At 62.7% G+C, this 57,671-nt stretch carries 48 protein-coding genes, 2 tRNA genes and 2 pseudogenes (1 of these 52 cut by a window edge); 17 read left to right on the forward strand and 35 right to left on the reverse strand.

Going from position 1 to position 57,671, the window contains the following annotated elements; translation table 11 throughout:
• The first annotated feature begins 82 nt into the window (after positions 1-82).
• Both CD04_RS0107750 and CD04_RS22535 read left to right on the forward strand, forming a co-directional pair.
• Positions 83-334 carry a hypothetical protein gene (locus tag CD04_RS0107750; RefSeq protein WP_031405623.1) on the forward strand — a complete coding sequence of 84 codons (252 nt, stop codon included), beginning with the start codon at positions 83-85 and terminating at the stop codon, positions 332-334.
• Between the two features lie 176 nt (positions 335-510).
• Positions 511-759 (forward strand): tyrosine-type recombinase/integrase, encoded by a 249-nt coding sequence (locus tag CD04_RS22535; protein WP_051849019.1) that lies wholly within the window; start codon positions 511-513, stop codon positions 757-759.
• A 111-nt stretch (positions 760-870) separates the two neighbouring features.
• On the opposite strand, the gene CD04_RS0107760 is transcribed toward CD04_RS22535, so the two are convergent.
• From CD04_RS0107760 to CD04_RS0107775, 4 genes are all read right to left on the reverse strand, one after another.
• Positions 871-961, reverse strand: a tRNA-Ser gene (locus tag CD04_RS0107760).
• A gap of 72 nt (positions 962-1,033) precedes the next feature.
• Positions 1,034-2,329: a serine--tRNA ligase gene (gene serS / locus CD04_RS0107765; protein WP_031405625.1), complete on the reverse strand. Its 1,296-nt coding sequence runs from the start codon at positions 2,327-2,329 to the stop codon at positions 1,034-1,036.
• Between the two features lie 50 nt (positions 2,330-2,379).
• On the reverse strand, positions 2,380-3,366 hold the full coding sequence (gene ispH / locus CD04_RS0107770) for a 4-hydroxy-3-methylbut-2-enyl diphosphate reductase (RefSeq protein WP_031405627.1): 987 nt from the start codon (positions 3,364-3,366) through the stop codon (positions 2,380-2,382).
• A complete protein-coding gene (locus tag CD04_RS0107775) occupies positions 3,363-3,812 on the reverse strand; it encodes a peptidylprolyl isomerase (protein WP_031405629.1) in 450 nt (149 codons plus the stop codon). The genes ispH and CD04_RS0107775 overlap by 4 nt, the downstream gene beginning before the upstream one ends.
• Positions 3,813-4,250: 438 nt before the next feature.
• Between CD04_RS0107775 and CD04_RS0107785 the strand changes: the two genes are divergently transcribed.
• Entirely contained in the window at positions 4,251-4,868 is a 618-nt protein-coding gene (locus tag CD04_RS0107785) for a Smr/MutS family protein (RefSeq protein WP_051849020.1), read from the forward strand.
• Between the two features lie 59 nt (positions 4,869-4,927).
• Here the strand turns inward: CD04_RS0107785 and CD04_RS0107790 are convergent, their stop codons facing one another.
• The 5 genes and pseudogenes from CD04_RS0107790 to CD04_RS21595 all read right to left on the reverse strand — a co-directional run bounded on the left by CD04_RS0107790 (position 4,928) and on the right by CD04_RS21595 (position 13,245).
• Positions 4,928-5,350 (reverse strand): group II truncated hemoglobin, encoded by a 423-nt coding sequence (locus CD04_RS0107790; protein WP_031405635.1) that lies wholly within the window; start codon positions 5,348-5,350, stop codon positions 4,928-4,930.
• 86 nt (positions 5,351-5,436) lie between these two features.
• Positions 5,437-7,989 (reverse strand): ABC transporter permease, encoded by a 2,553-nt coding sequence (locus CD04_RS0107795; protein ID WP_031405638.1) that lies wholly within the window; start codon positions 7,987-7,989, stop codon positions 5,437-5,439.
• 208 nt (positions 7,990-8,197) lie between these two features.
• The gene (locus CD04_RS0107805; protein WP_031405640.1) at positions 8,198-9,826 is read right to left on the reverse strand and encodes a peptide chain release factor 3; all 1,629 of its coding nucleotides are present in this window, start codon (positions 9,824-9,826) and stop codon (positions 8,198-8,200) included.
• Positions 9,827-9,878: 52 nt separating this feature from the next.
• Positions 9,879-11,471 (reverse strand): CHAD domain-containing protein, encoded by a 1,593-nt coding sequence (locus tag CD04_RS0107810; protein WP_051849021.1) that lies wholly within the window; start codon positions 11,469-11,471, stop codon positions 9,879-9,881.
• A 101-nt stretch (positions 11,472-11,572) separates the two neighbouring features.
• Positions 11,573-13,245: pseudogene (locus tag CD04_RS21595) on the reverse strand (electron transfer flavoprotein-ubiquinone oxidoreductase).
• A gap of 247 nt (positions 13,246-13,492) precedes the next feature.
• Here CD04_RS21595 and CD04_RS0107820 point away from each other — a divergent pair.
• The 3 genes from CD04_RS0107820 (at position 13,493) to CD04_RS0107830 (ending at position 15,997) form a co-directional block, all read left to right on the forward strand.
• A complete protein-coding gene (locus CD04_RS0107820) occupies positions 13,493-14,635 on the forward strand; it encodes a tyrosine-type recombinase/integrase (protein WP_031405644.1) in 1,143 nt (380 codons plus the stop codon).
• 191 nt (positions 14,636-14,826) lie between these two features.
• Positions 14,827-14,997, forward strand: a complete 171-nt coding sequence (locus CD04_RS25205; RefSeq protein ID WP_081857986.1) for a WYL domain-containing protein — start codon at positions 14,827-14,829, stop codon at positions 14,995-14,997.
• A gap of 94 nt (positions 14,998-15,091) precedes the next feature.
• On the forward strand, positions 15,092-15,997 hold the full coding sequence (locus tag CD04_RS0107830) for a hypothetical protein (RefSeq protein ID WP_031405648.1): 906 nt from the start codon (positions 15,092-15,094) through the stop codon (positions 15,995-15,997).
• Here CD04_RS0107830 and CD04_RS0107835 read toward each other — a convergent pair.
• Complete coding sequence (locus CD04_RS0107835; protein WP_038167595.1) at positions 15,990-17,600, reverse strand: AAA family ATPase; 1,611 nt, start codon at positions 17,598-17,600, stop codon at positions 15,990-15,992. The genes CD04_RS0107830 and CD04_RS0107835 overlap by 8 nt on opposite strands.
• Before the next feature lie 435 nt (positions 17,601-18,035).
• On the opposite strand from CD04_RS0107835, the gene CD04_RS0107840 reads away from it, so the two are divergent.
• Entirely contained in the window at positions 18,036-19,532 is a 1,497-nt protein-coding gene (locus CD04_RS0107840; RefSeq protein WP_231480588.1) for an IS5 family transposase, read from the forward strand.
• A 21-nt stretch (positions 19,533-19,553) separates the two neighbouring features.
• On the opposite strand, the gene CD04_RS0107845 is transcribed toward CD04_RS0107840, so the two are convergent.
• The 3 genes from CD04_RS0107845 to CD04_RS0107855 all read right to left on the reverse strand — a co-directional run bounded on the left by CD04_RS0107845 (position 19,554) and on the right by CD04_RS0107855 (position 23,965).
• Positions 19,554-20,420, reverse strand: a complete 867-nt coding sequence (locus CD04_RS0107845) for a Druantia anti-phage system protein DruA (RefSeq protein ID WP_031403796.1) — start codon at positions 20,418-20,420, stop codon at positions 19,554-19,556.
• On the reverse strand, positions 20,417-22,111 hold the full coding sequence (locus tag CD04_RS0107850; RefSeq protein WP_031403797.1) for an IS66 family transposase: 1,695 nt from the start codon (positions 22,109-22,111) through the stop codon (positions 20,417-20,419). Before CD04_RS0107850 ends, CD04_RS0107845 begins: the two co-directional genes overlap by 4 nt.
• 150 nt (positions 22,112-22,261) lie before the next feature.
• Positions 22,262-23,965 carry an IS1634 family transposase gene (locus tag CD04_RS0107855; protein WP_031405651.1) on the reverse strand — a complete coding sequence of 568 codons (1,704 nt, stop codon included), beginning with the start codon at positions 23,963-23,965 and terminating at the stop codon, positions 22,262-22,264.
• Between the two features lie 411 nt (positions 23,966-24,376).
• Between CD04_RS0107855 and CD04_RS0107860 the strand changes: the two genes are divergently transcribed.
• The 5 genes and pseudogenes from CD04_RS0107860 (at position 24,377) to CD04_RS0107880 (ending at position 30,210) form a co-directional block, all read left to right on the forward strand.
• Complete coding sequence (locus CD04_RS0107860; protein ID WP_051849023.1) at positions 24,377-26,047, forward strand: AAA family ATPase; 1,671 nt, start codon at positions 24,377-24,379, stop codon at positions 26,045-26,047.
• 749 nt (positions 26,048-26,796) lie between these two features.
• The gene (locus CD04_RS0107865) at positions 26,797-27,264 is read left to right on the forward strand and encodes a hypothetical protein (RefSeq protein ID WP_031405653.1); all 468 of its coding nucleotides are present in this window, start codon (positions 26,797-26,799) and stop codon (positions 27,262-27,264) included.
• Positions 27,265-27,391: 127 nt separating this feature from the next.
• Entirely contained in the window at positions 27,392-28,087 is a 696-nt protein-coding gene (locus CD04_RS0107870) for a group II intron maturase-specific domain-containing protein (RefSeq protein ID WP_051849024.1), read from the forward strand.
• Positions 28,088-28,199: 112 nt separating this feature from the next.
• A pseudogene (locus tag CD04_RS24490) lies at positions 28,200-28,403 on the forward strand (IS110 family transposase); the annotation flags it as partial.
• A 232-nt stretch (positions 28,404-28,635) separates the two neighbouring features.
• Complete coding sequence (locus tag CD04_RS0107880; protein ID WP_051849243.1) at positions 28,636-30,210, forward strand: DNA cytosine methyltransferase; 1,575 nt, start codon at positions 28,636-28,638, stop codon at positions 30,208-30,210.
• Here CD04_RS0107880 and CD04_RS23115 read toward each other — a convergent pair.
• From CD04_RS23115 to CD04_RS0107900, 5 genes are all read right to left on the reverse strand, one after another.
• Positions 30,168-30,629, reverse strand: coding sequence for a very short patch repair endonuclease (locus tag CD04_RS23115; RefSeq protein ID WP_369792782.1), 462 nt, complete (start codon positions 30,627-30,629; stop codon positions 30,168-30,170). The two genes, CD04_RS0107880 and CD04_RS23115, sit on opposite strands and share 43 nt — an antisense overlap.
• Positions 30,630-30,650: 21 nt before the next feature.
• Complete coding sequence (locus CD04_RS0107885; RefSeq protein ID WP_231480501.1) at positions 30,651-32,540, reverse strand: AIPR family protein; 1,890 nt, start codon at positions 32,538-32,540, stop codon at positions 30,651-30,653.
• 157 nt (positions 32,541-32,697) lie between these two features.
• Positions 32,698-33,660, reverse strand: coding sequence for a PD-(D/E)XK motif protein (locus tag CD04_RS0107890; protein WP_031405660.1), 963 nt, complete (start codon positions 33,658-33,660; stop codon positions 32,698-32,700).
• Entirely contained in the window at positions 33,653-36,361 is a 2,709-nt protein-coding gene (locus CD04_RS0107895; RefSeq protein ID WP_038167597.1) for a Z1 domain-containing protein, read from the reverse strand. Before CD04_RS0107895 ends, CD04_RS0107890 begins: the two co-directional genes overlap by 8 nt.
• Complete coding sequence (locus tag CD04_RS0107900; protein WP_231480502.1) at positions 36,358-37,824, reverse strand: ATP-binding protein; 1,467 nt, start codon at positions 37,822-37,824, stop codon at positions 36,358-36,360. Before CD04_RS0107900 ends, CD04_RS0107895 begins: the two co-directional genes overlap by 4 nt.
• Before the next feature lie 573 nt (positions 37,825-38,397).
• On the opposite strand from CD04_RS0107900, the gene CD04_RS25005 reads away from it, so the two are divergent.
• Positions 38,398-38,526 carry a hypothetical protein gene (locus tag CD04_RS25005; protein ID WP_255332538.1) on the forward strand — a complete coding sequence of 43 codons (129 nt, stop codon included), beginning with the start codon at positions 38,398-38,400 and terminating at the stop codon, positions 38,524-38,526.
• A 108-nt stretch (positions 38,527-38,634) separates the two neighbouring features.
• On the opposite strand, the gene CD04_RS23680 is transcribed toward CD04_RS25005, so the two are convergent.
• The 6 genes from CD04_RS23680 to CD04_RS0107935 all read right to left on the reverse strand — a co-directional run bounded on the left by CD04_RS23680 (position 38,635) and on the right by CD04_RS0107935 (position 41,637).
• Positions 38,635-38,772 carry a hypothetical protein gene (locus CD04_RS23680; protein WP_156030182.1) on the reverse strand — a complete coding sequence of 46 codons (138 nt, stop codon included), beginning with the start codon at positions 38,770-38,772 and terminating at the stop codon, positions 38,635-38,637.
• Positions 38,759-39,052 carry a hypothetical protein gene (locus CD04_RS0107920; RefSeq protein ID WP_031405666.1) on the reverse strand — a complete coding sequence of 98 codons (294 nt, stop codon included), beginning with the start codon at positions 39,050-39,052 and terminating at the stop codon, positions 38,759-38,761. Before CD04_RS0107920 ends, CD04_RS23680 begins: the two co-directional genes overlap by 14 nt.
• Positions 39,053-39,058: 6 nt before the next feature.
• On the reverse strand, positions 39,059-39,967 hold the full coding sequence (locus CD04_RS0107925; protein ID WP_031405667.1) for a ParM/StbA family protein: 909 nt from the start codon (positions 39,965-39,967) through the stop codon (positions 39,059-39,061).
• 76 nt (positions 39,968-40,043) lie between these two features.
• Complete coding sequence (locus tag CD04_RS22540; protein ID WP_051849026.1) at positions 40,044-41,003, reverse strand: hypothetical protein; 960 nt, start codon at positions 41,001-41,003, stop codon at positions 40,044-40,046.
• Entirely contained in the window at positions 41,000-41,320 is a 321-nt protein-coding gene (locus CD04_RS23685; RefSeq protein WP_156030184.1) for a hypothetical protein, read from the reverse strand. Before CD04_RS23685 ends, CD04_RS22540 begins: the two co-directional genes overlap by 4 nt.
• Positions 41,321-41,373: 53 nt before the next feature.
• Positions 41,374-41,637 (reverse strand): hypothetical protein, encoded by a 264-nt coding sequence (locus CD04_RS0107935; protein ID WP_031405671.1) that lies wholly within the window; start codon positions 41,635-41,637, stop codon positions 41,374-41,376.
• 55 nt (positions 41,638-41,692) lie between these two features.
• Here CD04_RS0107935 and CD04_RS0107940 point away from each other — a divergent pair, with 55 nt between their 5' ends.
• The 3 genes from CD04_RS0107940 (at position 41,693) to CD04_RS0107950 (ending at position 45,558) form a co-directional block, all read left to right on the forward strand.
• Complete coding sequence (locus CD04_RS0107940) at positions 41,693-42,151, forward strand: hypothetical protein (protein WP_031405673.1); 459 nt, start codon at positions 41,693-41,695, stop codon at positions 42,149-42,151.
• Positions 42,152-42,776: 625 nt separating this feature from the next.
• A complete protein-coding gene (locus CD04_RS0107945) occupies positions 42,777-43,229 on the forward strand; it encodes a helix-turn-helix domain-containing protein (protein WP_031405674.1) in 453 nt (150 codons plus the stop codon).
• Positions 43,222-45,558, forward strand: coding sequence for a VIT and VWA domain-containing protein (locus CD04_RS0107950; RefSeq protein ID WP_081857854.1), 2,337 nt, complete (start codon positions 43,222-43,224; stop codon positions 45,556-45,558). Before CD04_RS0107945 ends, CD04_RS0107950 begins: the two co-directional genes overlap by 8 nt.
• A gap of 1,008 nt (positions 45,559-46,566) precedes the next feature.
• On the opposite strand, the gene CD04_RS0107960 is transcribed toward CD04_RS0107950, so the two are convergent.
• The 11 genes from CD04_RS0107960 to CD04_RS0108020 all read right to left on the reverse strand — a co-directional run bounded on the left by CD04_RS0107960 (position 46,567) and on the right by CD04_RS0108020 (position 57,395).
• Positions 46,567-47,556 (reverse strand): toprim domain-containing protein, encoded by a 990-nt coding sequence (locus CD04_RS0107960; protein ID WP_197033056.1) that lies wholly within the window; start codon positions 47,554-47,556, stop codon positions 46,567-46,569.
• 423 nt (positions 47,557-47,979) lie between these two features.
• Positions 47,980-48,843: a replication protein C, IncQ-type gene (gene repC, locus CD04_RS0107965; protein WP_197033057.1), complete on the reverse strand. Its 864-nt coding sequence runs from the start codon at positions 48,841-48,843 to the stop codon at positions 47,980-47,982.
• Positions 48,844-48,934: 91 nt separating this feature from the next.
• Positions 48,935-49,927 carry an AAA family ATPase gene (locus CD04_RS0107970; protein WP_197033058.1) on the reverse strand — a complete coding sequence of 331 codons (993 nt, stop codon included), beginning with the start codon at positions 49,925-49,927 and terminating at the stop codon, positions 48,935-48,937.
• A gap of 10 nt (positions 49,928-49,937) precedes the next feature.
• Complete coding sequence (locus CD04_RS0107975; protein WP_031405683.1) at positions 49,938-50,411, reverse strand: hypothetical protein; 474 nt, start codon at positions 50,409-50,411, stop codon at positions 49,938-49,940.
• 70 nt (positions 50,412-50,481) lie between these two features.
• The gene (locus CD04_RS0107980; protein ID WP_031405685.1) at positions 50,482-50,763 is read right to left on the reverse strand and encodes a hypothetical protein; all 282 of its coding nucleotides are present in this window, start codon (positions 50,761-50,763) and stop codon (positions 50,482-50,484) included.
• A gap of 1,536 nt (positions 50,764-52,299) precedes the next feature.
• Positions 52,300-52,376 (reverse strand) — tRNA-Arg (locus tag CD04_RS0107995).
• 98 nt (positions 52,377-52,474) lie between these two features.
• The gene (locus CD04_RS0108000; protein ID WP_031405692.1) at positions 52,475-52,681 is read right to left on the reverse strand and encodes a heavy-metal-associated domain-containing protein; all 207 of its coding nucleotides are present in this window, start codon (positions 52,679-52,681) and stop codon (positions 52,475-52,477) included.
• A 76-nt stretch (positions 52,682-52,757) separates the two neighbouring features.
• Positions 52,758-55,346 (reverse strand): heavy metal translocating P-type ATPase, encoded by a 2,589-nt coding sequence (locus tag CD04_RS0108005; RefSeq protein WP_051849244.1) that lies wholly within the window; start codon positions 55,344-55,346, stop codon positions 52,758-52,760.
• 22 nt (positions 55,347-55,368) lie between these two features.
• Entirely contained in the window at positions 55,369-55,803 is a 435-nt protein-coding gene (locus CD04_RS0108010) for a heavy metal-responsive transcriptional regulator (protein ID WP_231480503.1), read from the reverse strand.
• Between the two features lie 163 nt (positions 55,804-55,966).
• On the reverse strand, positions 55,967-57,067 hold the full coding sequence (locus tag CD04_RS0108015) for an MBL fold metallo-hydrolase (RefSeq protein ID WP_038167600.1): 1,101 nt from the start codon (positions 57,065-57,067) through the stop codon (positions 55,967-55,969).
• A gap of 64 nt (positions 57,068-57,131) precedes the next feature.
• Entirely contained in the window at positions 57,132-57,395 is a 264-nt protein-coding gene (locus CD04_RS0108020; RefSeq protein WP_031405700.1) for a DUF4404 family protein, read from the reverse strand.
• Positions 57,396-57,647: 252 nt separating this feature from the next.
• Between CD04_RS0108020 and CD04_RS0108025 the strand changes: the two genes are divergently transcribed.
• Positions 57,648-57,671 carry the beginning of a LysE family translocator gene (locus CD04_RS0108025; RefSeq protein WP_031405702.1) on the forward strand. The gene runs 621 nt beyond the window's last position, so only the first 24 of its 645 coding nucleotides appear in the window; its start codon is at positions 57,648-57,650; its stop codon lies off the right edge, out of view.

Here is a 57,671-nt window from a genome sequence, read left to right on the forward strand (position 1 = left end):
ACTGCACACAAAGCAATTAGGTGCAAGCCATCAGCACTGCGCCGTTCCCCGAGGGGAACGTACTCACACCCGGAGATGTTCCATGAAAGCCCACTACGTTTTTGCGTCCGCCCTACTCTTTGCCTTGGCGACGTCAGCCCATGCCACGACGGTCACCAATTTCGCCCACAGTTTCAAGAATGATGCCGTTTATGCAGGCAAGAAGGTCGTACAGGTCGGTGCCAACACTGGACACGCTGTCTGGCATGCCGGCAAAGTTGTTGGCAGCGACGTTGCCCATGGCGTGAAAGATGGCTACCAGGCCACGATGCATGAGGTGAAGAAGGCCGTGTAGTCGGACAGGCGTGGCTCGTCCAGCGATCGCTGTAACGCCGTAACTGCCGTAACAGCATTACAGCCCCACGGTACCCGCATCGCGTTCCGCGTAGCGTTCTACTCGGGTCTGCGCATGGTCGAGCTTTACAGGGTCAATGGCAACCGGCTGATTCTGGCGGACACAAAAGCGGTGACATGCGGGCGGTCCCCGTTCATCCACGCATCCGCAGGTGCCTGCCGTACCTGCTCATCACCATCAATCGCAGCACCCTGCAAAAAGACATCGTTCGGGCGAAGGAGTGTGCGCAGATTTCTGGCGTGCGATTCCACGATCTGCGCCAATCGGCTGCCAGTGAGATGGTCAACGCTGGCGTCGATCTGTTCACGTTGGGCACTGTGCTAGGCCACCGTGCCCGCGCAGCACCAAGCGCTATAGCCACCTGATGGCTGACCGCCTGGCGGACGCTTTGGGCATGATCGGGCAGAAAAATCCGCACAAGACGCCGCAAATGCCAAGAAAAAAGCCGCTGTCTAGCGGCCTAATCCTTGATTCGCTGGCGGAAAGGGTGGGATTCGAACCCACGGTACGGAAGAACCGTACACCGGATTTCGAGTCCGGCGCATTCGACCACTCTGCCACCTTTCCAGGGTGTTGATTGCTTTCGTACACGCCGTCAGCGTGCCAAAGCAAGCAAACGTGCAAGTTTAGCAGGAAGAATCAGGCCCGAGGCGGGATGAGCGCAGTTTGCCCGCCAAGATATGGCTGCAACACTTGCGGGATGTCGACACCGCCGTCAGCACGTTGAAAATTTTCGAGGACCGCCACCAACGTGCGGCCAACTGCAAGACCCGACCCGTTAAGCGTGTGAACCCATTCCGTCTTGCCTTGTGCATTGCGCGTGCGTGCCTGCATGCGCCGAGCCTGAAACGCATCCATGTTGGAACAACTGGATATTTCACGGTAGGTATTCTGTGCAGGCAGCCAGACCTCCAAGTCATAGGTCTGTGCCGCCCCAAAGCCCATGTCGCCCGTGCAAAGCAGCATGGTCCGGTAAGGCAACTCCAGAGCCTGAAGCACGGCTTCGGCGTGCGCGGTCAGCTGCTCCAGCGCCTGCGCCGATTGCTCCGGGGCCGTAACCCAAACCAGTTCGACTTTGTCGAACTGGTGCTGCCGAATCATTCCGCGCACGTCGCGCCCGTAGGAGCCTGCCTCGGAACGAAAGCAAGGTGTGTGCGCCACATAGCGAAGCGGAAGCTGCTCGGGCGGGACGATGGAGTCACGGACAAAGCTGGTGAGCGGGACCTCCGCTGTGGGAATGAGGTAGAAGTTACCCAGTTCACCCCTCGGTACGGCGAAAAGGTCGGCTTCAAACTTGGGCAACTGTCCTGTACCGCGCAAGGTTTCAGCGCTGACCAAATAGGGCACGTAGGCCTCGGTATAGCCGTGGTGCTCGGTGTGCATGTCGAGCATAAACTGCGCGAGAGCCCTGTGGAGGCGCGCAAGGGGGCCGCGGAGCACAGAAAAGCGGGCCCCGGCGAGTTTCGCACCGGTCTCGAAATCCAGGCCGAGCGCGGCGCCGACATCGACATGGTCTCGCGCTGCAAATTCAAAGGCGCGCGGCTCACCCCAACGCCGCACTTCGACGTTGCTCTTCTCATCTTCGCCCACCGGCACAGCCGGATAGGGAAGATTGGGCACTCCCATGAGCAGCTCCGCGAGATCTATCTGAATACTCTCGAGGCGCGCAGCCGAGCGGTCAAGCTCGTCCCTGAGCGCAGCGACCTGCGTCATCAAGTCGCTGGCATCCTCGCCTTGTGCCTTGCGCTGGCCAATCTGCTTGGAAAATTGATTGCGCTGGGCCTGCAACTCTTCCGTGCGCGACTGAAGGTTCTTGCGTTCAGCCTCGAGCGCCGCGAAACGGGAGACGTTCAGAAAGGTTTGCGGGCTCTTGCGTGTGGCCAGGCGAGCGACAACGCCGTCGATGTCCTTGCGCAGCAGGTTGATGTCGAGCATGAATGCTGTGGGTTGGATTGGAGAAGTTAGAAGGGCCGAGCACACTGCGCTCAGGATGACCCCGTAACCCGTTGGGGGGATTTGGCGCCGAGACCTTTGGGCAACGGAAACTGCACCCGCTCGGCCACACCTTCGAGGTTGCGCACGTTTCGCGCGCCAAGTTCGCGCAACCGGTCGATGACCTGCTGGACGAGTTGCTCAGGGGCCGATGCGCCGGCTGTGACACCTACGCGCGCAGCGCCATGCAGCCATGCCGCCTGCAGATCATTTGCTGTGTCCACCATGTAGGCCGGGCGGTCCAGGCGAGCGGCAACTTCGCGTAGCCGGTTGGAATTGGAGCTGCTTGGGCTGCCGACCACGATCACGACATCGACCTGCGGCGCCATGAGTTTCACGGCGTCTTGGCGATTTTGGGTGGCGTAGCAGATATCCTGCTTTTTCGGTTCACGCAACCGCGGGTAGCGTGCGCGCAAGGCCGTAACGATGGCACTGGCGTCATCCACCGAGAGCGTGGTTTGCGTCACGTAAGCCACTTCGGCATCCGGAGGAAAGGGCAGGTTCGGCACATCTTCAGGGGTTTGCACCAGATGCACGCCCTCAGCCTGGCCCATGGTGCCTTCCACCTCTGGATGGCCGGCATGACCGATCATCACCAGATGCAGACCCTCACGGCACATCTTGGCCACCTCCACATGCACCTTGGTCACCAATGGACAGGTGGCATCGAAGACCTTGAGACCACGCGATTCCGCCTCGCGGCGCACCGCCTGCGACACCCCGTGCGCCGAGAACACGAGGGTGGAACCGGTGGGCACATCGACCAAGTCGTCGACGAACACAGCGCCCTTGGCGCGCAGGCTTTGCACAACTGTGGTGTTGTGCACGATTTCATGGCGCACATAGATGGGAGCGCCGAAAAGATCGAGCGCGCGCTCAACAATGTCAATGGCACGGTCAACACCCGCGCAAAAACCACGCGGGCTTGCCAGGAGCACATCAAGCATGGCCGGTGGCGCTGCAGCTGCCTCGATGCTCATAGAACACCCAGAATATGCACATCGAACACAACAGGCTTGCCAGCCAGCGGGTGGTTGAAGTCAAGCTCCACCATGTCGTCACTCACGGCGGTGACAGTCGCGGCTGCCGACGCACCGCTCGCTGATGTCACCCCTGAGAGCTGCACGGCGTCACCCACGGCAATGTGCACGTCATCTGGCAGATGGTTCTGAAGTGCGGCGCGCGATATGCGCTGCACACGGGCCGGGTCATGCGTGCCGAATGCCGTGTCCGGTGGAAGTTCAAAATGCGCCTGCGCACCCTCCTCCAACCCGAGCAGACAGGCTTCCAACGCCGGGGCGAGTTGGTGCGCGCCCAAGGTAAGCGTGGCTGGCCGATGGCCGAAGGTGTTGACCCAGTCGGGGCCGTCGGGCGCCGACAGTCGGTAATGCAGGGTGAGCAGGGAATCGGGACGGACGCTGACCACAGTGTCTAAACTCCGGAAACAAAGGATTATTGTAGGGACGTGTCCATGCCCGCACCCATTGCCGCTCTTCTTGCGCTCGCCCCCCGGCCGAGGCGTCGCGTGACGAACCTGACAGGCATGCCCAGGGTAGACAGCGCTCGCATGCACCCCGTCAACTCGTCCATCCGATCGGGGTGCCCGCGCGCAGCCACTTTCGAGGAGCACATGGCCAAGGCAGTTGGGCAAGCAGACGCTGACTATGCGTCGAGCAGCACGCATCCTGAACGACTGTTCGCGATCGGCGTGGCGCAAGGCCTCTGTCGCGGCACGCTTGCGGGCATAGCGCCTGAATTCCATCCAGCCCTTTGGACATGCGCAACTGCCGAGCCCCCGGCCGACCACGCGGCAAGTGCATCAGCCACGGCGCAGTGCGCCCCGCTGTAGGGACGACCTCGCGCGATGACCGCTTCACGCACCCCACGCACCCCGCGCGCCCCCAAGGCGCAAACCACCACGCCACAGCCTAGCGCCGAGGAGCGTGAGCTCTTCCGCCAGGCTGTAGCAGGTGCCCAGCCCATCGCTCCCAGCGGGCGCGTCACGCTTGCCCCGCCGGCCCCCCAGCCCATCCCGCTGCAACGTCTGCGCGATGAGCAAGCCGCACTCGCAGAATCCCTGTCGGACGAAGTCGACGTCGACAGCCTGCTGGAAACCGACGAACTTCTCTCGTTCCGCCGCCCGGGCATTGGACCTGACATCGTGCGCAAGCTGCGACGCGGGCATTGGGTTATCCAGGCTGAATTGGACCTCCACGGCATGCGACGCGACGAGGCGCGCGAAAGCCTGTCCGGCTTCATCCATTCTGTCCGGGCGCAAGGCGTGCGTTGCGTGCGGATCATCCACGGCAAGGGGCTGAGCTCCCCGGGGCGGGAGCCCGTCCTCAAGCACAAGGTACGCGCCTGGTTGGTGCAAAAAGATGAGGTCCTGGCGTTCTGCCAAGCCAAGCCTTCAGACGGCGGCGCTGGCGCTCTTGTCGTTCTTCTACGTGGCGTGGACGCTCGGCGCGTACGTCCGGCGTAAGCCAGTGCGTTGGGGCGATCGGCGGTGACGGGTTGCGGGCCCGCGCCGCAACCACACCCCTACGACGCTTCCACCGCTTTCTCAGGCTGGTTGCGCATCCAGTCAGCCGTGCCGGCAAAGGCGGTATGCAGCCGCATTCGCAGCTCTGGCGCGATATCCAGTTCTGCCATCGCTTGATCCATACAGGCCAGCCATTGGTCACGCTCCTTCACGCCAATCGCGTAGGGGAAATGGCGCATGCGCAAACGTGGATGGCCAAAGCGCTGCTCATACAAACCTGGGCCACCGAGCCAGCCGCACAAGAACCAGTGCAGCTTGTTTCGCGTTTGCTCCAAATGCCCAGGATGCATGGAGCGCAATTCAGCGTAGGCCTCGTCCAGCTCCATCAGGTCGTAGAAACGGTCAACCAAAGCGCGCACACCCGGCTCTCCGCCGAGCAACTCAAACGGGGCTGTGGGTAATTGGGACTCTGGGGTGCTCATTGTGGCGCAATGGGAATGTTCCAACGCCTATTGTCGCCGCTCACCCATGCCCCAGCCTTGCCACACGTCAAAATCCGGCGCGACGCTCAAGTGACCGCGCGCAACGTGCGCAGAGGTGGTGCATTCACCACATGGCGCAGCGCCATCCAACCCACAGCGAGTGCCAGAAGGGCGCCCATCGCAATGCCCACGGCCAACCACCAGATCGCGGGAGTCCAGGCGAAGTCAAAGACCCGCCGCGCCAGCACCCACGCCACGCCCGCCGCCGCCAAGGTGCCAAGAAAACCCGCCAGCGCTCCGCTGAAAATGAGCTCCGCAGCCATGACTCGCCTCAGCAGACTCGTGGAAGCGCCCAGCACGCGCCACATGGTCGTCTCGTGCTCACGCTCCTGTCGGCTGATCAGCAGACTGGCTATCAACACAGCGAGCCCTGCTGCCAACGCGAAGGCGAACAAGAACTGCACAGCGGTGCTTACCTGCTCGAGCATGTGCCGTACTTGGTCGAGCAAATACCCGAGGTCGATGATGGTGATATCGGGAAAGGCATGGGCCAGGCGATCGTCCAGATGGGTGTCCGCGGGAGGCTCGAAAAAAGCGGTGATGAACGTGGCGGGCTGCTCCGCCAGCAAGTTGCGCGGCATGAGCACGAAAAAGTTGACGCGCATCGAGCCCCAATCGATCTTGCGCAGGCTTGTGATGGGGGCGGTCACCGTGCTGCCCGCAATATCGAAACGCAAGCGGTCGCCCATCTTCAGGCCCAGTGTGTCGGCGATGCCCGTATCGACCGACAACCCTTCTGCGCCAGGGCCCGCTGTTGCTGCCCAGGTGCCGGCCGTGATCCGGTTATGGGCAGGGAGTACCGGCGTCGTCGAAAGGTTGAACTCGCGGTCGATCAATGCACGTGCACGCTCGCTCTTGTAGTCGCGCCCGAATACCGCTTTGCCATTGACGGCCACAAGACGCCCGCGCACCATCGGGTACCAGTCGAACTGGGCAATGCCGGCTGCCTTCAGGTTCGCCTGAAAGCCTTGCGCTTGCTGCGCCTGGATGTTGATCACGAAACGGTTGGGTGCATCCGGCGGCAGGCTTGCGTGCCAGCCGGCAAGCAGGCCCGTGCGCAGCATGGCCACCAGCATGAGTGCCAGCATGGACAGGCCGAGGGCGCTGATCTGTGCCACAGCCTGCGCACTGCGTGAACCCAACTGCCGCGCGGCCAGGGCCAGCACGCCGCGGCGGCCGTTACTCAGGCGCCGAAGGGCTGCCACCAGCGCGTATGCGAGCACGGCAAAGACCAGGGCGGATGCGACGAAGCCGCCGAGTGCGATCCATGCGAGGCGCCTGTCCTGCGCCAGCACTAGCAAGACCCCAATGAAGATGGCGACACCGCCAAGCCCTAACAACCATGCCGCCAGGCGATGTGCCTGCCTTTCCCGCCGAAGCACACGCAGCGGCGGCACGCGTGCAAGTTGCACAACTGGTGGTAGCGCAAAACCCAAAAGCAACGACAAAGCAGCCAGCAGGGCAATGCCTGCAGGCTGCCAGCCCGGGGCTGGCAGATCGCGCACATCCACCACGCCGGCCAGCATTTGGAGCAATGAAGCCTGGCCGACTAATCCCAGCGCCGCTCCAACGATTGCCGCCAACACGCCAAGCAGCACAAGTTCGCCCGTGACAAGCAGGAGCACCCCCGTTTGTGACAAACCCAGCGCCTTGAGCAACGCCGTCGAGTCGAGCCTGCGCCGTGCAAAATCGCGCGCCGCGATGGCCACTGCTACAGCAGCAATCAGGGCCGTCAGCATGGAAACCAGCTGCAAAAAACCCGAGCCGCGCTGCAGATTCTGGCCGAGCTCGGGCCCTCCATCGGCAACGGTTAGAACCCGCATGCCGTGCAAGCCCTGATCGTCGATGCGCGCCTTGGCCCACGCCGCGTAGCCTTCTGCGGCCTGCGGCGGGCCTGAAGTGGCCAAGCGGTAGGTCACACGACTCGCGGGCTGGATCAGCCCCGTCGACGGCAGATCAGCGGCATTCATCATCACTCGCGGAGCGAAACTGATGAAGCCGGCACCGCGATCGGGCTCGCGCTGGATAACGGCTGCGATAGGGAAACTGCGCGTGCCCAAGGTGATGGGACCTTGTGGCGGCGCGTTGAGCTGCGCGGCGACGCCCGGATCCACCCACACCGTGCCTGGCTCGGGCGCGCGGCGCAGCTTGAGGGTGGGGGTCCCTTCCCCATCCTGTGTCGTGGCTGTCCGGCGCGCACCACCTGAGACCGGGCTCAGCTCCATGCTGCCAAGCAGCGGATAGCCCCCGTCCACAGCCTTCACCGCCACCAGATGAGTACGACCCTGAGCACCTGGCCCGACGGCCATGCTGGCAAACACTGCCGTTTGGGTGATCCGAAGTCCCATAGCTCTGGACTTCTGCACAAACGCAGCAGGAACCGGGTGGTCACTCTGGACGACGGTCTGTCCACCAATGAGCTGGGCAGCATCCCGCTTGAGCGCGGCATCAAGCCGCTGCGCAAGAAATCCCACTGTGGACAATGCCGCCGTAGCCAATACGAGCGCCAGCCACATCAGGCGCAACTCGACCGCACGCAGATCGCGCAGCGCCAGGGGAACAAAACGGGCGGGTCTCATGACACGGTCTTTGGCTTGGCAGGAAATCGCCGCACGGCGCCCGCACGGCCCGCTCGGCGACCCAAAGGCACGGCTTCGCCGCGTAAGCGTTGATTCATGCGGCCAGCGTAGATGGCGTTCACCACCGTGTCAAAGCGCAAGCCCGTTTGGCCCCAGGCCAAAGCGGGGCAAAGGACGACACCAGGGCTGAAGCTGGGCGCTTGACCAATCAGGCAGCCAGATCCGTCTGGAATACCCGCCCCGCATGCTCGCGCAGCGCGTGGAACGAGATGCTTGGCCAGCGCTCCTGCAGCACTCTCAACTCCGCAGCATGGGTCAGCAAGATGGTGGGCGCGTCGACCACGTCATAGGCAATGCGGTGCCCATTTTCTTCGATGAAGCGTTTGAGTTCTTTCTCGTCATCACTGTGAATCCAGCGCGCCACGCGGTATGGCGTCGGGCCCAGGCGTGCCGCCACGTTGTACTCGCCGCTCAGACGGTGCAGCACCACATCGAACTGGAGGCTCCCCACCGCCCCCAAGAGCAGGCTGCCTGAGAAGTGCGGCCGAAAAACCTGGATCGCACCCTCCTCCCCCAATTGCATCAGCCCGGTTCGCAATTGCTTGCTGCGCAGCGGATCGGCGATCTCCACTGCCTGGAACAATTCGGGCGCGAAAAACGGCAGGCCGGTGAACTGCAGTGTTTCGCCCTCGGTCAGCGTGTCGCCCAGACGCAAAGTGCCGTGGTTAGGGATACCGATGATGTCCCCGGCCCAAGCCTCCTCAAGGAGTTCGCGCCGCTGCGACATGAAAGCCACGACGGTGTTCGGGCGGATCTCCTTGCCGGTGCGCCCTACTTTCAGGCGCATCCCGCGTGTAAACCGTCCGGAACACACACGCACAAACGCGATCCGGTCGCGGTGTGCTGGATCCATGTTGGCCTGAATCTTGAACACCAAGCCGGTGAATTTGGGCTCTGTCGGCTGCACCACGCGTTGCACCGCCGCTCGCGGGCCCGGTGATGGCGCCAGATCAACGAGTGCGTCCAGGACCTCGCGAACGCCGAAGTTGTTGATCGCCGAACCAAAAAACAGCGGCGACTGCCGACCCGCAAGGAAGGCGGCGCGGTCGAATACCGGCGTGGCATCTGCGAGCAGGCCGATCTCCTCCTGCGCCTGTGCATGCTCGAGGCTGAATCGCGCGGCAAGCTCCGGATTGTCCAGCCCATCGATAAACTCGTCACCCGCGTCATCGAGTCTGTCCTCGCCGGGGCGGAATACGCGCATGCGCTGCTTGCGCAAATCAAGCACGCCATGAAAGTTCTTGCCCATGCCCACAGGCCAGGTGAACGGAATGGCATCCATGCCCAGGTGGCGCTCAATCTCGTCCATCAAATCCAGGGGCGTGCGCACCTCGCGGTCCATCTTGTTGACGAAGGTGATGATGGGCGTGTTGCGAGCTCGGCAGACCTCCAGCAGGCGCAAGGTCTGCGCCTCCACTCCATTGGCCGCGTCAATCACCATGAGCGCTGAGTCCACCGCAGTCAGCACCCGATAGGTGTCCTCGGAAAAATCCTGGTGGCCAGGGGTGTCGAGCAAATTGATGACGCAGTCCCGCCATTCCATCTGCATCACCGAGGAGGCGACCGAGATACCCCGCTGCTTCTCGATTTCCATCCAATCGGACGTCGCGTGCCGACTGGCCTTGCGCGCCTTCACACTCCCGGCAATCTGGATTGCGCCAGAAAAAAGAAGCAGCTTTTCGGTAAGGGTCGTCTTGCCCGCATCCGGGTGGGAAATAATGGCAAACGTGCGCCGTCGCGCGATTGGGGAACCAGGAAGCGATGATTTGTCTTGCATTCCTGAATTGTAGGGATTGGCCGGCAGGCGAGCCCCGCGATGCACGCCAGCCTCAGCCTTTTCCCGCCCCCGAGGCCTGCGCCAGCGACTGCACCGCTCGCGCCGTCAGACTTTCGGCCTGGTCGGGCCCAAGCCACCCTTGCTCGCTGCCTTCGAGCAGCAGCCGCTGCGCATCGTGCCAATCGCCGAGGTGAGTTTGAAGCACCTCTGCTTTTTGGCGTAGGTGATGCAGCTCCTTCGCCTCAGCATCGGGCAAGGCATGGCCCAGCCGCTCCAGCGAAAGGCGCAGGCGCTTGGACTGGATGCGCAGTGCATGCAGCTTTCCTGCCTCCTTCGCAGTCAGTTGAACGCCTTGCACGGCAAGCTGCAAGACGTCCTGACTTGCAGCCCATGCCTTGCGCCAGCGCCTGTGATCCTGGCGTACGGCGTGCTTCGCCATTTGCGCCAACGCGGCATCTTGTCCACGGTAGGCGCGACGCTGGGCACCACCTCTTGTGCGTGCATCCGACTGGCTACGGCCCCACCCTTCTGCCCAGCGTCCGAGTGCCAGCAGCAGGCGAGCGAAACGCGGACTGCGCACATACGCCTGCAGAGCGGCGCGCAGTCGCATGCGTCTGGCCTCAATGTGCACATGCAGACGCGTTTGCGTCTGGACCGGCAGCAGATCAAGCCAAACGTCAGTATCGCGCACCGCCCCGGCAATCTGCATGGCCCAACGCAATTCCCCAGCGAACCAACGCACCGACCGCACGTCCGCATAGGGCGCCAGCCAGCGCAGCACGGTCCGCAGGCGGCGCAGGACCACGCGGAACTGGTGCACGGCCCGCGCCGTATCCGAGTTGCCAATGAGCTCGGCCCATACCGCCAGTTGTGCCGCAGCTGTGCTCACCCAAAGCTGCGCAGCCTGGCCCACGGGTGTCGCGGAAGCCAGGCTCGGTGGCTCGGGCAGTGCCTGCACGCCCTTGCCTGCGGCTAAAGCAGCGGCACGCTGGGCCTTGTTGACGGGGCTGAGTATCAGGGCGAGGTCCTGCGCCATCGCCCAGGCCAAATCCCAGCAATGGGCCCACTGACCGCTCAGCAATTCCATTTCAAGTTCGGCAAGCGGCGCGCTCAGCGCCTGACCTGCCTGCACGGCCGTGCAGGCGCCACGGTCAAGCGCCAACTCGATCTGGCTGCCGGCCCAGTCCACGATCCAGGCCGTGCGCGCGAACACGGTGCCGAAAACGGGTTGCAGATTTCTGCCAAGTTCGTGCAATTCCAGGCCAAGGCTGCCCAGCGGGGTGTCATGCAGCGCACGCTGAAGATCAGCATCGGCAAGGGCGTGCACCTCGCCAGCGTCTTCCAGCGTGGCCGGTGCAGCTTCCCACTCCCACTCGCCGCGCGAATGGCTGAAGGCGTCTGCTGGCCCCTGCCCCTCGCCCCTGAGCGGCGTGAATTTCACCGTCATGACCCGCTGACCTGCAGCGCGCCTCAGGCGCAGGACCAGGCCCGCGGCTGCAAGACGGGCATCGGGCGTGTCGAAATACTGGGTGGCGAGCTCCTGCGTCACGGGCGGAGCGGCCAGGAGGTTCAAGATGGGATGGTCAAGCAACTGGCGCGCAGTGTGCGCCTCGATACTGAACTTGAGCTCGCGTTCGACTCCCATCGCCCCTCCCCATGAGCCTCCGCGTGGGCCTCGCAATCGCCCGCACAGCCCATCTTATAGGCCTTTTGCCGAGCGTCGCCCATGCTGCGCGACGCTCGGGTTCACATGCCCGCGTAATTGGGCCCGCCACCGCCCTCGGGCGCCACCCAAACGATATTCTGCGTCGGATCCTTGATATCGCAGGTCTTGCAATGCACACAGTTTTGCGCGTTGATCTGAAGCCTGTCGTTATTGTCGGGACCCTTGACGAACTCGTACACACCGGCCGGACAGTAGCGCTGCTCGGGGCCGGCATACCGCGCCAGATTCACCTGCACGGGCACGGACACGTCCTTGAGGGTGAGGTGGGGGGCTGGTTTTCCTCATGGTTGGTGTTGCTCAGGAAAACCGATGACAGGCGGTCGAAGGTGAGCTTGCCATCAGGCTTCGGGTAATCGATCCGCGGCATCGTGTCGGCTGGCTGGAGCGCCGCGTAATCAGGCACCTTGCGGTGGATGGTCCAAGGCATGCGGCCTTTGAATAGCCATTGCTCGATACCCGTCATCAGCGTGCCCACCATCCTGCCCTTCTTGAACCACTGCTTGAAGTTGCGCGAACGTTGCAGCTCATCATGCAGCCATGACTGCTCAAATGCCCGCGGGTACGCCTGCAGCTCGTCGCCGCTGCGCCCAGCCGCCAGCGCCTCGGCGATGCTTTCTGCGGCCAGCATACCCGTCTTGATCGCCGCATGACTGCCCTTGATCCGCGAGGCATTGAGAAAGCCCGCCTCGCAGCCAACCAGGCATCCCCCGGGAAACACAAGCTTGGGTAGCGACAGGATGCCGCCCGCGGTCAATGCCCGCGCTCCGTATCCCAAACGCTTGCCCCCCTCAAAAATCGGCGCGATCGCCGGATGGGTTTTGAAACGCTGGAACTCCTCGAAAGGGCTGAGCCACGGGTTGCGGTAATCAAGCCCGACAACCAATCCAACCGCCACTTGGTTGTTGGGCATGTGGTAGACGAAGGATCCTCCATACGTCTTGCTGTCAAGGGGCCAGCCTGCCGTATGGAGCACGCGCCCGGGTTTGGCCTGCTCGGGTCTGACTTCCCAAAGCTCCTTGATGCCGATGGCGTAGGTCTGGGGGTCGCGCCCGGCATCGAGCTTGTAGCGCGCGATGAGTTCACGCCCAAGCTGTCCGCGCGCCCCTTCGGCGAACACCGTGTATTTGGCGCGCAGCTCCATGCCAAGCTGAAAATGATCCGTCGGCTGGCCATCCTTGCCCAGACCGAGATTGCCGGTGGCCACACCACGCACAGTGCCGGACTCGTCGTAGAGAACCTCCGCAGCGGGAAAGCCAGCGAAGATTTCAACCCCCAGGTTCTCGGCTTGCTGTGCCATCCAGCGCACCACACTGCCGAGGCTGATGACATAGTTCCCGTGATTCTTGAAGCAATCCGGCTGGAGGGCCTGTGGCACAGGTCTGGCCCCAGCCGCGCTGAGGAACCAGAACTGGTCTTCCGTCACAGGTTGATCCAGCGGCGCGCCGTCCTGCTTCCATTCGGGTAACAGTTCGGAGATCGCCCGCGGATCCATGATGGCTCCCGACAGGATGTGAGCCCCCGCTTCCGAGCCCTTCTCGAGCACGCAAACGGATATGTCCTGCCCCTTTTCGCGTCCGATCTGCTTGATCCGGATCGCCGCCGCAAGCCCTGCCGGCCCGCCGCCTACCACCACCACGTCATAGTCCATGGCCTCGCGTGGACCATATTGCGACAACAACTGCTGCGATGTCATCCGAGTCTCCCGTCGATCACGTGTTCTGCGCCGTTCAGACAGCGCCGTGCTCGCTGATTGTAGGCGCGCGAGCCGCGGAATAGAACGGTCGTTCTATTTTCCGATCATTCGGATGGCCTGCCCGGAGGGAATCGAACCCCCGACCCACAGCTTAGAAGGCTCAAGATTGATCGCCTTGCAACCCGCATGAATGCTTGTTCTAATCATTTTCTGTCACCCCTTTGGGGGAATTGAGGGGGAATGGAGGATGGCGCATATTGAGCAACGACCGACAGGATGGCGTGCCCAAGTTCGTCGAAAAGGGGGCAAGTCGATCAGTCGCACGTTCGATCTTAAAGCCGACGCGGAGGCCTGGGCGCGGGAGTTGGAGCGCGAGATCCAGCGTGGCAACGTGGCGGTGTTGCGGCAAGATGCGCAGCGCGTGACGGTCGCCGCCCTGGTGGATGCATACAGCAATGGCCCGGTTGACGTCATGAAGTCCCGCGCATCGGTGCGCACGCGGCTGGTTGCAATCCGCGCCCGCTTCGGCGCCTACTTCCTGGGTAACGTGCGTGGCGTGGACGTTGCAGCCTGGCGTGATGCGCTGTTGAAGGACGGGCTGGCGCCGCAGTCGGTCATCCATCACCTCAACACGCTGTCGGCGCTCTACAGCTTTGCCGCGAAGGATCTGAGCATTGATCTGCCAGCGGGCAACCCGGTCAAGGCGGTGCGCAAGCCCTCGATGCCCAGAGCGCGAGACCGGCGGCTGCGCGCCGGCGAACTGGACGCGCTGCTGGCTGCGGCATCGGTGCGAGGCGCGGCTGTAGGCCTGCCGCAGATCATCACGCTTGCCGTGGAAACCAGCATGCGCCTGGGTGAGCTCATTGGCCTTGAGTGGTCGCGCGTGGATCTCAAGCGGCGAACCGCACACTTGGTGGACACCAAGAATGGCGAGAGTCGCACGGTTGCCCTATCCAGCGTGGCCGTGCAGGCGCTCGACGCCTTGCCCCGCCGCATTGACGGGCGCGTGTTTCCATGGAGGACGGTGAGCGGCTTCGAGACGATCTGGCAGCGTTGCGTCAAGCGCGCCCGACGTGATCACCTGTATGCCCTGCTTCGCGATCGACTGACGAGTGACGGTGCGGACACCGACGGTGAGCTGCGCGCGCTGATCTACAAGAAACGAGAGCCGTCCGCGCGAACGCTCAGGCTGCTGGCCGAGTGCGACAGGCGCAGTCCATTCCTCGCGGATCTGCGCTTCCATGACTTGCGCCATGAGGCCACGTCGCGCCTGTTCGAGAAGGGCCTGGGCATCATGGAAGTTGCCAGCATGACGGGACACAAGAGCTTGGCCATGCTCAAGCGCTACACGCACGTCGAGGCCGAGAAGCTGGCGGCGAAGCTGGGGTGAAGCCAAGCGCGGAGCGCAATCATGCAATGCGCAACAACATGCTGCGACACAGGTTGTCGCGTTGACTTCCATATTGACGCGTACATCGCATCCGGGCCGTTTCACCTTGGCGGTGCGGATGCCACCGTGCACTTGCGGTTTTTTGACCGCGCGGGGCATGCCCCGCTTGACGCCCTCTCGCGCCTGACCAACTGGTTCTCGGCCAGGATGATGATGGGCGGCTTGAGATCCAGGCCACACCCTTCAAGGCATGGCTCCTGGGCTACGGCGCGGCGGTCGAGGTCGTGGCGCCCACGGAACTGCGCAAGGACATGCAGGCTATGCTGAGGAATGCCGCGAAGCGATACCAAGGAGCGACGTGAGCGCAGACGCACCTCCCGTCGCAAGGCGCCAAGGCGATCCCTCATCGTCCCTGCGTCATGGATTGACGCAAGCAGGCCGTACGATGGTGGCATCATGTTCTCGGATCTGAATCTCGTCTCCTCCACGACCCTGGCCTATGCATGCCGCGGCTGCCACCGAATCGTGCACCGCGTGGTCGAGGATTGGCACCACCCATTGGGTGCCTCGAACTGCTTTGGCGGGCCTTATATGCACCACAGGGTCGAATTGCGGCGCAGCTGTCCCCACCCCTTTGACCACCTTCTCGATCCCGACAACAACCCCGAAGATCGCTCGGTCCACTTCACAACCGTGCTGTGTGAGGACTGCTACTCGCGCAATCGCAAGAGCTACGAGGCCAACCGGCAATTCCTCGACGAGTGGATGGCCGTCTATGCCCATCTCCTTGCCCAGGTGGACCGGTGGTGCCAAACGGTGGTGCCGGTATTCCAAGGCTGCATCGAGAACGCCATTTCGGAGTTCAATGTCGATGACTTGCCGCGAATTCTCGGCGCTGAGGAGTGTCTTGCCCTGGCAAGCCGACGTGAGACGCGCAACCGCCGGGACGAGAGACTTCGCAGAGTCCTCGATGCGCGTCAAGCCACCTTGGAGGCGTACATCACATCGGGTTTCCAACTGGATTCCCTCTGGGATTCGCAACCCTTCCAGCAAGCTCGCAACGCCGCCTACCAAAAGGCAGGAGTCTTCACCATGCTGGGCCCGGTGGGCATAGCCACGCCGCTTCAGCCGCCAAAAGTAAGTGAATACACCGTCATTCGTGCTCCAGGCTCGCCTCTCGGGAGCCGACCCGAGGAAGCGATACCCGGGCCTGCCTTGTGGGACTACCGGGAGTTTGACATCATCGCTTTGCTGACTGCGGCTGATGAGCAGGTCAAGCTCCCGTCGACCGACGACGCCGTAAGCCGGCTTCGCAAGAAGTGCTATGAATTGGCCAAGGCGAAGTTCCTGGTGCTCAAGTAGCGCCCAGACGCAGCGCTAGCGCCTCCTCCGCCCGTGGGCTCATCACGCACTCCAAGCGCCACTGTGCCCGCGTCCATCCAACGAACAGCCGGCGGCGCATCAGATCGCTGACCGCATCGAAGTCCATCTCCCCAATCACGACCACGGGAGCAGCCTGGCCCTTGAATCGATGCGCGGTGTCGGCAAGCAGGCTGCCGTTGCTGTACTGGGCGTTGCCCTGCTTGTCGAAACCCGTGAATTTGCGCAGCGCAAGCCCTGCGATCTCATCGGTCTTCAGCAATTCCGAGCGATCCAATCCATGCAGCGAAAGTACGGCCATTTGCTCGGGCTGGATGCCCTCGTCGAGCAGCCCGTGAATCACCTCCGCGGTCCTTGCCAGACCCGCATGGTCACCATCTTCCCAGACGTGGAAGCCCGGCACATCGCCGTCGAGGGGACAGCGCGCCTCGATCCGCTTGCTGGCCAGCCCGAAGGCCCGCACGGCTGCGGTGATGTTGCGCGGACTGCGGAAGTTGTCCGGGCAGGACAGCGTCACACACCCCGGATCCGTCCAGCAGGTGCGTCCATCGAAGAGCCGCTGATCCTCATCGCCCAGCAGATAGGCCTGCCCGCCGGGGCGAAGGCCCCGCAACAGGGCGTCGACCCACGCAGCGTCCAAGTCCTGCAGTTCATCGATCACCATCACGTCGAACTCGGACTCATGCTCCGTCTGCGTGTACAGCGTCTCCATGGGCGGAAACACCCCCGGACTTCCAAAATCCGGTTCGCCCGGTCTCGCCCGCCACAGCCGGGTCGCCAGCTCGTGGAACGTCGCCACCTCCACCTGCTCCGGCAGGATCTGGCGCAGGTGCAGCGCCAGCGGCCGGTTGAAACACACATAGCGAGCGCGCTGGCCGGCCTCCGCGGCGCGGAGCAGCAGGCCGTGCGCCAGTTGGGTCTTTCCTGAACCGGCAGTCGCCTCGATGCGGATGCGCCCCGCGGGCACGCCGATTCGCCTCACCCAGGTCGCCAGGCCCTGGTACAGCCGGGTGGTGCTGCGATTGATCCAATCCACGCCGGCGGATACATCGGGCGCCAACGCGAATACATCGTCCAGGAAGCGCATCAACCGCGCCACCTTCGGCGCGTCGTGCGGCGCATGCGGCGCCGCCTCGATGACGCGCTCGCACAGCGCGTGCATCTGCCCGGCGTCGACAATGCGCTCCCGTGGGTAGCCCACGCTACCGCCCGCGATATCCTGGTCCGGCAGCACCAGCAGTTGCGCGACGTACACGTGCAGGTGCTCATCCTTGAGCCGCTGGCGCAGCGCGGCGTGCTGCACCCGGGTCTGCTGCGCCACGTCCTTCACCCGATCCCCGTACCGCTTGTGCAAGCCCTCCGCGGTGAGCTCGACCGGACCTGCCTTGATCTCCACCAGCACCAGGCTGGCGTTCGGGCACAACACGATGGCGTCGATCTCGCCAAACCACTGCACCCCATCATGCACGGAGGACCACTCGACCCCATGGAACACCGCGTAGTCGGCAGGCAGACCCTCCGCCAGAAGCTGTAATACCTCCACCTCCCGCTGACGCCCGAGGCCTTGGGGGTGAATTCCGTCCAGAGGGGGGGGGCAGGGTTGCCATGTATCAGTCTCCTGGAATGGGTTGTGTCAAGCGGTGGTGCATCGAGAACCGGGCCACGAAGCAGCGACACGGCCGACTTCGATCATACGAATCCGCCTCGGCAAGTCGTTTGCATTTTGCGATTCCAGAAGGCCTCCCGCGGCCACCCGTCTCACAAATGCCGGCCCCACGCAGGGGCCGCCGTTCGCCTGCGACACGACTTGTCGCCATGCCCAGGCACCATGCGGTCATCGCTGCAGGGACGGGCTGCCCGACTTCGTAAAGATTCGGTGATGACGTCGGCAGCCGTTACCGAGTCGGCCCTGAAGAACCCCCGCAACCCGCATGAATACGGGGTTTCTGGGGTGATTGCCGATGGTGTGAACTCCCAGTCTGATTTCCAATAGGGGCTGTTTTCTGGGAGTTTTGCCGTGATGTTTGCCTGCCCTGCCACCGACGATTTTTTCCGCGCACGCATCGACCACATGATCGATCTGCGCCATCCGCTGGCCGTGCTGGCCTCGCGCATGCCCTGGCAGGAGATCGAAGCAAGGGTGGCGCAGACTTTTTCGCGCAAAGGTCGTGCAGGCGTGGCCATGCCCGACCTCGATCTCTTCGGCGAACAGGTGCAGCGCGCGGCTGTGCCCAGCAACGCCGGGCGGCCTCGCGTGGCGCTGCGCATCATGATTGCGCTGCTGTACCTCAAGCACGCTTTCAACGAGTCCGACGAGGGCGTCGTCGAGCGCTGGGGCGAAACGCCGACCTGGCAGTTCTTCTCGGGTCAGGCGTACTTTGAACACCACCAGCCTTGCGACGCCACCACCCTGATCAAGTTTCGCAAGCTGCTGGGTGAGGACGGCGTGGAAGAGCTGCTGGCGCAGACCCTCAACGTGGCTGTGGACCTCAAGCTGATCAAGCCGCAGGAATTCGCGCGGGTGATTGTGGACAGCACGGTGCAGCACAAGGCGATCGCCCACCCCACCGACAGCCGCCTGCTGGAGACGGCGCGCACCAAACTGGTCGAGGCGGCCAGGGATGCGGGGATTGCGCTCAAGCAGACCTTTGCCAAGGAAGGCAAGGAGCTCAGCCGCAAGGCCGGGCGCTATGCGCATGCCCGCCAGTTCAAACGCATGCGTCGGACCATCAAGCGCCAGCGCACCATCGTGGGCCGCTTGCAGCGCGAGATCGAGCGCAAGGGCAGCGCCATTGGCCAGGCGGTGCGAGAGGCACTGGGTGAGACCTTGCACAAGGCCCAGCGCATCAACGCCCAGAGCGGCCAGCGCAAGGCGGCGGATGGGCAACCCAAGCTTTACGCCTGGCATGCGCCGGAAGTGGCCTGCATCAGCAAAGGCAAGGCCCGAACGCCCTATGAGTTCGGGGTCAAGGTGGGCATCGCCAGCACGCTCAGGGGCAATCTGATCGTGGGCGCCCGGGCCTTCCACGGCAACCCGTACGACGGCCACACCCTGAGCGAGCAACTGGAGCAGGCCACGATCCTGATGCAGGACAGCAGGTCAAAGCCGGCAACCGCGTTCGTTGACCTGGGCTATCGGGGCGTGGATGCTGACAACCCGGATGTGCATATCGTGCACCGGGGCAAATCCAAACGCATCAGCAGCAAGGACAGAAAACAACTCAAGCGGCGCCAGGCCATCGAGCCCATCATCGGCCACCTCAAGAGCGATCACCGCATGGACCGTTGCCCCCTCAAGGGTGAGCAGGGCGACCGGTTGCACGCCGTGCTGTGCGCGGCAGGCTACAACATCAAATGGCTGCTGCGCATGATCGCCAGGAAGGGGGTGCCCTTTGTGCGTCGGCTTTATTTGCGCCTGTGTCAGGCTGCGTACTTACGCCCGAACTGGCATCAGATGCTGCGCGAACTCGCCTGCTATGCGCTCAACGGCCCAGCGCTGCGACTGGCCGCCGCTTGAAAATGAATAAATCAGGGCCGACTACCGACGCAGGATGGCTGCGTAGTCGGGACGCAGCGGGTACAGCCAGATGTCCTTGATGGGCAGCGCCTGTTGGTGCGAGAGGCTCTTTTTGCCGCGGCCGGTTGTTTTGCCCACGAGGACCCAGTTGGCGGCCTTGTAGCAGGTGCCTTTGTGCCTGGGGCTTTCGACGAAGGTCTCCAGCATCACGGGCGAGTAGCCGTAGCGCTGCTGCCAGTCTTTGGGCAGGCGACGCGCGGCGAGGGCCAGGATCTTCGAGGCAAGCCCTTTGGACTGCACCCACGGCAGGATCAGGAAGCGCGTGTTGTTGACGACGCGCTGCAGGTTGTTCTGCCGCTGCTCGTGATTCCAGCCGATGAATCGTTCGCGATCGGCCAGCTTCCAGGCGCTGGCGCCGAAGCTCAGCAAGGCAACGAGCCGGTCGCCAGCGTAGACGTTGTAACGGATCTGGCTGCCCGACATGGGCGTGTAGCCCAGGTAGTGGTAGCGGGCCACGTATTCGTTCCACAGCTTGGAGGCCGCGCCGACACCGGCGACGACCTCCAGGCGCAAGGCATCCAGAGCATGCACGGGCATGTCGATCGCACCTTGCGCATCGGTGGCTGGGGTGGGGTCGAACTGCGCCCGGCGCCGCGGGTGAGGCATCTGTGAGGGTGGCAGCGTGATCAAGCCGTCAGTCTGCATGCGCAGCATCGCCACGCGGCAACTCATGTCGCTGAGGCGTCCATCAGGGCGGCGCCAGTCCAGCATCTCGCACACCCTGCGCGACAGCGGCGCGCGCTTGAGCTGGGGGTTTTGCGCCATCAGCCAGGCGATGGCGTCAAGCTCCTCCTGCGTGAACACGCGCCCGCAGTACCGTTTGTTCATGAGCTGTCGATTGTTGCGCAGGCCACGCCGCGCATCGCGCTCAGCCGGGTTTCATCCATCCGCCAGGGCAGGAAGCGGTCGAGGTCCGCCGGCATGCAGCCGCCCGCGTGTGCGCAGGCATGCAGATACGCGCTCAGCCAGGTGCGCGGATTGAGCCCCCACAACTCCAGCGTGCCGAGCACACTGCGCATCGTGGCGGCCAGCTGCCCCGACCACTGGCTGCCCGAACCATAGAAGTTCTTGCGCCCGACCACCGCGGGCCGCAGCGCGCGTTCGGCGGCGTTATTGTCCAGGTCGATGGCGGGATGATCCAGGAACAGGATCAGTCCCGCCCAGTACGTGCGCAGGGTACGCAGCACCTTGTGCGCCGCGCCTGCCAGTGCCGTGTCGGCCAACTCATCCAGGCAGCGCTGCTCCATCGAGGCCACCAGCGCGCGCGTCTCGGCATCGCTGTCCTTGAAGGCAGCGTCGCCATCCGCCCATTGTTGCCGCCGCCGGGCGTGCAAGGCGTACAGCTCGCCGATGAGCCCGACCCAACCCATGGCCCAGTCCCACAGCGCCGGATGCTCGTTGGCCGCGCGCAGGAAGTCGCGCCGCTGGTGCGCCCAGCAGATCGACAGCTTCACCCCCGGGTTCAACCGGGCGAACTTGCGGTACGAGGCGTAGCGGTCGACACTGAGAATCCCCTCGTCCACATGGTTGAGTGCGGCCGCCGGCACCGAGGCCGAGCGTGAAGGATCGAGCACAAAGCACACCGCAGTGGCCGACTGAAACACCCACAGGTACCAGCGATGCCCGACCTTGCCGGGCTCCTCCTCGAACACCTCCCAGCGTGTCTCGTCGGCATGCCAGTGCGAGCCACGTCGCAGCTCATCCAGGCCAGCCTCGGCCACCGGCCCCAGCAACGGCCACAGCATGCGCAGGCCCTCGGTGAGCGTGCCCTGCGCGATGTGCAGCCCATGATCGTCCCAGTCCTGCAGCAGCCTGTGGCTGGGCTGCCCATAGAGAAACTTCGACAGCAGTGCCTCCACCCAGACCGACACGCCCAGCTTGCCCCGTGGGATGAGTTGCGCCGGCGGCGGCGCCGTCACGATGCCGGGAAGTGCGCCGCAGCAGCACAGCGGCCGGTAGCGGTGCCGACGGACGATGCGGCGGTACGCCTTGACCTCGATCTCCAGAATCTCGGCATCCTGCGTGCCGGGAAACGCGCTCAGCCCCAGGCCGCAGCGTGGGCACGTCGTCTGCAGCGTCACCTCCTCAACCCTGGCCGGCAATCCGCCCAGGCGCGTGCGGCCGTGACCACGCCGCCCACGTTGCTGGCCCCGCGGCCGTGGAGGGCCAGCGCTGACCTGGCACACCGCATTGATCGAGCGCGACTGTTCCGTCTTGGCGCCAAACACACGCAGGCGAAGGTCACGGATCTGCGCCTGCGCGGCCTCCAGCGCCGCCTTCAACTCGGCTTCACGCTGCGCAAATCGCGCCTTCTCGGCCTGATGCCGACGTTCCACGAACTCGATGCGTGCCACGGCTCGCGCATGCAGGGATCGGTATGCGTTTGCCCGCTGCACCAACTCGATGTGCTCGCGCCTGGTCAGCGTGACCAACTCCTGGTCATAGGGTTTCGGCGTCGGCCGTCTTGCGTCGGGCACCGTCCCGATCGCCGAGTCCAGGTCTGCGGCTGTGTCGTTCACAGCAAACAGGGTACGGCGAAAAAACTTCTGTGTCCAGCACGTTCTGCTCGCGACTCGGTCAGCCTACGTCATCACCGAATCTTTACCCGACTTCGACACTTCCGGCACGCAAGTTATTGATTGCATTGAAAGCAAGCTTCCAAACGCAGACTACAGAACAGGGGCATGAAGGTCGGCCGGTATGGGAGTTGGCAGTGACAGGTCGGCGAACAGGGCCTTTTGTGCAGGCGTGATCTCGGTGAGTCCGGTGGCGGTTTCGCCGTCAGCGGATTGGACTGTCTGCTGGTGGATGGCGCGCAATTGCTCGAGCCAGCGGGTCGGCGAGCCCTCGCGCCCGGCGGCGCGCAGCCGCATGCGCATGACGCGGTGCAGGATCAGCGCGATGAAGCAGATCAGCGCATGGGCGCGGATGCGCCTGGGCAGGCGGTGGTAGACCGGGCCGATGGCGATGTCGGATTTGAGCACGCGGAAGCCGCGCTCGATGTCGGCCAGGCTCTTGTAGCGCTGCACCACCTCGTCGGCTGGCGCATCGGTGTTGGTCACCAGCAAGAGCTTGCCGTCGAGCAATTGCAGGTACTGCTTGCGCGCTTCGTCGATTTGAAAGCTGAACAGCTTGCCCTGAAGGTCGACTTTGACCACGTGGGCCATGTTGGCTTCTTTGACCGCGTGATAGAAACGCGCGGTCGCCCCCGAGTCTGATAGCGGCCGCCCGCGCCGGCGCTCTCCAGCGTCCTGCGCGTCGAGGGTTCCGCTCCACTGCTGGCCCAGCGCGATGAGTTCGGCAAGCTGCTCCTCGCGCTGCTGGCGGCGGCGCGCGGCACCCTCCGGGTCGTGCGCGACGACCAGGCGCTGCTGTTTCCACGGCAACTGCGCCGCCCAGGGTTTCGTGCTGTCCTGGGTCGCGGCCAACGTGCGCAGATCGTCGGCGAACTCGCCGTAGCGCGCAGCCGGCACGGCCAGGATGTACTGCACCTCGACGTCGCGCCCCTCGGCGCGCAATGCGTCCTGCAGCGCGCCGAGCTCCTTGAGGTTGTCCAGGCTGAGCAGTCCGCGATCGGCAATCAGCACCACGCGCTTGAGCGGGTAGCGCGCCAACAGTGCGCGAATCATGGGCAGCAGTGTCCTGGCCTCGGCCGTGTTGCCGGGGTGGACCTCGTGGGCGATGGGCAGCCCGTCGGCGGTCTGCACCAGCGAGAGCATGAATTGACGCTCCACCTTGCCCGACTTGCCCATGCCGTGCACGCGCACGTCGCCGGGCAGTTCGCTCTCGCCGGCAACGCTCACCGTCGTGAGGTCGTAGAACACCACCGACAGATCCTGATCGACCAGCGGGCGCAGCAGCATCGACAGCCTCTCGCCAAGGGCGCCGGCGTGCTCGTCGATCACGTCCATCGCCCGCAGCAGGTGCTGGTGCTGCGGCGCCTGCGAGAAGGCGAACTCCACCGGCAGGGCCACCGTGTCCAGCCAGCGCAGCACGCCGAGCTTGCTCTGCGCGTCGCTGAGGCGGTTCCACACCATGGCGCGCAGGCACCCCAGCACGTCGACCTCGGTCTTGGACCTGCGCCAGGCACTGGCCAGCTCATCGAGTTCGAGCTGTTTCCACAGCTGCGCCAGCGCCCACACGTCGCCGGCCTGGCGGCTGGCCAGAAAGCGCAGCCCTTGCAGCGACGAAGCCGCAGGAGCGCGGCCCTGGGCGCGCTGCAGTCCGGCGATGAGCTTGTCCACGTCGCCCCCGACGTCCAGACGACCCAGCGTGCACACCGTGCGCTGACGCGGCTGACCGGCGTCGTTGCGAAACGATTCCACGAGCTGGGCGTAGCGCCGACCGCCGGACTGGGTGATCTTGATGAACATGGCCGAAGTGTAGCTGGCGCGCTCCGCGAAATCAACTACACAACAGTGACAAACGTGCCACTACACGCAATCAACGAGAAACGGCCTCACGGTGCACTCAAGTCATTGATTCAACACGCCCCGGTCGGCGTGCCAGCGCCGCGCACAGACCAAAATCGGCCCGGAAGTGTAGAGTCGAGATGTGGCGCGCCGACCGTAGGTCCAGGTTGTCTGTTTGCCGCCCCTTTCGTCTGGCGGTGCCCGAGTACCCTCGCCATAGCCACGTTTCCACACCCCGCTCATCGAACCCGGCGTGCCGATTTCCGGCACCGGGCTCTCGGACAAGGCGCTCATGCCTTCGCACACGGCCAGGATGACACCGCGGACTGCCTGGGTTCGCTGAACAGCAACAAGGCGGTTGCGGCATTGGCCGTGATTCTGGATCAACCCGAAGCCGCCATTCGCCAGGCGCTGGCGCCACGCGGGCAGTTGGCCCAGTCCGGATTGCTGACCCTTTCCCGCGGCAGCCACGAGCAGTTGACCGGAAAACTCGAGATGCTCTCCGACCAGTTCAGCGACTTCATCCTGTCGCCGGATGTCGAGCCGCTGTCGCTGCTTCGCGGCTCCGTGGCTCCGAGTGCGGCGCCGACTTTGAACCTCGACGACTTTCCGCATCTGGGACTGGACCTCCGGGTGCTGAGGCAATACCTTCGCGTGGCCCTGCGCGAGCGCAAGACAGGCGTCAACGTGCTCGTCTATGGGCCGCCGGGAACGGGGAAGACGGAACTGGCACGCGTTCTTGCGGCAGACATCGGGTGCGAGCTCTTTGAGGTCTCCGCCGAGGACAACGATGGCGACCCGATTGGCGGCGCGCGGCGACTGCGTGCGTACCAGGCTGCCCAGCGCTTTCTCGCCCAGCGCGAGGTGCTGGTTCTCTTTGACGAGGTGGAGGATGTCTTCGAAGTGGCGGAGCCGCGCATTCTCTGGACGCAACGCGGCGCAAAGACCAACAACACCAGCAACCGCAAGGGCTGGGTCAACAAGGCCCTGGAAGCCAATCAGGCACCGACGCTGTGGCTGACGAACTCCATCCAGGGCCTTGATCCGGCCTACGTGCGACGCTTTGATCTTGTCATTCAGGTCTCCATTCCGCCGCTGTCGGTGCGCACGCGGATCGTGCGCAAGGCGTGCGGCTCGCTGGTTGATGACTCAACGCTGCGCAATCTGGCCGAATGCGAGACGCTGGCCCCTGCCGTGCTCACGCGCGCCGCAAGCGTGGTGGCGGCGGTCGGTAGCGAGTTGGCGGTCGCGGCACGGCCGAAGGCACTCCTGCGCCTGGTCAGCCATACGCTGCAGGCGCAAGGTCACGCCGCTCTTGCGCCCAACCCCATGGCGGGGTTGCCCGAAGGGTATGACCCGCAAGACGTGCATGCTGATGCTGATCTTGTGGAGTTGGTCGGGGGCATCCGCCGCTCGGAGAGTGCACGCATGTGCCTGTATGGCCCACCTGGGACAGGGAAGACGGCCTATGCGCGCTGGCTCGCCCAGCGACTCGATCGACCGCTGTATGTGCGGCGAGCCTCGGACCTCCTGAGCAAATGGCTGGGCGATAACGAGAAGAACATCGCCAAGGCATTCCGCGAAGCCGAGGCCGACGGTGCGGTGCTCCTCATCGACGAGGTCGACAGCTTCCTGCGCAGTCGCCTTCGAGCCGAGCGCTCCTGGGAGACGTCACTCGTGAACGAGATGCTGACGCAGATGGAGGCATTCAACGGCGTGTTCATCGCATCCACCAACTTGATGGACGACCTCGATGAAGCCGCGCTGAGACGCTTTGACCTCAAGGTGAAGTTCGGTTATCTCGATGCGGCGCAGGCCCGGGCGCTGTTTGGTCGAGCATGCGCGGCCCTCGGGGTCGACGTCCCGACTGCGGACGACGGCGCTCGGCTGAACCTGCCGGCAACGCTCACCCCGGGGGACTTCGCCGCCGTCATGCGCCAACATCGGTTCCGCCCCATCGCCACAACGATGGCACTCGCAGAAGCTCTCGAAGCGGAGTGCGCGATCAAGCATGCGCCCAAGCGTGCCATAGGGTTCAAATGATCGCCGCGGCGGCACCTTGTCGCTCAGCGGTGCCGACGACGCCACCCAGCAAGGAGTCAACCGGTAAGCTCACCGTCGATCCTCAACTCGGCTTGCGGTAGGGGCCGCGGTCCGACGCTACTTTCAGCGATATCAGTGGCTTATGCTGTTCGCGCCGGCGCGAAGTTGAGCGGGGCGCCGATTCTTTTGTGATCAGGTTCTGGCTCTCTCTGATTTCGTCGCGACTGATGTCCCGGGCAAATACCCCGGACCACGCGCTCGCCCAATCCAGAGGAGTGGACGGATTTGGGCCGTGGCGCAATTGACCGCCGCACCGGCAGATGCCCGATCAGGCATCGTGCCGAAGGTGTGCTGTCCCCCGTGCTTGGTGTCGACTGCACTTGGCTAATGGAAATCCGTAGGGCGATCAATTCCGTGTCGGTACGCACAAACGCCATGGCCGATCGCTGCGCAAGAAACACAAGGATCCGTGCCAGACCAGAACCGCACTGAGCATGTCGCCGAGCATGCCTTAGCCCCCGCGGCGGCTGGTCCGTCGCAAGCGCCGTCCGCCGACGACGATAGGCCTGCGAAGCATCTCATCAACTAGCGCTTCCACGACAGCCGTTTCGAGCCAATCGTGGACTATTGAGATACATTCACCGCGTGCCTGCGGGCATCACCTGCGCGTCCACGATCGTGCTAAAAAGCCGTCCATGATCGCCCAAATGCGCACAGAGGCTTGTGAACTATTCATAACGGAGCAATGAATGACAGAAGGAACCAAGAGCGCGCGTGTCAAGCGGAAACCGCCCAAGCCGGGGAAAAAGCAGCGCGTCCAAATCGAGACGGCTGCGCTTCCCCCTTGGTTGCAGAGCTATGCGAAGCGAATTGACGAGTTCGAGATGGGGTTGATCCAAGATCAAGAACTGTTCAATGGAACGAAGTCCTTTAGCTCGCTGCATGAATGGTTCGATGACATCAAAAATCAACTCGATGAAATCAAGGAAGTCATTCTTCGCTATGAGGCCGATGTGCCAAATGCTGAATTCAGGGCGGATCTTCTCGATGAGGTAATTATCCTTGAGGATCAAGCATCGACATGTAATTCGCTCAGAGGGTTGGATGATTTTTGCGACCAGACACCCATATCTGGAGATTTTTGTCGATTGCTGGAGAATTTGCACACGAGATTTCAGGATCGGGTATATGCGTTGATTGAGCTGCTGCGCGAATAGGAAGTCGCGAGCGCGTATTGCGCGCGATCGTCAACGCAACGCGCCTTAGAACACTGCCTCTGTTAACAATCTCTCTCACGAACATCCGTAAGCAATGGGGTGGACGCCCCCACCCACTGCGGCATCGATGTGCCAAGGTGGAGGTGTCATCAGGTATGCCGACGACTTCGTGGTGACCGGTATCTCCAAGGAGGTGCTGCAAGCCAAGGTATTGCCGGCAATCCAAGCGTTCATGGCTGAGAGGGGGCTGGAACTCTCGCAAGAGAAGACCAGGATCACTCACATTGAGCAGGGCTTCGACTTCCTGGGTCAGAACGTGCGCAAGTACGACGAAAAACTGCTGATCAAGCCGGCGAAGAAGAGCGTGAAGGCGCTTCTCGAAAAGGCTCGGGAAATCATCAAGAAACATGCAAGCGCCACACAGGTGACGGTCATCAGGTTGCTCAACCCGATCATCCGGGGCTGGGCCACGTACCACCGCCACGTGGTGGCCAAAGCAAGCCTCACGACAGTCGACCATCACCTCTGGCACCTTCTCTGGAGATGGGCACGACGGCTCCATCCTGCCAAAGGCGCCAAATGGGTCCTCAGGAAATACTTCCATCGCGATGGTGGGCTGGCTTGGGCATTCGCCGCTAAAGGACCAGACGACAGGCAATCTCCTCGGCTGCGTCTGTTTAGGGCCATGACGATACCGATCACCCGGCACGTCAAGATCAGGGCCCAGGCCGACCCGTACGATGCGAGCTGGAAGCCATACTTCGAGCGACGCCACGCCATGAAGAAAACCGTCAAGTCGTTCGGTGCCACCCTGTGGTGCTGAAAAATGGCCGTATGAGGAGTGACTCTCATGTACGGTTCTTAGGGGGCGGCGGTGCAGCAATGCACTGCTGCTACCCGACCAGTTTCACGGGGTCGACGGGCGAGGTTAAGCCGTGCTTCGCAAATAGCTTCGCCGCGGCTAGGCAGCACCGTCTTTTGCAAACCTCCCGTCCTGCTTGGTAGAAATGGAGGCGTGCGGGAGCTCGCACCACTGGGCACGCAAGATCGAGGCGCTTGGCCACAAGGTCAAGCTGATCGCGCCACAGTTCGTCAAGCCCCACGTCAAAAGCAACAAGAGCGACGCTGCTGATGCTGACTGATGGCCTGCACCAGTGCGTCGAGTCCTCCACGCCAGCGCGCAGGTAGCCAGCCTTTAGCTGTCCCTCGCGCGCAATTCCATCCTGTACCGCTTCCGGTACCCGTCTGCAATCGTCGGTGGCGTCCATCTCTCTCGAAGGGCGCGTGCATCGAATGCCCCTGCCAGGGGCTCGGAGCACCCAAGCGATTGGCGAGCCTGGTACGATCCGTGAAGAAGGCAATCAGACATACATGGCAATTCCTATCATTGACCTCTTTGCAGGCCCGGGCGGGCTGGGCGAGGGCTTCGCCTCGCTGACTGGCAAGGACGGCCTCCCCGCGTTCGATCTTCGTCTGTCGATCGAAAAGGACCCGGTCGCGCACCGCACCCTGCGGCTCCGCGCCGCATACCGATTGCTGCGCAGCACCCCTGGGGAGCACCACTATTACGACTATGTACGCGGTGACATCACAGCAGACGAGTTTCTGAGGATTCCCGCGGTCAAAGCCGCCATGGATGAAGCCGCCGAGGAAGCGCGCTGCCATGAACTTGGACGGACGCCCGAGCAGGTCGTCGACCGTGAGATCCTCCGTGCGCTGGGCGGTCGAACCGACTGGGTTCTGATTGGCGGCCCACCCTGCCAAGCCTACTCGCTGGCCGGACGCGCGCGCCGCACGAACGACGCGTCATTCGCCGACGACGTCAAGCATTTCCTTTACCGGGAATATCTGCGGATCATCCGAGCGCATCATCCCGCGATGTTTGTGATGGAGAACGTGAAGGGGCTGCTCTCCTCGACGCATTCTGGAAATCCGATGTTCACTCGGATCCTTGACGATCTTTCCGTTCCGCATGAAGGGGTCGAGTACGAAATAAAGTCATTCGTGAAATTCGATGATGGCCTGGGTCTCGCACCCGCGGACTACCTGATCGAGTCCGAGCGTTTCGGTCTTCCGCAGGCTCGCCATCGCGTGATCCTTCTAGGGATCAGAAGGTCGCTGGGCGCGCGACAAGCTCGACTCCTCTCACCTTCTCCACCAATCACGGTGGTCGAAGCCATTGGCGACCTGCCCCCCATGCGGAGCCGGCTTTCGCGCACCTCCGATTCCAAGGAGGCGTGGAACGCAGCCATCCTGCAGGCTTCCTCTTTGGTGAGAGGCTGGAGCGCCGGAGGAGTCCGAAGGATCACATCGATCATGCGAGCCGCATCGGATACAGCTGCAAGTCTGGACTCGACGGGTGCCCGATTCGTTCGAAACGCCAGTTCGAACCCACGCGGCAATATCTCGCCCCAAGCCCAGACCTTCCGAGATTGGGTGATGCGACCCCTCGTGGGAGGTGTGCTGCAGCATGAGGCGCGCGCGCACATGGCGAACGATCTTGCACGCTATCTCTTTGCTGCAAGCTTCGCAAGCGAATTCGGCTACTCGCCCGGCCTTGCGAACTATCCGCCGGCGCTGCTTCCAAAGCACCGCAATGCGGTTACCTCGGATGGATCCTCCCCGCCATTCAACGATCGATTCAGAGTTCAGTGCGCGCATCAGCCCTCCTCGACCGTCGTTTCGCATATAGCGAAGGACGGCCATTACTACATCCATTACGACCCGTCCCAATGCCGCAGCCTGACGGTCCGAGAAGCTGCTCGCCTGCAAACGTTCCCGGATGATTACTTTTTCGAGGGGACAAGGACCCAGCAGTACACGCAGGTGGGCAATGCCGTGCCTCCGCTGCTCGCTCGGGGAATCGCTGAGCTCGTCCGAGATCTTCTGCAGAGCAGCTCGAATCAGGGAATTTCCAGCAAGCTGGTCGCTGGCGCAGCAGCCTGACCCTCAAGCCAAGCGCGGAATCTGGCGAGATTCGCGGCTTCGAGTCCATCTGGGCCGATCGCGCACTCCCAGAGAATTGCGACACGCCAACCAGCGCGTGCCAAGCTCTCGACTGCCAACGCGTCTCGACGAACATTGGCTTCGAACTTTGCCTGCCAGAAATCAGCCCGCGTTTTAGGGGTCGCAGCATAGCCACATCCTCGGTGCCGGTGCCAGAAGCATCCATGCACGAACACTGCCACCCGAAAACGAGGAAGCACTATATCGGGTCGCCCCGAAAGATCTCCGCGATGAAGACGAAATCTGTAGCCAAGTGCATGCAACTGACGCCGGACTGCGAGCTCGACCGCCGTGTCCTTGCCGCGTATCGTCGCCATCATTCGACTGCGCTTCTCGGCTGTCACGACATCGGCACACACCGCGAACTCCCCGCCGTGAGATCAGCTCGCCTTGAAGCCTTCCCGCTGCGCCTTTGTTTCGACCGCTACCAGCTTCTGACACTCGAAGGACTGAGGAAGCCTCGACGGGATCAAGGCGGCCTGACGCAACAACTTCTGCTCTGACGGCGTCAAAACGAGCGCTGAGTTGTCCCAGGCGAGCAATGCCTTCCAATAAGTGCCCCCCTTCTCGACGACGTATGTCTGTGCCTCAATATCGTTCATCATTCGCTGGTCCTTGCGGGCGGAACGCCGTTCGGACGCGGCTTCCTCGCGGCTCTCCAGTACTGCATCGAGCCTCGCCAACTCTCCGAGCTGGACATGCTTGCGCATGTCCTCCCAGCACCGTTCGCGCTTCGCCCATTCGGTGACATTGACGACATTGTTTGCGGCCGATGCGGCAATCAATCGATCCTGCACTCGCCGCGCGCCCGCCACCAGAAACTCAAACAACTCCGCCGGCAAAGACTGCATGCGCCAGATCTTCTGCAGATCGAGTGCGCGCCCCACTTCGTGCAATCGATCTTGGAGCAATGCCAGGGTGTACGTCACAGTCTGTGCGCGGTACCCCTGCGCGTACCAGTCTGCCCGGCGTACCCCTTGCTCAAGCTGCCGGAAGAGTATGAGCTTCGAAACGGCATTCTGAAACCAAGTGTCGCCGAACTCCAAACCGTCGTCCTTCCAGCTATCGGCAACCCATTCGGCAAACCTCGCGAAGTTTTTCTGCGCCCCGGAGCTGACCACATGGGGAAATCGCCGGAACGTCATCTCGGCCTTTGCCAGATCGGTCTTCTCGATCAGTTGCTTCCTGGGATTCTGATGGTCGAATTCCCTCTTCTTCGCGGGTGTCATGTAGAGCGTGGCATTCGCGTACTGTCCGCGAGCCCTCTCGTAGTACCAGTGTGTCTGCGCCTGCGATCCCCCGACAGCCGGGGCCCACATGCGCCGCGAGATCTTCTCGACGCGCACATGGAAAGGATGGTTCGAGAAGAAGTCTGCCGCGCTGACCTTGTTCTGGCTGTTGGCGTACTCCGCAATGCGGGGGACCACAGCGACTACATCGTCGGGCCGCACCACGGAGAGTTTCATCTGGACCTTGACACTGTCTAGATTCCTACCCCCCTCCTTTCTCAGGACGTTGTAGATGGACGCGGTGGTCTGTCCGCCATTGACGATTTGGAGATGTCGGACGGATTGCAACATGAGGGCGCTTCCATCGGCTTCGAGCCGCGCCTCCGCCGCGGTCGCGGAGATGCCGTTGTTGTAGGCAAAGAACATCCCCGGCTCCTCAAGGATTGTTCGTCTGATTCCCTTGTTCACCGAACCCTTCGCTTGGAGAAAGGTTCGCACGTTCTGCTCAAGCAGCCTCGCACCGTAGCGCTCGTAGATCGAGGCAAGCCAGGTAGCGGGAATAACGGCAAGGTATGAATCCACGCTCCCTGAACCGCCGGAAGGCAGGCACGGCAGCGGCTCCGAGAACATCTCTACGAAATCGATCCGGATCTCCTCCGGTTCCTCGTCCGTGAGCAGCCGCGAGATTGCACGCAGATCCCAGACTTGGTACGACCACTCGCGCCCGTCCTCCGTCTTCGAGGGAAGCTCCTTGATGGCGGACGACAGTACGGCGTCGCTGAGGAGGTTAATGCGCACTCTTGTGATTGCGGGCGCCCGCTGTGCAAGATCCCTGGCCAACCCCCATGCCGGGTGCGTGACCTCGATCTCGGCAGCAAACTTGGGAGTGAGGGCGCTGTCGAAGAATGTCTTGGCACGCCGTGTAATGGTTTCGATATCTGTGCGCGTCAATGAACTTGGCCCGGGCATGCTTCGGTAGTCAGCGACGAAAAGGTCACACGTCGCCTCGTCTTCGGCGAATCCGTAACCGTCGATTCGCATTCCGCGCTGCTGGAAGAAGCAGGGAACGAACTCGGCAACGGCCCCTTCATCCTCGAGTGCCTCGCAGACAATGGCAGCGAACGCTGCCTCGGAGAAATCTCTCGAGACATCAGCTCGCGCACCGACCGCCTGAGCGAGATTCTCAAGGAGACCCGAATCATCCATGTAATTCCTCCATGACGGCTGCCCAGTTCACCGTGGTCTTATAGGTTCCACATGCGTTGAGGGCAATCGAGTAGGTGACGTCCTGCAGGCCGGCGACGATGGCGGTCCGAGACAGTAGAGGGAAGCCGTGGGTCACGGCGTAGTGTGTGCTTCCGACCGCGTCGTAGCGGTGGTCCTCGTACTCGGGAAGCGGCAGGTAGTTGACCTGCGCAAGTCGCTCATCCAAGAGTGCTTCGAGTGTCGGATCTCCGCCGAGCCGAAGCCGCACATCCGCGATCAGTGCCGGCAGTGAGGCACTGGCGTCCTGTACTTGGGCCAGGCGTGTCACCACGAGAGTCATGGGGCTCTCGGGCTCTGCCCAAAGCTGCTCGGGCGAGGAAATTCGGACCTTGTCCGAGCTGCCGACGAGATGTGCCTTGATCTCGAACAGCCATCGCCCGACAGTAAAATCTTGGGGAGCGCCATCAGGGCCTTTCCAGAATCGGAGACCCCTTAGCCCGAAACGCCCCATGAGCTCGTCTCTGAGAAAGACCAGCTCGGCAAACAATCCGCGAATCTCCCGATCATCGAGAAGCTTGGCGCCGCCGCGCATCAAGAGTCGCTGCCAGCGCGCAAGCCTGACGGCAAGGGCATCGAGTGCCTCGGCATCAGACGCGCTGCGCTTCGCGATTTCGATCAGATCCCGACACAAGGTCGCGAATATCTCCCAGTCGCCTGTGTTGCACAGCACTAGCTGCAAGGCACCCTTCTCAGCGCTCCAGAATGTTTCGATTCCTCGTAGACTGGGCAGATCCGGATCGGCGCCGGCGCAATCCGGCAAGGCGAAGAGGAATGTGTAGTTTCCGTCGGGCCGCCTAGCCCAGAACATATCGATCCGGCTTCCCGGCTCGGCTCGCAGGGCTGCCAAGTCGCCGTGTGCCCCCGCGGGCAGACGCCCCCAAGGATTCTCAGTCATCGAACGCCTCCAAGTCTTCGGTGTCGTCCTCCAATTCCTCTTCGAAGTTGGACCGCCACCAAGTGGTATTCACAATGTATTCGACTGTTCTCTCCTGGGCTCCGGCCGGCGGGAAGCTCATGCCCCAAGCGACCATGTCCTCACACACGCGCGCCTTCTTGCCGTCCTCCGGTTTCATCTCCTCCACGTGCAGCAGCCGAAGCATCAGAAGCGGCTTCGACCGACGCTGTCGATAGACCCGATCCGGAATGCTCTTACCCTCATTACTCGAGCTACTGCGAAATTCTTCCTCGGCCGATCGGATTTCGTCTCCCATCATGCCCTCCTTCTCGTCACCAGGCGCGGCAATGCGTGCTGATCGCCCGGAGACACTGATATAGCCGCCACGATCGTCAAACGTACCGCCCCGAAGTTGCCTGAAGATGCGCACGCCACCAACCGTCTGTTCACCGGCGTCAGAGTGGGCTGTCCTTCGCCCGTACAGGCACACGTCCCATTGTTGAAGCCGCTCCGGATTTGCCTCGATATAGCTGAGCACAGGATCCGACTGGGTCTCCAGCGAAATCTCGTCGTGATTCCGAAATGCCTTCACGAAATCCCTGACTCGCTCGACCGCAACCTTTCGCCAGAGCTTGTTGCCCGACCCATTCTCGGAAACGTGGGGACGGTCGGCCTCAAGCTGCGCCACCAGTCGATCAAGAGCCCTGAAGTTTTCCTCTTGAGAATCGGTGCGGAGCTGGGTCGTCTCGATCGAGCGCCCCCCGAGGGCGACCGCGTGTGGCACCTTCCGACCCGAGCGCATCTTATTGCGCGCGGTGACAATAAGCGCGCTGGGATGCGAACGCACGCGCAAGCCGAAATCCTCCGGCCGCTTGTGCAGGCGTTCCATCCGCTTGAATTCGAATCGCAACTCCTCTATGGCCTCCGAGATGTGCGCATACCAGCTTTCTGCAGCGGGAGTCATGTAGATCCGGCAAAGGTCGGCATAGCCGTCCCTGTAGCCGAACCATCGCCCCATCTGGAGCAGCGTGTCATACATCATCGAGTTTCGAAGGAAGTAGCTGACGCTCAGCCCCTCCAGCGTGAAGCCGCGTGAGAGGGCCAAGCCGCCCACCGCGATGACGTGCAGGCCCGTGTCCTTGTATCGCCGGTAGTCGAGGACGTCCGAGGATTTGCTATTGATCTTCCTGACCTCGATCGGTCCGACAACCTTCGGAAGTTGAGCCAGCACCTCCTCCCAGTCCTCCTCCAGGTCGTTCAGGCGCGTGTTCCAGACCTGCTTCAACCTTGCAATCTCCGGATCCTTGACCGCTTCCGGTTCAGGCAGGGCGCCATGGCCGATGCATGCGTTGCGTATGGTGTTGAGCTGGTCGTTGACCAAGCCGGTTACACGGGTCTGGACATCGTTGAAGCGCGACACATTGATCAGCATGGACGAATGATTCGTGCCCTGACCACGGATGGCACGAACCGCGCGGCCCAGCACATAGACACGAATGGCCTCCTCGAGGCTCGGAGGCAGGCGCCTCGGATCGAGTGTGATCTTGTGACGCTCGGGCAGGATGTCCTCATGGTCCTCGACGTAGCACAGGCAGCCGTGCAGCCTCCCGTCCTCGGGAAAGATGCTGGACGGGCCGACATAGTTCGTCGGCGCATCCAGAGCCACGATGAAGTCTCGGGGAAAAAGGTCCTCTCGCTTGAGGCTGTCGGTCGCATCCGGATCGATGAAGATATTTGCAAACGGAGTGGCGGTGTACCCCAGGTAGACATTGCGATCGAACAGATCCAGAAGCGCCCGGATCAGGGCGTTGATCCGCTTCGGCGCCCCCGGGTCAAGCGAGGTGTTCACCGAGGCGTTGTCGGCCTCGTCGTCGATGAGCAGCATGGGCATGGCAGAGATCTTTGCGCCATCGCCCTCGAAACTCTTGGTCTTCAACCACTCGATCAGGTTCTTGAGCACGCTGGCGTTCTTCTTCATGACCAGCACGAGCGGCTCTGAAAGGGATTGCAGTGGCACTGCGAGGTTGACGTAGGCTGAACGAAAATCAACATCGCGACTGGTGAGGGTCAACGGCCGGCGCTGCAGACCTGCCAGGCCGACTCCGACCCGCGCTTCATGTGCGCGTGTAGCCTCGGAACTCACTCCGATGAATCCCTCCTCGATTCGCTCCTGGGTCTGCGCCCTGAGATCCTCCTGCGTGCCGGTCAGGACGACGACGAACCTGTAGCCGTAGTCCGAGGCCTTGCATATCACGCCGGAGTAGTTCGCCGTCTTGCCGGACTGAACGTGACCGACGACCAAGCCACGTCGCTTCCAATTCCCCCCCTTCAGAGGATTCTCGAGTAGGCCGACGATCTTGTCGGTGTCCTTGTCCATAACACCGAGGACGGAAGGAGGGAATCCTCTTCCACCGAGCCAGTTCCTGTACCGCGGGTAGTAGAAGTGGGGTGCGTCCGCTCGACGACCGGGAAGCCATTCCTCGAACTTGAGTTGCACAGCCGCTGCGTCTTCCATGCGGATATACAACTGGGCCTCGATGCGGCGCGCCGCGTCCTCCAGCATTTCTTCGGTGACCTCCGCCTTCAGCGTGGCATCAAGCCCGAGCAGCGTCGTCAACGTCAGCCGCACCAACGCCGGCGTTCTTTCCGGCATCGCACCCAGCAAGTTGACGGCGTTGTTCTCAACATCGGTCAGTCTCATTCCCGCGCATCCTCGGCAAGTCGCGAAATCAATTCATCCACCCGTGAAGGCCAACGTGCGAAGGGATCGACACTCAACAGCAGGGACCGCAATTGGTCCATCGGCAGTCCCCGATTCGCCATTGCAAGCATCCTTGCCAAGGAGAGAAGAAGTTCGCCGTCAGGCTCTTCCTCCCGTAGATCCTTCGGATTTCCCGCGTAGTCGCTGTAGAAACTCGCGGCCGGGAACGAGGCCCCGACCATCCGGAGGATGGCGTCAAGTCGCCCTCTGATCGACTCGTCTAGATCACCGCGCAAATCGCTGATCAATGGATGGTGGAGTTCGATCTCGTATTGGACCCGGTCGTTGAATACACGTCGCACCCAGACAGAAATCACTTTGCGGTCGATGAGAGCCACTCCCCGCGTCGTGTATGGTCGCTTTGCGCCCCCTCTGATTCGCTCGAGGATCTGCTTCATGCGCTGGCGCACTACCTCGGGCGGGTAGGCGTGAGCCTTGCGCACGTCGATCCTCCACAGGTGGTCAAGGGTGTTCGGGATCTCGACCTTCACTCGCGCTAGTTTGGTCAGTTCCTCCTGCTTGGCCAACCGGAACCATGTCCCCCAGATGATCAGCCGCTGGTTGCGGTAGACGTAGAAGCCCTGATTTCTAAGATACCCCTCCGCACCGGCGAGTCGGGCGTACTCGGCGGGGCTGACATTTGAATGGTGGGGCAGGATGTACGGCTGGATGCGCACTTCTTCCCCATCCACGCTGACCCGCTCCGTATTCATGATCTGCGTGGAAGGAGAGCCAGTACCAAAGGGATCGAACGGGTCGACAGCTTGTCCGTTGATCCGGATGCGCAGGGCGCGACGACCCGACTCACCGGACAGGAATCGATGGAACACTAGCGCGAGGTGCTCCCGAACAACTGCCATCTGTTCATTCAGATGGACGGCACCCGAATCAGCACCCTTCCCGAGATCGAGCCGATCGACCTTCTGCCAGATGACTGCCGTGCCGCGTGTGCCGAGCTCACCCACGACGGGTAGGCTTGCCAAGTCGCCATCGCTAAGGCGCCTCAGACACCAGCGATCGGTGGAACTCACTAGATCGAGGTCCCATTGCGCGGCCGCCGACCGCCCGAGGATTCTGCTGAGAACAGTCAGCCGTCTGCATTGCGAGAATGACGCTGTTTTCAGCCCGAGCCCAAAGCGCCCGAGGTCCGACCGCTTCCTTGCATCCCTAGGACTTCGGGCTCCGGCTCGCATGGCGTCCAGAAGCGTCGCCTCATCCATTCCCGCGCCGTCGTCGAGAATTGCCAGCCAAGCACCGGCCGCATCCCATCCAAAACGCACATCGATCTGCGAGGCTCCAGCGCTGATGCTGTTGTCCAAGATGTCGGCGACGGCTGACTCAAGCGAATAGCCAATATCTCTCATTGCCTCGATCAAGGAAGATGCGCGTGGCGGCAGATCCACTTCCGACTGATCCGCGGCGGCGGATATCACGTCGGCATCGGCAAATTCGGGTGGATCGTGTCTCACGCTTTACCTTCTTTTCTTGTTGCGGCTTTCGGCTTACGTCGAGTAGTACGGAAAATCCGGACATAGACGCATGCGTGCCTAATTCTGTCACATATAGCGCAGCGCTCTTGTCGTCATAAACCCGCTGTCTGGAGAATCTTGCGTTTCCTGCAATCTGCCGTTTGCTCGCGCTCAGGGTTGTGGGGAATCACAATTGCTCAACGAAGCGAAGCACACGGCTGAACTTTGTCAGGCGACATGCAAAACAGACGCGCGGGTTGCCCTCGCCGGCGTTGGTTTGAGCAGGAAATTCTCGCATGCCGATTCCTCCGTGTCGGCCAAGCGTCGCATCAAGGGCTTGGCCTTCTCATCAACGCCTCTCGCTTGATGTTGACGTGGCCGCAGCGTATGGGGTACACGACGCTTCGAACACATTCACCGCTTCCTCGGGTGCAACCGCCAATGGATTCGCGATCGGAATTCGGCATTCCTTCTGACACCTGAAGGGCATTTCCATGCACACCCGGCATGGAAATCCGTGCCGTGCTGGAGCTGCTTGGCTATTGCGACGTGAGCACCACAATCATCGATGCCCATGTGCTGAAGGTTGCTGCGGTAGGCAGCGCCAGTGCGCTGGATGGCGTGCCCTGGGTGTAGCGCGCGGCGCCTGCCCTTCGCACCATAATCAGCAGCTGCTGTCATGCCGTCGGCGTCCATGTCCGCGCCCTCGCCGGTGCGGATGACTTCGCCGCGTGACATGATTTCCTACTGGTCGGCCAGCGTTTCGGCGAAGCCGTCGTACCGTTCAATCAGCAGGATGTCCGTGTCGCTGCGCTGGGCGATTATGCGGATGAAGCGCTCGATACCTTGATGATGGAGGACTTTGATGTCACCACCCCTCATCAAGCCTGATGCCGACCCCTTCGGCCACCCCGACCTGCGTTTGACCACGATCGGGCGTCTGCCCATTGGATCTGGCATCTGGCTCAGGACTAGGGTCGCTCTGGGAATGGCTGCTCGCCGCGCCGCGCCTCGTAGGGTTCTCCGGCGCTTGCTCCACAGCTTGCTCCAGCGCCAGACGCATGGCAAATAGTGCCTTTCGCCGCGCGCTCAAACCCAACTCGGTGTACCGCGCGTACAGGGCGTCCTCGACACCGATCGTCACGCTTTTCTTGCGCCCCATGGTCACTCAATCTCCGAGGCCCGCTGCGATCCGGGACAGACCATCCGCGACGGCGAAGCGTCCGCCCGGAGAGCGCACGTGCGCTGGCAGGACAGCTGGATCAAGAAGATCAGCTCCGCCACCGGAGAGCAGGAGCACCTCGATGTCCGGTTGAAGGGTCATCAGCCGTGCCAGGCCGGCCTGGATCACCTGAGTCAACGCAGCACGGGCTGCCGATGCCGCCTCCTGGACATGGACATGTTCCAGCCGATGATGGAGGATCCCTGTGGAGAGCGCTTGCTCCATGGTTTCAAATCTCACGGTGCCAAGCAGGCGCGGTCGCAACGCTGCCGAGAGATGGTCCACGGCCAGCCGCACACCTGGCAAGCTGATGAGCGATCCGGAAACCGGACGGCCCTTGACGCTGACGGCAAGATCCGTCGAATAGCGTCCGACGTCGATGATTGCGACGGCTTTCGAGGCCAGGCCAGGGTGCAGCGCCATGGCAGCCGTGAGCGCACCGGCCGGTTGGGCGACCACTCGGATGCTCGCCCCCGGCGCCGCTTCGCCAGCTTGCCGCGCAACCTGATCACGCACGCGCGAGCCAGCCTCCGAGGGAACGCCGAGCACGATCCGGTCGAGCGGCTGGTTCGCATGATGCGCCTGTCGGAGCGCGGCGCGCAGGAGCACCTCGTACTCGATGCTCAATTCGAACCCGGCATCGTTCGCCGGATGCACGCGGCCATGGATGATGGCCGCATGCCCGACAAACCAGTCGCGATCCCCGTGGCGGATCGTGTCCTGCCGCACCCTCTCGCGTTCAGCTGCGTCATCGATGCCAAGCGCCGGGCAGGCCACGGCGGGAAACACGGGCAGGTGACGCCCCGCGGCGGAGATCTTGACCCCGGAACGGCCAATGTCAATGCCGAGACTCATGTTGGAACTCCTTTCAAATATGCGATTTCAGGAAACTGGAAACTGGAATCCGGGAATTGGGTTCCATGATCCGCACTTACCTGGGCGCTGGTCCATGACGCTGCGCCGGCTGGCGTGCGCTGCGAGTCGCAGCACGCTGCAGCACTTGCTCAACATCGTGCTGCGCGGCTCGCACCCGCACCGCTCCCCGGCCGCAGCGACGCTTGCCGTAATGCGTCTGATGGGTCTCGATGATGCCATGACCCATGAGTGCGGCAATCTGCTCCGGAGCCAGGCCTGCGGATTTGGCATCAGCCGCAAACTGATGGCGCCCTGAGTAAAGCGTCGGTCGCCGCTGGCGCTTGGGCCACAGATCGCGTGCGGCCCGCCGGATGGCTTGTCGAACCCCGGCATAGGCCTGGTCGTAGAGGCGTTCGGCATTCAGCCGCTTGATGGCCTGGAGCAGATGGTTCAGCGATGCCCAGTCGGGCGCGTCCAGCGCAGGAATCACCACCGTTCGCGTGGCCCCATGCGCCCGTCCGTTCGTTGCCTTTGCATTTTGCACAAGCAATGCAACGTCGAGGGTCTGCGGGTCGCGGGTCACGTGGGCAAGGCGCCACTCGGCTGGACGAAGCCCCGTGACGGTGGTCCACAGCATCCAGCGAGCAGCCAGGTTGTTCCAGCGCCCCGCATGACCGTCGAGCCAGGTCAGTATTGCTCGCAGCTCTGCAGTCTTCACGGTGCGCGCCTTGCCGTGCGACGTGCGCGACGATGCGTGCACTGCCGCATCAGCCGGGCGTCCTTCGGTGCAAAGGCGCGCGATCAGCTCGTCGCCAGTGCTCAACCCGGATTGCTCCAAGACGTGCACGACCGCCGCCCGGTATTGGCGCCAGCTTGCCTCGCGTAATGCCGGTCGCAGAGTCAGGAGCCAGCTGACGAAGTCCGCCCAAGGGACCTCGGGATCCCCCGCATCCTCGCTTTCATGGTCCTTGACGTAGCGTCGGCAGAGTTGGCGAAACCGCTGCTCGTAGGCCCATTTCGTGTGCGCGCTTTTCATGGCCTCCCCCCGTTACTGGGTGTGCAGTAACGCAGCGCTCGGCCACGCTCCCCCAAGCTCTCTTGCGCGGCCATAAGGCTTTGCGGGTCGGCCGCCTGCACCAGTCGCAGGATGTGCCGGCGACCCACACGCCAGGCCGGTGCCGTGAGATCGGCTCGCCGCTCAAGCCACCACTGGCAGATCGTGCCCGTCTCAAACGGCATGTAGCCACCCCGGCACTCGTGGTGCTCAGGGTTCGGGCTGGTTTCGCGCCACCACACGTAAAGTAGCCAGGCTGCGCCCGGCAAGGTCGATGAGGGGGTCGGTTTGACTCGCATCGCGCATCTCCGTGACTGTCGATGCGCGAAAGCTTACCATAAGCATACGGGCATTACCGAGTGATCGCGGCCCTTCTTTTGACGCGCGCATCGGCATACCACTGCAGAACCAACTCCACCACCGATTGGCGCTCCACGCCCAACTCACTGGCAAGACTGTCCAGGATCTGGACGGCATTGGGGCTCAAAAACAGATCCATCTGGATTTTCCCGCCCATTCCGAGTCTTTGCCGGCGGCGCTGCTGTGCCGCCCGGTTCTGCTCGCGACGCCTGTCAAGCGCCTCCTGATCCTGATTTTTTGTCGTTGAATCGTCCATTGCTTATGGTAATATTCTCGAATGATTTGCGTATCACCTTCCAGGAGTCGTGATTATGAAGCGCCATCCGTTTCATGCCGGTTTCGCACCACGCAGCGCCCTCGGGCAGTTTCTCTATACCTTCTACGCGGAGGATTGCGATGATGGGGCTGTGCAAGCGTGCTTCAGACAGGGGAGCCTCGCCTTCGATCCGGTCGAATTGGCGATCTGGTGGCAGAGCAAACGCCCACTCATGGCTGCAGATCTTTGGCAGCAAGGCGCAAGGCACCTGTTCGCGATGATCAGCGAATGCGGATGCGACGAATGGCAGGAGGCCGCCGACCGCCTGGCCATCGACGTCGACGCCGCGGCCCGGGGTGGGCGGCGAGCCCCGGTGGATGATGTTTTCGGGCCGATGGGGATTCGCCGTTGCGCGCCCCCGCTGGCTGAGCCGCCCACCCCTCGGTGCCGCAGGGGCGACGGGCCGGCGACTGCGCTGCGAAGGATGACCCATCGCCTCCCCAACACGGCGTGAACCTGCAAAAGGGCTGCAAGGCCATTTCCTTCGCGAGATCGCTGCACTTGGATAGCCGTGTCCGCTAGGTCGTGCGATGGGTTGGAGACGATTTCGCGATGCTGCCTCTGCCGCGCAGCTTACTTGGCGCTTCGAGAGAACAGACGTCGTTCACCCACTTCCATGGGCGCAGGTGTAGCAACGTCGCTCACCGGGGATGGATGCGTGCCCGCAGACCTCGCAAAATTCCATCATGGGATTCAGAGGCGGGTTGAGTATTCGCGTGCCTGTGTTCACGCTCCCGAAGGTAACCGTGCCGCCCCAGAATCCAGCCGAAGTCCCTTCGTGCGCTGTGGATCCTTTGGGCCGTTGCACGACTTCGATGTGCATGGCCTTGCCCCGTACCCCCTTTGACCATGAATGAAACCGGCGCGCGCCCTTTCGCCTACGGATCTTCGCCATCGATTCAGAGCCCCCATTGGTGTGCAGCGGCATCAACATCATTCTCTCCGTGGCTGAGCAGGTCCATCCTTGTGGGCGGGAGGGCTGTATCGCCGTACGTTGATGGTGCGCCAACGACGCGCAATCTGAAACCCCTCGGGCAAAGGGGTTGCAAAAAGCCAGTTGTTGTGTATAAATAAAGTGTATGAATAATTCAGTCCCAGCTCCCAGCTACTCACTGACCGAACTGTGCTCCCTGGCCGACGTGCCTCTACGCACGGCGCGCTACTACGTCCAGATCGGCCTAGTCGACCGCCCGCAGGGCGAAACGCGCGCAGCCCACTACGACGGCCATCACCTTGAGCAGCTGCTGCAGGCGCGAAAGTGGGCAGCCGCCGGGGTCTCGCTGGAGAGGATCCGGGGATTGCTTCATGGTGAACCGCCCCCGGTGCCGTCGCCCCAGCCGTCGCTGCCCGGAACCGTAGAGGTCCGCAGCCACATCACGGTGGCACAAGGAATCGAACTGGTCGTCGAGCCGGCACGCGCCGGGTTGGATCCGGCTCAGCTACGCGCCCTGGTGCGGGGTGCCGTCGAGCTCTACGGGCGCCTCACCGACGTGCTGCCTAGGCAAAAACAACAAGGAGAAGACGATGTTTGAACAATCCTCCCGTCGACCCGCGGCCCTCGTGGCTCCCACAGTCCATTCCATGGTCTTCGAAGGCGCGCACCTGCGTGGCGATCTGCAGGGCCCGCTGCTGCGTGCCGAGATCGAGCAGCGCTTCACCAACCAATCCGCCGAAGCAATCGAGGCTGTCTACACTTTTCCTTTGCCATATGACGCTGTGATCCTGGGCGTGAATGCCACCGTGGGAGATCGAGAACTATGCGGCAGTGTGTTTGCCCGCGTCGAGGCTGGCGAGCGCTACGAGAAGGCGGTCACCGACGGTGATGCCGCGCTGATGCTCGAGCTGAACCCCGATGGCAGTATCACCCTCAACCTCGGAAATTTGCTGCCTGGGGAAAGCTGCGTCGTCCAGATTCGGTACGGTCAGCTGTTGCGCTTCGAACATGGCGGCCTTCGACTGATCTTCCCCACAGTCATTGCGCCGCGCTTCGGAGATCCCGTGCACGACGGCGGCTTGCAACCCCACCAAGTCGCCGCGGCCGACCTGTGCACCGAGCATTCCTTCGTGCTGGACCTTTCCCTGCACGGCGCCTTGGCGCGGGCAGATATGCACTCGCCCAGCCATACGATCCACTGCGTTCGCGATGAACGCCTGGAATTGGTAAGAGTGACCCTGGGAAAAGACGCTCGCCTCGACCGCGATTTCGTGCTGGTCTTGGATGGGTTGGAACACGACAGCATTGTTCTGTTTCAGGACGACCCCTTGGAGCCGGGATCCAGCGCACTGGTCGGCGGCTTGTGCCCTCATCTCGACGCCAAAGCACCTGTGAGCGTCAGCGTGCACCTTTTGGTCGACTGCTCGGGATCGATGGCAGGCGACAGCATGGCAGCCGCCAAGCGAGCACTTCAGTCGATTGTCGGGAAGCTGCGCAAAGGAGACTCCTTCAGCGTTTCGCGCTTCGGCTCCGAGGTCGAGCATCGCAGCCTTGAGCTATGGTCAGCAGACGCCGTGCACCGGCTAGCCGCGCGGCGCTGGATCGATGAGCTGGACGCGGACCTTGGCGGAACGAGGATGGAACAGGCTCTGGCATCGACGCTGGCGCTTGCGGCGGAGCGCCAGGCGGACGTGCTAGTACTTACCGATGGCGAGATTTATGCGATCGACGCAGTGATCAATGCCGCCCGGCGCGGAGGCAAGCGGATCTTTGCCGTGGGGATTGGAAGCTCACCCGCAGAAGGACACCTGCGGCGGCTGGCCGAAGCCAGCGGGGGCGGTTGCGACTTCGTCGGGCCCGCCGAGGACGTGGAGCCGGCAATGCTGCGGATGTTTTCCCGCATGCGTTCCGTGCGGGCGCACCAGCTGCACCTGGAACTTCCTGGCAACGCCCAGCCCATCTGGCTGGCTGGTCTTGATGGCTCCGCGTTTTGCGGCGACACTCTGTTCCTCGCGGCAGCGCTGCGGCAGCCCGCTCAGGCGCAGATCACCGTCACGGCTCTGGGAGTCGACGGTGGCAGGAAAACGGTCGCGCAAGCCATGCTTGAGAAGGCAAGCGGGAGCGGCGAGGATTTGGCGAGGGTCGCCGCTTCCCTGCGCCTGCGCTACGTTGAGCTAAGCGTCGAGCAAAGAACGGAGCTGGCGGTTCGCTACCAGCTGCTCAGCGATTGCACGAGCTTCTTTCTGCTGGCGAAACGAGAGGGGAACCACCGCACCACTGGTATGCCGGCCCTGTGCAAGGTCCACCCGATGCTGGCGGCGGGGTGTGGGGGCAGCGGGGTCGTGTGGCCGCAGAGCATGCGCGCTGATCTATCGTGCCTACGAATGGTTGATCGCGCCGCGTTTTCGATTGCACCGCCTTTATCGATCGATCGCGCTCGCCAGCCCCCTGGTAGCGCGCTCCGCGCGCTGACCGGCGCGAAATCGAAGGGCAAGCCGGTGGCCGCGCAATCCCTGTGGGATATGGATCCGGTGGGCACCGCGGCCAAGAACACGGCAAACGACGCAGGGGTGCGGAAGCTGTTCGCCCCGGTGGCGGGCGTCGGCGTGAGTCCATTGCGCATGAAGAAATGGTTGAACAACCGCAAGGTCGAGGCTTGGCCGAAGACTTTCGATGAGCTAAGCGCGCTGGGTGTGCCAGAGCGTATCGTGTTCTGGCTGCGGAATGACTTTTGGGCAACGCGGCATCCCTACCGCGAGGAAGATGATGTCGTGCGGGCCTTTCTTGAGGCGATCCGGCACATGGCGCGATCGAAGCGAGGCAAGAGCCGAGATGGGCGGCATCGGCAGTATTCCGAGCTCACTCGGGAGCTGATCGCTGAACTGCAGGGCATCCGCGAGGAAGCATGGGTTCGATCGGCTTGGTGACATCCCCCTCGAAGGGGCAGACGAAGGACTGTGGATATGAAAGCCCGAAAATTTCCATCAAGCGAAGCCGAACTCCAGATCCTAAAGCGCAATAGCGGCCCGAGACCCAAGCGGCCCACGTCCATGAGAAGGAAATTGCCGCGGCTCACCTGCCCGCTTTGCGGGGCCGAGATCTGGAGCGGTGGCTTGGTGGGCCACAAGATCGAAGTCCACGGCGAGTCTTCCCACCTTCCCACGCTCAAGACAAGACCCCTTCCGGTCCGGGTTCGCGTCCTCAACGGCGGACTGCCGTCGCTTGGGAAAGGCGCCCGGTAGCAGACAACGAGCGCTGCCCCCTCCGGTACCGGGGCACTTGTGGCAACGGTCCGAAGCCATGCTGCCAATCGCTGGAAAACGCGGGAACAACACGCATCGCCGATTTATGACGGGATGCACATCGTCGTTCAGCCCGCCCATGCGACGCGCGAGAAAGCGCGAGCACCACTTGCCCATCGTGTCCTGCTGCGTCAGCCTCAGCCTGCCAGCGACGCTCTTGTTGGGTTCGCCGCCCGCGCCTTAGCGAATGATGCGTGCATGCATGCTTAACGCGGCCGGAAGTGAGTGGCTTCGGGAAAAGGATTGAAGCTGAGGACGTTCCTGGTCCGTCAGCGCTACCTCCGTCTTCGGTCGGCCTGTTTGCATCGCGGCATCTTTGTCCCAAAGATATACCGCAGTGGTACCCAAGACTAATGCCTGTTATTTACAGGACAGTACACCAGCCCCGGCGCCGATAAACACATCCCCGCCGCTGCGCGGCACGGCGCCGAGATCCCGAGTGTTGCGGTCGATCATCCGCCGCAAGAGCGCCTCCGTTCGGCAGCGTTCAAAATGAGCGCGCCGAGCGCGCAAGAAAAAGTGGGTGGTGGACACCCCATTCCGGAGACCGCGAAATCGAAATTCGCGTGACGCAACAAAAGCGAAGCCCGCCTCAAGGCGGGCTCACAAACACGGCATGTGGGGAAAGGGTGGTCAGGCAGCTTGAAGCTGGGTCTGGCTCGCATTACAGATTGCCTTCGTTTTGTCCGCCCAGTCCTTGATTCCAGGCCCGGACGGCGGCGGCACACGAATGTATTCCAGCCCGCCATCGCGGCATATCCGCGCAATTTTTGATGCCATGTCCTCGCCTGCGGCGTCCCGGTCGTGGGCTGCGCAAATCCTGGGGATCGAAAAGCGCCTTGCGGTCCCGACAACCGCGTCAAACAGCGCGTCTTCAGACGGCCGCCCCCCGAGACTTCCGGCCCATGCCGCGCCACCCCTGTCCAGTCCAAGCAGCTGGACGAGAGCCAGGGCGTCGATGCCGGCTTCAACGAGGTACAGCGCCCGGGGCGGCTCAGGCCTCGGGCGGACCAAAAACATGGTTTTTCGGCCCCCGAATCGCTTGAAGTCAGGGTCCGCGGACCGGAGCTCGTAGCCGGTCAGCTCGCCATCAGAGCTGAAGTGCGGGAAACCAAAGTTCAGGTAACTGCCAAAGCCCTTCAACCCAGTCATGCCCGAGCGCCGTGCGAGGTCGATGATCGACTGTCTCAGCCCGCGCTCGATCAGCAACCGGTGGACATATCCCGGCTCTGGCAGAACCTGGGGCAACGTTCTGAGCGATTTTGCGGCAGTCTCTTGTGTTGGGTGGGGCCGTGGCACTACCGGACCAAAAGAATCGATCTGAGAGCCTTCCAGGCGCATCAAACGGCGCTTCGCATCACCCAAGCTGCCCCCGAACAGGAATTGGGCCAGCGCCAACCAATCGCCTCGGGTCTCGCCATGCCCGTGCAAGAACCACATCTGGTAGTCCACTGCCTTGCTGCTTAGCGGCAGGCAAATCAGCTGCCCGCAGGCGCTGCGCAAGTACCGGTACGCGCCGCCCTTCTCGCGCTGGGCCTTCGGGTCATCGACCAGGCCAAGCGCGGCAATGGCCGCTTCAGTGTTGATGTAGCGGAATGCTCGGGTGTCTCGAAAGTCGATCATCAAAATCTCCAGCGTGTCCAAGCCCATTCCTAAGACCGCGAAAAGGCACGCCTGACGGCGCGCACCCAAAAGCCGGCATGTGGGGAAAAAGGTGGATGGGAAAGCCGGGCCGAGTCCAGCCCCAAGGCAACAAAGCCAGCGACCTCGGCACTTTTCCCCCACAGGCCGGCTTTTGGGTTCATGGGGTCTGGGTTTTGAGGCGACGAGAAAAGCGCGACTTCAAAGCGCGTTTTTCTCTAAGCCTTCCATATCTTGTATGGAAGGCTTATACAAAGTCTTATACGGGGCCGTTTTTCAGAGGGGAAGGAGCGGTTGAAAACACGCATTCGCGCGGTTGAAAACACGCATTCGCGCGGTTGAAAACACGCATTCGCGCGGTTGAAAACACGCATTCGCGCTGGGGATGCGGGCGGGGCCGCGGTGTCAAGAACACGCATTCGCGCGGGTCTTCGCGGCGCCGTTTTTTCGCGCAACGCTAGCTAATTCCCCGTCAATCTGGATTTGCCATTCGGCGCTCGGCATGCTTGCTAGTGCTTTAGTCAGCTGCCTCCGCCGATCGGTCCTGGTCTTGTGATCCTCGGCTGCACCGCCCCACACGTGCTCAGCGAGCCTGTCGAGTTTGATCGTTCGGGGCGCCCCGGCGCCCGGTCTCCAGCAGCTGAGCCAGTGATAGACAATCTGCCCAACCGGCGTTAGCTTTATGAATTCGGACATGTGGATTCGACCGTAGCTGCCCTCGCCGAGCAGCGCCTGCGTCAATCGGTAAGAAAGCGTCAGCCGCACGGCATGGCGGCCGTAAAACGCGCCGCCGGCGATCAGGTGCGTGAAGGCCCCCTTGTTGCCCTTTGTTGCTGTCACGACAATGGAGGCAAGCCGCTGGAGACTCGCCCGGATCGCTGCGTGCGCTTGCCCGTCACGAGGTTTGCGGCCAATCGCTTCGGAAACCGCTGACATTGTGGTTGTGAGTGAAAAAGTCGGCAGTTCATCCGCCATGTTTGCGTCGCCGGCTTTGCGCGGGGCAGCCAACAGGCCCTTCACGTCAACCCCATTTTCCAGCCTGTCATCAAGGTACTTCGCGTTATGTGCGGACTGCAGCGCAAGCGATTGGCAAGCAAGAAGCACCCGAAGATCAAACGCGTCCAGCTCAGGCCCAGACAAGCTAATTTCGCCGCCATTCCATTTTTGCTTGACGCCGTCTAGGTATCGCCTGCTGCTAACAAGCTTGCCGTGCTGATTGCGTTCAGCCCGGATTGTTGGTCGAACCATGCCAGCCAGTCCAAACGCCATGTCCTGTCGCGCCACGCCGCGGCGGGCGTCAACCGCGCGGCCAGCGCGGCCCGCGTGGGCGCACTTTGCTTTCGGCTCGGCAACGTTAGTGTCAGAATGGGCCATTTTTCTTCCCTCCCTTCTTCCGCTCCAGCGCAATCACGGCACTTGCAGGCCGCAGCCCATCTTTCGCCGCTGCGTAGCTGTTTGTGTTTGCGTTCGCCACAGCCGGCTCCGGCGAGGATGAAAAAGGCTCATACGCGGCAAGTACACCGCCCGGTCCGCGGCGTAGCCAGACGTGCGGTTTCGGCGCTGCGTAGTTTGCTTTGACTTGCGCCACGCGGACCCAGTAGCCGGCTTCGTCCGGGCTAATCCCCAGCTGCCCCATGTCGTCTTTGCTCGGCGGACCCAGGTTGAGTTGCAAGCGCACCGATGTGGTCAGGGCGCTTGCGCCCCTGCTGCGCTCCCAATCCTCGCCGCCGCCGGCGCCCGTTTTGCCGACGTGATGGGGAAGCAGAATCGCGCAGCCCGTTTCAGCTGCAATGCTTGTGAGGACCCGCATGAACTGGGTCATCTGGCCGTTGTCGTTCTCATTCACGCCCGCGATCAGAAGGGCCAGTGGGTCCAAAATGACCAGGCGCCGCTGGCGGCACAATTCAAGCAGTGCATCAAAAAACGGCCCGCGCTGGATGTTGCCGGCCGGGTCCTTTTGAACCAGTCGCATGTCATCGCCGAGCTCGGTTGCGCTCAAAATTTCGAGTTCACTGTCGAGTATTTCGATCTCTTCGTCGGTCAGCTGAAGCCCATTTTTTAGCGCTGCTTGCCGATGCTGGACAACGTCGTGAATGTCCTCCCCCAGTATCAGCAAGACCGGCCCGGGCTTCGGCGCCGGCCACAGCACGCTACCCCCATCCCCTGCGTGCAGCCCGGAGGACGCCGCAATGGCTCGGCCGAGCACGGTAGAAATCGCGATTTGCATGACCAAAAACGTCTTGCCAATCGCGCCTTGGCCGACGAGCAGGCCGACCGTCCCGGCCAGCAGCCCGGGCAGCACGTGGTCGAGGGGCGGCAGGTTTTTAGCAGTCGAAAACAGGCATCGTTTCATGATCGGCTCCTCAGCCCAGGGCCAGGTCAAGCTGGCCATCAAAGATGGCCCGGCGCTTGGCGGCAATCCGGTACTGGATCGCGCGGCGGGTCAGGCCTTCCTTTCGCGCCTCGGCCCCAACGTCCACGTGGGCCAAGTCGTCCAGCGCATCAATCCGCGCCAGCTCCGCCTGCGCAACTTCGGACGCCATGATTTCAGCCGCACGCTCTTGCGCTAGCAGGATTTCGAGCGGGTCGTCGCTGTGCCCCTCGCGGCTGTTGACAATGTCCGCAATGTCGATCGCCGCGAGTTTGTCCGGCCCGTCCACCATGGGCCGACGCGCGTTGCGCTGGCGGCCCAGGAACCGCTCGGCCGTGATCCCCTCCTGCTCCGCGAGCCAGGCGGCCCCAACGTCGATTTCCCGCCCGAATTTCCGGTCGCGTAACGCCATCTGTTGCGCCGACGGGGAGAGCGCAGCGAACGCTTGTTTCTGCAGCCTGTTCATCGCAGCTCTCCTTGGCCCATGCCCCCAAACCCGATTAGCGTTGACTTGCGCGGGCGGCCTGGGCGGCGCTTCACCGGGGCTCTGCGGCCTGCTGTGGCTGGGGTTGGGGTTGAGGGCGCGTCATCGCGTCGAGCTGGCCGGGTTCGGCCAGGCCGACGGCAACGAGAAAGCGCTCCAGCTCGTGCTTCGGGGCCATCCATTCGCGCCCGATGCGAACCAGTTGCATGGTCTGGCCGGGCCCGATTTCCAGGATGCCCGTTTCGCGGTCGAGGCGGTTGTCAAGCGTTGAGTGCGCTTTGCTGACAAACACGCCGATCTCACGCATCGAAAAAACCAACTTCTGTACTTCCATTTCTCACTCCCAGCTGTCAACCCGGTTGTTGGGAAGAAAGGGAGCTAGCGCTGGCTGCTGCGCGTCGGCCTGGGTTGCTGTTCGTGCGCAGAACGCGCGCAAACGGCCGCCGGCGCTGGCAGCGCGGGGCAGCAAAAGAAGGGAGGGATGCCGCCCAGCGCTAACCGCGCTGGGGCAGAGGGCGTTGGCCGATGATGCGTGGGGTCAGGGAAAGCGACGCAAGGGCGCGGGCGCCAAGGGTCGCAACCACTTTCTTTGCGCGCATGCGGGCGGGGGCCTGCGCTGCGCCGGTGCGTTGAAGAGAGGAGACAACACGCTGCGCATGTTTCCCGTTCGCGCAAGCTATTGCCGTGCTTGTTAGCGCTTGAGCGATTGCGTCTTGCGACAAGTCGGCAATTGTGTCGCTGTGTTGAATGAGTAGCGAGACAGCGGCAACTACAGCAGCAATCAGCACGGTCCAGCCGCGAACCGCGCTCAGGTTGTGCGATTCCGCCCCAATCCCCCAACCCGCGATTGCAAGCGCGAGGCACGGCATCAACCACAGCGCCAACCGCACGCGCCCTGCTGCCAACGCGCGTGCTGCGCGGCTGGTGCTCTGGCTGTGACGGATCGATGCGGCGTTCACTTTTTTTGCCTGGACTGGAAGTTTGCGAAAGCTATGGCTTCAGCGCGCAATGGAAAAGTCGTAACGGAACTACACAATTGACATTCTACACAAGAATGTCTGGTTGAGAAGAGCGTTGTGCCATTTCATGCCCATTGTTTGGCATTTTTGCCGCATGTTCGATCCGTTCGGCGCATGAGGGTGCGCGGACCATGTGCGGGCGCAACGTAGCGCCCGCGACAGCGCGTCAAGGCAGGAGCTGCAGGCACTTGGGGTATGTGCGTACGTACGTCGTTGCATACGTCGTTGCATACGTTGTTGCATACGTTGTTGCATACGTTGTTGCGTACGCGGCTGCGGACGTGTGTGCGTACGTTTTACATCGACACATCTAAATCTCTCTCGCGCAAAATCAAAGACTTGCACGAATTGTGAGCGCCGCGGCTCGAACTCAATATGCGCAGCCAATTGTGCTTTACGAGCTGGCGAGAAGAAGGGCTCCCGCCGCTAAACGAACGGCGTTGCAGCGGGAGAGTTGATGCCGTAGCTCAGCCCGTATGCCAGCGCAAAACATGGCATGTGGGGAAAAGGGTGTTGGCCTGGTCGCTTGCTTCGCCGGAGCGGTCGATGTAGCAACCCACGGAAAATCGTAGGCTACGGAAAACCGTATGGCCAGCGACCCTCATAGCGTGATTGGACAGCTTCGCCGAAGTGCCGCTGCGCGTCAGGCCGGGCGAGAAGGAGGAAGGCGCGGCGAGGTGTTCAAAAGCGGCCAGGGGAAATTCAGGGGGAGCGGAAATACCGGGAAAAAACACCAGTCAGGGGGAATTCAGGGGGAATGGGGGACGGATTTCACCATGACAAGAGACATTTTAGATTTCGAGTCAATCCTCGGAAAGATCTACAACTGATTGTTTTAATAGCTACTTTTTTGGCCTGCCCGGAGGGAATCGAACCCCCGACCCACAGCTTAGAAGGCTGTTGCTCTATCCAACTGAGCTACGGGCAGCGTGTGGCTGTTGCCGGATTTCCAGCGCCGCTCAGTGTAGTTTGCCCGCATTCGAGGCGCCGGCATGCACGCGTCGCGCGGAGCATGCATACGCAGCTTCAGGTCTTATCGGTGGCCGCGTAGCCGGCCTTGGCGACGGCATCGATCAAGAGCTGCACGGGAGCGCTGCCGTCAACTGAGGCCTTGCCCTGCGCAAGATCCACCTGGGCGCTCTGCACGCCGGGGACCGCTTGAAGTGCCTTGGTAACGGCTGCAACGCAGTGTTGGCAGGTCATGCCGCTGATGCCTAGCGTGGTGGTTTGCATGATGTGAAGTCCCTGGTTGGAATCATTGACAAAAAGAAAAGGGTGCGGCGAATGACGTGCAAGCGCTTGGCTTCGCTTATGGCGACGCATGCACGGCATCAACCGTCAATGTCTTGGGCTGCGCTGGCGTCGCTTGAAGCCTGTAGGGTTGCAGCCCCTTCAGGCGCATGCTGTTGCCGAGCACGAAGATGGACGAAAGGCCCATGGCCACACCAGCAAGCATGGGATTCAAGTGCAAGCCCCATGGTGCGCCGAGCCCTGCAGCAACGGGAATGAGCAGCACGTTGTAGGCAAAAGCCCAAAACAGATTGCCCCGAATCGTCGCCATTGTCCGGCGCGCCACGCGCAGGGCCGTAAGCACACCGGGCAGTTCACCACGCGTGAGGGTGACGTCTGCGGCCTCGATAGCGATGTCGGTCCCGCTGGCCAACGCCATGCCCACGTCGGCTTGGGCAAGCGCCGGCGCGTCATTGATGCCGTCGCCCGCGAATAGCACGCGGCGGCCTTGCGCCTGCAACGCCTGCACCACCTTGGCCTTGCCCTCGGGCAGCACCTCAGCGTGCACGCTGGTGATGCCAAGCTGTCTGGCCACCGCCTGGGCGGTGCGTGCCGAATCGCCCGTGACGAGCTCCACACCCAACCCCAAACCCTGCAGAGCCGTAATTACTGCGGCCGCATCAGCCTTGATGGGGTCGGAAATCCCCAGCACGCCAGCCATGCGCGTGTCGCGCATCACGAATACGGTCGTGTGGCCCTCGGCCTGAAGGCGCTCAGCTTGTGCTGCGGTTTGACCCGGGTCGATGCCCTGCTGCTCCACATAGCGCAAGGCCCCGACATGCACCCACCCACCGTCCACCACGGCCTGCGCACCATAGCCTGTCACGGACGAAAACTCACTCGCAACCGGCAGAACAACTCCACGCTCGCGTGCAGCCTGCAGCACCGCAAGAGCCAACGGATGCTCGGAACCCGACTCAACCGCCGCAGCCCAGCGCAGCACATCGCCCTCACTGAACCCAGGGCAAGCCCAGATCGTGGTCAGCGCCGGACGTCCGCGCGTGACCGTTCCCGTCTTGTCCAATAGCACGGTATCGACATGGGACAGGGCTTCCAGCGCCTCACCCTTGCGAAACAGCACGCCAAGCTCGGCTGCGCGCCCGGTACCCACCATGATGGCGGCCGGAGTGGCCAGCCCCATGGCGCAAGGGCAGGCCACCACCAGAACGGCTACGGCAGCAAGCAACGCCTGACTGATCGCCGGGGGCGGTCCAATCCACAACCAGACGATAAAGCTGAGGATGGCAATCGCGAGCACCGCAGGGGTGAACACGCGCACCACGCGGTCGGCCAGACCCTGAATCGGCAGCTTGCCACTTTGCGCCTGCTCAACCAGCCGAATAATTTGCGCCAGCAAGGTGCCTTGCCCCACAGAGGTGGCCTCGACCACGAGCAGACCCTGCTGGTTGACCGTGCCTGCTCGCACTGCATCGCCTGCGCGCTTGGTCACCGGTATGGGCTCACCGCTCAGCATGGCTTCGTCCACGTATGAGCTCCCATCGATCACGCTGCCATCGACAGGCAGGCGCTCACCAGGGCGCACAACAACCTGGTCCCCAATGTGCACGTCCGTGATGGCCACGGTAACTTCGACGCCATCACGCCTGACCCGCGCATCCTTGGCCTGCAGTTTGACCAGGGCGCGAATGGCGCCTGCGGTGCGGCCCTTGGCCAGCTCCTCAAGATACTTGCCGAATAGCACGGCAGCCACCACCACTGCCGCAGAATCAAAATACACGTGCCGTGCATCCGGCGGCAGCATGCCAGGCGCGAGCAGCACCACCATGCCAAAGAGCCAGGCAGCGCCCGCTCCAGTCGACACAAGTGAATTCATGTCAGGTGATAGGTGCCGGTAGGCGGCCCAACCCGGTCGGAAAAAGCGCCGCCCCGGACCGAACAGCACGACGCTGGTGAGCAGTGCCTGCACCCAGTCCCAAAAACGGGGAATCATCGCGGGAGCTGCCGCGTCCAGCCACTGTCCAAAAGTGGACGAGACCATGCTGCCCATCGACAGGACCATGACCGGCACGGCTAGGCCTACCGCCCACAGCACATCGCGACGCATTGCCTGCAGTTGTCGAAGCTTGTGCTCAGCCTGCGCGGCCTCCAGCGCGGCAGCGTCACCTTGGGGAAGAATGGCCCCGTACCCCGCGTCCACCACGGCCTGGATCAGCGCCTGCGGTTGCACGCTGGCCGGGATGTACCGCACGCTGGCGCGCTCAGTGGCCAGGTTCACGCTCGCGTCGATGACCCCAGGAACTGCCGTCAGTGCGCGTTCGACGCGCCCCACGCATGATGCGCATGTCATGTCGTCCACATGCAGGACGACTTCCGCCGTGCGCGGCGCATAGCCGGTCTCCCGTACCATATTCACCAACTGTTCCGGCTGCACCAGTGCTGGATCAAAACGCAGCTCGGCGCGCTCGCTGGCCAGGTTCACCGTGGCCTGCACGCCCGGCATCGCATTGAGCGCGCGCTCCACGCGGCCGCTGCACGATGCACAGGTCATACCGTCGATATCCAACTGCAAGGCACAGGTCGAAGACGCCTGAACCTCACCACTGGTTTGCGAGCCGCCTGACGATGCCGAGGTTGCTGAGGTATTCATGCGATTCTCCACGGCGAGGCACTCATGCGTGCGGTTCACGCGTGAGTGCTGCCAAAATGGGGCACGCATTGGTTGCGCCATGCCCCGGACACTGCTCGACCAATGCATGCAACCCCGCCTTCAGCTGCTGAAGGTCAGCGATGCGCGCGTCGATCTGCGCGATACGCTCTTGCACAATACCCTTCACTCGCCCCATGTCGGCGCCCGAATCGGCATGAAGGCCGAGCAGTTCACGAACTTCCGGCAATGAAAACCCCAGCGCCTGGGCGCGACGGATGAAGCGCAAGCGCTCAACTGCCGCACTGTCGTACACCCGGTAATTAGAGGCTGTGCGCTGGCTCGGAATGAGCAACCCCATGCGTTCGTAATGCCGTAACGTCTCTGTTGCGAGCCGGGCCCTGCGAGCAAGCTCCCCGATCGTCAAACCGCCATCAGGGCTCATCGATAATCGTTTCATATTACACATTATAGTTAGCTGTAATGTTGATGCACAAGAAGGCGCGTCGCCTGAGCTCTTGCGAGCATTGATGATCGGGGCGCGCGACGCGAAAGAACCAAGCGGCGCTGGCGCAATGCGCGCTGAGGCAGACACTTGAGAGCGCGCCGGCCCTTCTTGGGCGCTACAGCCCGGCGGCTGTGCGTGCGAGGCTCTCGAGATCTGGCTTCGGTTCGCCCGTCCTCTGCGCCAGGCAAAAGCGGATGACGCCCTGCGCATCGACACTGCGCAGCAGCGCTCCGTCCGCCCACAATCGGTGGGCATGGGCGATCGCCTCGCCAAGCGCGAAACCAAGCTGGTGTGCGTCGAGCTGCCGCTTGAACAACACCGGCACCAGGTCGGCCGCCGTGAGCGCCTGCCCTTCGCAGACCTGAAGCACACGCGCCAGGCGCTCGGCATGGTGTTGGCGCAATTGCCGGATACGGGCGTGCGCCCCCGTGAATGGCAAGCCGTGGGACGGCAACACGCGCATCGCAGCCGGCAATTGGGCAAAGCGGGCCAAGGCGCGCAAGTACCGGCCGAGCGCGTCGGCCTCAGGCTCGATCGGAAAAACCGACACATTGGTGGAGATGCGCGGCAAAAGCAAGTCGCCGGAAATGAGAATTTCGCGCGCCTCGCACCACAGCGACGCATGCTCGGGGCTATGACCGCCACCTTCGATCACCTGCCACTCGCATCCGCCGATACGCAGCATCTGCCCGTGCATCAGGCGCTGAAAATGCAAGGGTACCGAAGGCACCATACGGGCATAGAAATTGCCGCGACCCGCCAGTTCCTGTAAGTGAATGCCGTCAGCCCCGTGCGCGCGAAAGTGCGCCAACATGGACGCCGTGTCGGTTGGTGGCAGGCCCGCCGAAAGCAAGCGGGCGCTCAGGTACTCGCCTTGCGTCATCAGCAGCGGGGCCTCCCAGCGCGCGCACAGCCAGTCCGCCAATCCAACATGATCCGGGTGCATGTGGGTGCAGATCACGCGCCGGATTGGCCGCCCCTTCATGCCTGATGTGAACAAATACTCCCACGCTTGACGCGTGGCATCGGTCGTCAGCCCACAGTCCACCACGGTCCAGCCCGTCCCATCCTCCAGGAGCCACAGGTTGATGTGATCCAGCGCCAGCGGCATGGGCATGCGCAGCCAGTACACACCGGGCGCCACCTCATGCAACTGGCCCGGATCCGGCGGCGCGGTTCCGGCGAAGTAGGCTGGTTCGAAGGCACAAAAACTCATGGCGATAGCAGATTGGGCACGGCGCGTGGGATACACGCCGAGTCAGAGGCTTTGCAGGCGCCGCTCAGGCGCCGATGCCTTCCAGTAATGTGCCGAGTTCACGCAGGACGGCGGCCGCCGTCGGATGGCGCTCGGCAAAGCGCACCGAAATTTCGCGCACGCGCTCGGTCAGGCCCGATTCAACGCGCGCCACGTCACCTTCCAGCGCACGGCGAATGTCCATGTCAAGGGAAGCCAGGTCCGCTTTGATTTGGTCGTCAAGCGGTGCGCCGGAGTCAAGTGCTGCACGCAGCCGCTCCAGGCTTTGTCGTACGGATTGCTGATCCACGAAAGTCCTCACGGTGGGAATGTCTTACCCGTCATCTTAGACCCGCTCGGATTCGGGACGCTCCGACATCGCCAAGGTGCGCTCATAGCCTGCCCGAATCGCGTAATCGGCGCCGCCGCCACCAACCCCGCAGGCACTGGAAAAACCCGGCGCACGCAGTGAAGGCCTGTGTGCCAGGTCGTGCCGGCAACTCGGCACGCGAGAATGCGTCGCCCGTGGCATACTGGGAATCTTCGCAAACACCTTGGACCTATGGATCCACACACTTGGTTGTTG

Origin of the sequence: Thiomonas sp. FB-Cd, assembly GCF_000733775.1 — a bacterium.
GTDB lineage: Bacteria > Pseudomonadota > Gammaproteobacteria > Burkholderiales > Burkholderiaceae_C > Thiomonas_A.

Excerpts from the sequence above, each read along its gene's own strand:
- CD04_RS0107750 (WP_031405623.1), top strand. The coding sequence starts at position 83 with ATGAAAGCCCACTACGTTTTTGCGTCCGCCCTACTCTTTGCCTTGGCG.
- CD04_RS22535 (WP_051849019.1), top strand. The coding sequence starts at position 511 with ATGCGGGCGGTCCCCGTTCATCCACGCATCCGCAGGTGCCTGCCGTAC.
- serS (WP_031405625.1), bottom strand. The coding sequence starts at position 2,329 with ATGCTCGACATCAACCTGCTGCGCAAGGACATCGACGGCGTTGTCGCT.
- ispH (WP_031405627.1), bottom strand. The coding sequence starts at position 3,366 with ATGAGCATCGAGGCAGCTGCAGCGCCACCGGCCATGCTTGATGTGCTC.
- CD04_RS0107785 (WP_051849020.1), top strand. The coding sequence starts at position 4,251 with ATGACCGCTTCACGCACCCCACGCACCCCGCGCGCCCCCAAGGCGCAA.
- CD04_RS0107790 (WP_031405635.1), bottom strand. The coding sequence starts at position 5,350 with ATGAGCACCCCAGAGTCCCAATTACCCACAGCCCCGTTTGAGTTGCTC.
- CD04_RS0107795 (WP_031405638.1), bottom strand. The coding sequence starts at position 7,989 with ATGAGACCCGCCCGTTTTGTTCCCCTGGCGCTGCGCGATCTGCGTGCG.
- CD04_RS0107805 (WP_031405640.1), bottom strand. The coding sequence starts at position 9,826 with ATGCAAGACAAATCATCGCTTCCTGGTTCCCCAATCGCGCGACGGCGC.
- CD04_RS0107810 (WP_051849021.1), bottom strand. The coding sequence starts at position 11,471 with ATGGGAGTCGAACGCGAGCTCAAGTTCAGTATCGAGGCGCACACTGCG.
- CD04_RS0107820 (WP_031405644.1), top strand. The coding sequence starts at position 13,493 with ATGGCGCATATTGAGCAACGACCGACAGGATGGCGTGCCCAAGTTCGT.
- CD04_RS0107830 (WP_031405648.1), top strand. The coding sequence starts at position 15,092 with ATGTTCTCGGATCTGAATCTCGTCTCCTCCACGACCCTGGCCTATGCA.
- CD04_RS0107840 (WP_231480588.1), top strand. The coding sequence starts at position 18,036 with ATGTTTGCCTGCCCTGCCACCGACGATTTTTTCCGCGCACGCATCGAC.
- CD04_RS0107845 (WP_031403796.1), bottom strand. The coding sequence starts at position 20,420 with ATGAACAAACGGTACTGCGGGCGCGTGTTCACGCAGGAGGAGCTTGAC.
- CD04_RS0107855 (WP_031405651.1), bottom strand. The coding sequence starts at position 23,965 with ATGTTCATCAAGATCACCCAGTCCGGCGGTCGGCGCTACGCCCAGCTC.
- CD04_RS0107865 (WP_031405653.1), top strand. The coding sequence starts at position 26,797 with ATGACAGAAGGAACCAAGAGCGCGCGTGTCAAGCGGAAACCGCCCAAG.
- CD04_RS0107870 (WP_051849024.1), top strand. The coding sequence starts at position 27,392 with ATGTGCCAAGGTGGAGGTGTCATCAGGTATGCCGACGACTTCGTGGTG.
- CD04_RS0107880 (WP_051849243.1), top strand. The coding sequence starts at position 28,636 with ATGGCAATTCCTATCATTGACCTCTTTGCAGGCCCGGGCGGGCTGGGC.
- CD04_RS0107885 (WP_231480501.1), bottom strand. The coding sequence starts at position 32,540 with ATGCGAATCGACGGTTACGGATTCGCCGAAGACGAGGCGACGTGTGAC.
- CD04_RS0107890 (WP_031405660.1), bottom strand. The coding sequence starts at position 33,660 with ATGACTGAGAATCCTTGGGGGCGTCTGCCCGCGGGGGCACACGGCGAC.
- CD04_RS0107895 (WP_038167597.1), bottom strand. The coding sequence starts at position 36,361 with ATGAGACTGACCGATGTTGAGAACAACGCCGTCAACTTGCTGGGTGCG.
- CD04_RS25005 (WP_255332538.1), top strand. The coding sequence starts at position 38,398 with ATGGAAATCCGTGCCGTGCTGGAGCTGCTTGGCTATTGCGACGTGAGC.
- CD04_RS23680 (WP_156030182.1), bottom strand. The coding sequence starts at position 38,772 with ATGAGGGGTGGTGACATCAAAGTCCTCCATCATCAAGGTATCGAGCGC.
- CD04_RS0107920 (WP_031405666.1), bottom strand. The coding sequence starts at position 39,052 with ATGGGGCGCAAGAAAAGCGTGACGATCGGTGTCGAGGACGCCCTGTAC.
- CD04_RS0107925 (WP_031405667.1), bottom strand. The coding sequence starts at position 39,967 with ATGAGTCTCGGCATTGACATTGGCCGTTCCGGGGTCAAGATCTCCGCC.
- CD04_RS22540 (WP_051849026.1), bottom strand. The coding sequence starts at position 41,003 with ATGAAAAGCGCGCACACGAAATGGGCCTACGAGCAGCGGTTTCGCCAA.
- CD04_RS23685 (WP_156030184.1), bottom strand. The coding sequence starts at position 41,320 with ATGCGAGTCAAACCGACCCCCTCATCGACCTTGCCGGGCGCAGCCTGG.
- CD04_RS0107935 (WP_031405671.1), bottom strand. The coding sequence starts at position 41,637 with ATGGACGATTCAACGACAAAAAATCAGGATCAGGAGGCGCTTGACAGG.
- CD04_RS0107940 (WP_031405673.1), top strand. The coding sequence starts at position 41,693 with ATGAAGCGCCATCCGTTTCATGCCGGTTTCGCACCACGCAGCGCCCTC.
- CD04_RS0107945 (WP_031405674.1), top strand. The coding sequence starts at position 42,777 with ATGAATAATTCAGTCCCAGCTCCCAGCTACTCACTGACCGAACTGTGC.
- CD04_RS0107950 (WP_081857854.1), top strand. The coding sequence starts at position 43,222 with ATGTTTGAACAATCCTCCCGTCGACCCGCGGCCCTCGTGGCTCCCACA.
- CD04_RS0107960 (WP_197033056.1), bottom strand. The coding sequence starts at position 47,556 with ATGATCGACTTTCGAGACACCCGAGCATTCCGCTACATCAACACTGAA.
- repC (WP_197033057.1), bottom strand. The coding sequence starts at position 48,843 with ATGGCGTTTGGACTGGCTGGCATGGTTCGACCAACAATCCGGGCTGAA.
- CD04_RS0107970 (WP_197033058.1), bottom strand. The coding sequence starts at position 49,927 with ATGAAACGATGCCTGTTTTCGACTGCTAAAAACCTGCCGCCCCTCGAC.
- CD04_RS0107975 (WP_031405683.1), bottom strand. The coding sequence starts at position 50,411 with ATGAACAGGCTGCAGAAACAAGCGTTCGCTGCGCTCTCCCCGTCGGCG.
- CD04_RS0107980 (WP_031405685.1), bottom strand. The coding sequence starts at position 50,763 with ATGGAAGTACAGAAGTTGGTTTTTTCGATGCGTGAGATCGGCGTGTTT.
- CD04_RS0108000 (WP_031405692.1), bottom strand. The coding sequence starts at position 52,681 with ATGCAAACCACCACGCTAGGCATCAGCGGCATGACCTGCCAACACTGC.
- CD04_RS0108005 (WP_051849244.1), bottom strand. The coding sequence starts at position 55,346 with ATGAATACCTCAGCAACCTCGGCATCGTCAGGCGGCTCGCAAACCAGT.
- CD04_RS0108010 (WP_231480503.1), bottom strand. The coding sequence starts at position 55,803 with ATGAAACGATTATCGATGAGCCCTGATGGCGGTTTGACGATCGGGGAG.
- CD04_RS0108015 (WP_038167600.1), bottom strand. The coding sequence starts at position 57,067 with ATGAGTTTTTGTGCCTTCGAACCAGCCTACTTCGCCGGAACCGCGCCG.